The sequence below is a fragment of the Acinetobacter sp. ACZLY 512 genome (assembly GCF_023614015.1).
GTDB classification, from domain to species: Bacteria; Pseudomonadota; Gammaproteobacteria; order Pseudomonadales; family Moraxellaceae; genus Acinetobacter; species Acinetobacter soli.
Genome location: NZ_JAKIVI010000001.1, coordinates 461,374 through 519,044, shown reverse-complemented (window position 1 = coordinate 519,044; position 57,671 = coordinate 461,374). Strand labels below are relative to the sequence as shown.

Below are 57,671 nucleotides of genomic sequence, written 5' to 3'. Positions count from 1 at the left end.
ACATGGACTGATTTCAGCAAAGCACAAGGTGATAAAGTGGATATCAGTGCATTGTTAACAGGTCAAAGCGTCACAGCATCTAATATTGCGAATTACGTTACAGTAACCAAAGATGGTGCAGATACGGTAATTAGCATTGATCGTGATGGAACAGGAACAACCTACCAAAGCACTGAGTTGCTTACATTGAAAAATGTGAATACAACTCTAGATGAACTGTTGCAAAACAATCATTTGATTTACTAATTCGTTAGAAAAAAAAGAGGACCGTTAGGTCCTCTTTTTTGTTTAAATATTATAAAAATTAATGTCTTACATGTTAAAAACATCAATCTTATTTATGCACTACCAGTACAGGCAGCGAGGTTTCTCCTAAGAGTTTTTGAGTGACACTACCAAGAACTAATTTACGAATACCTGTTCGGCCATGTGAACCAATTACAATTAAATCGACCGCATGCTCTTCAGATGCTTTAATAATCTCTTTATGAACATCTTGGCCTTCAATGATGACAGTATTCGCATCAATTCCAAACGTTAAGAATTTTTGTTTTGCTTCATCGACAATAGTTTTAATAATTTCTCGAGTTTGTTTTAGCGCGTCGTTTTCCACTTGGTGTGCCGAATTAATATATTCAATGTTGATGAATGGATCAATTGTTAAGACATAGATCACAGTCACTGTACTTTGATAGGTGGTTGCAAGCTTGGCGGCATGCTGAATTGCAGTTAAAGATGTGGGTGATCCATCGACTGGCACCATGATATGTTGATATCCCATTCTTATATACTCCCTTGTATTTATTGATAAGATTTATTGCATCCAAACAGTATTCTATTTAATTTATAAAAAATAGAGGCGACTTAATTATCTTTAGTATGAGTTGCTTTCATAAATTAGCACAAAATAATCTTAAAGATTCAACTTTAGAATTCATGCATAATCAAATTTTTAATTGTTTTATATAAGATGTGTGCTTATGGTGATTTCCCGTCAAGTTCAGCCACAAAAAGCGTCATCGATTGAGCTATATCGACAGATATTGGCTGTAGTTGCATTAGTGCCTGAAGGTTATGTGGCCACTTATGGGCAGATCGCCAAACTTGCTGGACTACCTAAACATGCTCGATTGGTTGGAACTGTTTTAAAACAGCTGAGTGAGACGTCAGATTTGCCTTGGCACCGGATTATTAATGCACAGGGACGAATCAGTACTGGGCAAATCAATGATGCTGGTCAAAATATTCAAGAACTCAAACTCATACAAGAAGGTATCATCATAAAAGGTGGACGAATTGATTTGAAGAAGTACCAGTGGATGACTGACACATCTCAAATTTAGGCAGACTAGAATTGAGATGAATAGAGCATAATAAAAAGCCCCAGCGAACTGAGGCTTAAGTCATCGAGTGAAATTATAAGTATTCCACACTTACGATTTCATATTCGACTTCACCCTGAGGCGTCGTGATTTTAGCTTCGTCACCTTCGCTTTTACCCAGTAGGCCACGTGCAATTGGCGAGTTCACAGAGATTTTATTGATTTTAAAATCAGCTTCATCATCACCCACGATCTTATAGGTTTTGCGCTCTTCGGTATCAAGATTTTCAATGGTCACAGTCACACCAAAAACCACTCGGCCATTGTGTTCAAGCTCTTTAATATCGATCACTTGAGCTGCGCCTAATTTACCCTCGATATCCTGAATGCGTCCTTCACAGAAACCCTGTTGTTCACGTGCAGCGTGATACTCGGCATTTTCTTTTAAATCACCGTGTTCACGCGCTTCTGCAATCGCTTGTGTAATACGTGGACGTTCAACACTCTTCAGATGTTGTAATTCTTTCTCTAGAGCAGATTTGCCCTCGGGAGTCATTGGATAACGTTGCATTTTAGTCCCTCTTAATAAAATGGGAAAACCGCATTTTTAAAAAATAAAAAGCCCGCCACCGATAAGGTGGCGGGACTTATCGGTAACGAATTAACCTACTGTTTGTAAATCTTGCAAACGGTAAACATCCATTGGCAATTTCACAGCAAAAGCTTGGCAAACGGCTTCTGCACCGTTGATGGTCGTGGTGTAATACACTTTACCCTGTAGGGCAGCACGACGAATCATGGCAGAATCATATTGCGCTTGTTTGCCTTCTGTTGTGTTGACAATAAGATGAATTTCACCATTTTTCAAGCGATCCACAATATGTGGACGACCTTCGGTGACTTTATTTACTGCTTCACACTCCAGACCTGCTTCACGGAGGACTTTATGTGTGCCATTTGTTGCAACAAGTTTAAAGCCATACGCGATTAACTGCTTAGCAATATCAGCAATGTATTTCTTGTCAGATTCACGTACAGACAAGAATGCATACTTCACTTCACCATCAGTTGGCAAACCAGGCAGACGTTCGTTTGAGCCAAGTACGGCTTTGTAGAATGCTTCACCAAAGGTTTGACCCACACCCATCACTTCACCTGTCGATTTCATCTCTGGGCCAAGCATTGGATCTACGCCAGGGAATTTGGCGAATGGGAAGACTGCTTCTTTCACAGCAAAACGTGTCGGGATAATCTCTTTGGTAAATCCTTGAGACGCTAGCGATTGACCCGCCATACAACGTGCTGCAACTTTCGCCAGTGATTCACCAATACATTTCGATACGAATGGTACGGTACGTGAAGCACGTGGATTCACTTCAAGAACATAGATGTCGTTGCCTTTTACAGCAAACTGTACGTTCATCAAGCCAATAACACCGAGCTCTTTTGCCATTGCAACGGTTTGACGACGCATCTCATCCTGAACTTCTTGAGAAAGCGAGTAAGGTGGGATTGAGCAAGCTGAGTCACCAGAGTGAATACCGGCCTGTTCGATGTGCTGCATGATACCGCCAATCACCACATCTTTACCATCAGAGACACAGTCTACATCGACTTCAGTTGCATCGTCTAAGAAACGGTCGAGCAGGACAGGCGCTTCATTCGACGCTTGTACCGCTTCACGAAGATAACGTTTCAGCTCTTCTTCGTTATACACGATTTCCATTGCACGACCACCTAAGACATAAGATGGACGAACAACCAATGGATATCCCACTTTCGCTGCTTCTGAAATGCCTTCTTCAGCCGATTTTACAATACTGTTGTTCGGTTGGCGAAGTTGTAGACGTTGAATCATTTGCTGGAAACGTTCACGGTCTTCAGCACGGTCAATTGCATCTGGTGAGGTACCAATAATTGGTGTGCCTGCTTCTTCAAGCGCACGTGCCAATTTAAGTGGTGTCTGACCACCGTACTGTACGATCACGCCTTTTGGCTTTTCGGTACGCACAATCTCAAGTACATCTTCAAGCGTAACGGGCTCAAAGTACAAACGATCTGAAGTGTCGTAGTCTGTTGAAACTGTTTCTGGGTTACAGTTCACCATAATGGTTTCGTAACCGTCATCACGCATTGCAAGCGCTGCGTGTACACAACAGTAGTCAAACTCGATCCCTTGACCAATACGGTTTGGACCACCGCCAATAACCATGATCTTGTCACGGTTCGATGGATTCGCTTCGCATTCTTCATCATAAGTTGAGTACATGTAGGCAGTGCCTGACTCAAACTCTGCTGCACAGGTATCCACACGCTTGTAAACCGGATAAACACCCAAATTCCAACGTTGCTTACGGAATTGCTTTTGTGAAATACCCATCAAGTTGGCAATACGTAGGTCAGATAAACCTTTACGTTTGAACGAACGGATGTTGTCAGCGTTTAGATCACCAAAACCTAGCGTCTTCACTTGCGCTTCAGTTTTGATAATGTCCTCAATTTGAATCAAGAACCAACGGTCGATTTTGGTCGCTTCAAATACGTCATCTAAAGAAAAACCGTGACGGAATGCGTCAGCCACGTACCAGATACGCTCCGGACCAGGCACTTTAAGTTCTTTTAAGATAATCTCTTTGGCATTGGTGGTACCGGCTTCAACTTTTTCATCAAAGCCACAAACACCCACTTCCAAACCACGTAAAGCTTTTTGTACAGACTCTTGGAAATTACGTCCAATCGCCATTACTTCACCCACAGATTTCATCTGTGTGGTTAACACAGGCTCTGCTTGCGGGAATTTTTCGAAGTTAAAGCGAGGAATCTTGGTTACTACATAGTCGATTGCAGGTTCAAATGATGCTGGTGTTACGCCACCAGTGATGTCATTTTTTAATTCATCAAGGGTGTAGCCTACCGCAAGCTTCGCCGCGATTTTTGCAATCGGGAAGCCTGTTGCTTTTGAAGCAAGAGCAGATGAACGCGATACACGTGGGTTCATCTCGATCACAACCATACGGCCGTCTTTCGGATTGATACCAAACTGTACGTTTGAACCACCTGTTTCAACACCAATTTCACGAAGAACTGCAATCGATGCATTACGCATGATTTGATATTCTTTGTCGGTTAGTGTTTGTGCAGGTGCAACAGTGATCGAGTCACCTGTATGCACGCCCATTGGGTCAAAGTTTTCGATTGCACAGACGATAATACAGTTGTCGTTTTTATCACGAACAACTTCCATCTCGTACTCTTTCCAGCCAATCAGTGATTCATCGATCAATAATTGTTTAGTCGGAGAAAGATCGAAACCACGCTCACAGATCTCAATAAATTCTTCTTTATTGTAAGCAATACCGCCACCAGAACCACCCATGGTGAATGATGGGCGAATGATGACCGGGAAGCCGAAACGTGACTGAATTTCTAGTGCATGTTCCATACTTTCTGCAACATCGGCACGAGGACACTCTAAGCCGATTTTACGCATTGCGATGTCAAAAAGTTTACGATCTTCTGCTTTTTCAATTGCGTCTTTAGTGGCACCAATCAGTTCAACATTGAACTTTTCTAGAACACCGTTTTCGTCCAAAGCAAGCGCACAGTTCAATGCAGTTTGGCCGCCCATAGTAGGGAGCACAGCATCTGGACGCTCTTTTTCGATAATTTGCGCAACAGTTTGCCAAGTGATTGGTTCAATGTAGGTCGCATCCGCCATTGATGGATCGGTCATGATGGTCGCTGGGTTAGAGTTGACCAAAATAACACGGTAACCTTCTTCACGAAGCGCTTTACATGCTTGTGCACCTGAGTAGTCAAACTCACAGGCTTGTCCAATTACAATTGGACCAGCACCGATAATCAAGATGCTTTTAATATCCGTACGTTTAGGCATTATTCGCTCCTCAATTACTTCTTAGCTGCTTCGATAAGTTCGATGAAATGATCGAACAATGGGGCACAGTCATGTGGACCTGGGCTAGCTTCTGGGTGACCTTGGAAGCTAAATGCGGGTTTGTCTGTACGATGAATACCTTGGTTTGTACCGTCAAACAGTGAGCGGTGAGTCACCTTCACATTTTCAGGTAAAGTACTTTCGTCAACAGCAAAGCCGTGGTTTTGAGAAGTAATCATCACTGTACCTTGTTCAAGGTTTTGTACAGGATGGTTTGCACCATGGTGACCATGATTCATTTTCATGGTTTTTGCACCTGATGCCAGCGCTAAAATCTGGTGACCCAAACAAATACCAAATACTGGTAAGTTGGTTGTTTCCACAATTGTTTTAACTGCTTCGATTGCATAGTCACATGCCGCTGGATCGCCAGGACCATTCGACAGGAAAACGCCATCTGGATTCATTGCCAAAACTTTCTCGGCAGGTGTTTGAGCAGGAACAACTGTAAGTTTACAACCGCGGTCTGCAAGCATACGCAAGATGTTGGTTTTGACACCGTAATCGTATGCAACGACATGATATTTAAGTTCAGGTTGAGTAAAACCGTGTCCAAGCGTCCATGAACCTTCCGTCCATTCAAAGCCTTCAGGATCACAGCACTCTTTTGCCAAATCGAGGCCATTTAGACCACCAAAGGCACGTGCTTTTTCGAGCGCTTGTTCTTCTGTAATATTGTCGCCCGCAAGGATACAGCCGTTTTGCGCACCTTTTTCACGTAAAATACGTGTCAGTTTACGCGTATCAATGTCGGCAATTGCCACAACATTGTGCTGTTTTAAGTAGTCGCCTAAAGATTGTTCAGAACGGAAATTACTGTGAAGCAAAGGCAGATCACGAATAATCAAACCATTTGCCCACACTTTATGGATGCGACCCGATTCGGCGTCTTCGTCATTGCATCCAGTATTTCCAATGTGAGGATAAGTTAATGTCACAACTTGTTGTGCATAACTTGGATCGGTCAGAATTTCTTGATAACCAGTCATGGCAGTATTAAAAACGACTTCACCAGTCGTTGAACCCGTAGCACCGATAGACGTACCTTTAAAGATCGTTCCATCAGCAAGGGCTAAAATGGCGGGGGTGCTCAAACCAAAGCTCCTGAACTAAAACCACAAAAATTAGGGCTGTAAAAAAGCGAGTAGACGTAAAAAAAGGTAGGCTGCCTTCAAAAACATGCCCTCCTTTCAGTCTACTCGCTTATAACTTAACAGCGCATTATACGCATCGATTAGACCAAAGTCTACGTTTTTATTTGAAAAATTCTGAATTAAAACAATTCATTGTTTTTACTGAATTTTTGATATCGAAATTTGAAAAAAACACTGAAATTCAAGATTGTCGAACAATTTTTATCAGTTTTCTCAACATTAGGCTTACTATGTAATATGCGGTGACCAAATCGATACTATTACGTGAATCAGAGGTGTATTCATGACAACAAAAAAATCATTAAAACAAGCGGTCCAAGCGCATCAACAGCAAGTTGATCAACTGTGTAGTGACACCACAGCACAGGTACAAGAAGTGCTGAACGAAACGCAGGAAAAAATTGAAACTGAAGCCAAAGAATTAAACCAGACCATCCAAACCCAGTATCAACAAATTAAAGCCGATGTGCTTGGCCGCTTAGATGTGATCAAATCGCAACTCACACATTCACAAGGCGATTTGTCTGAGGCAGTTGAAGTACTTAAAAAAGAGTTATTGCAACTCAGTGATGATTTAAGCAAATTGGGTAAAGAAATTAAAGATGATCTGACCCATGTGACTTCAAAACACAAGGAAACACTGACTGAAGTGCTTAAGCGTTCTAAAGATCAGGCGCTTGAAGCATGGCATAAAGTCAAAGAGAGTGCTTAGTATTGAGCAAAAGACAAAAATGCGAGATCTAGTTATCTCGCATTTTTTTTAAAACTGATGTAGCCAATCCCGTTTATTATGAAAATCGGGTTGTGGACTACTATGTTGCATGGCGTAGAACTGTGTTCCTTGAGAGGTGTTGAGTACAGCACTTAACCCCACATAGAGATCTGTCCATTTCACTTGGTGCTGACGCATAAATTTGCCAAGATCGAGGCTTGTATTTAGACCGTAATGCGTGCGCTCTAGCTTGATGAGTTCGATATCATGCGCGGCAACAGGAGGCATCTGCTCTGGATAGCGATACTCTTCAAACTCATATACTTGCCAGGCCTGTGAAGGGGAGAGATTAACCTCACGGTACGCATCTTGATGTTTAATGCCAATAAAGACTTCAAAGCAAGTTGAATTCCATAAATAATCTTGACGAGGATGCGCTGAGACACGTTTGGGCCATTCAATCAGCTGGTTGGGATCACGTACCCAGAATCCGATATTTAAAAAAGATGGATGTTGTTGCTCAATCGCACCGACCAGTGAAATGACTTCAAACCGATCAAATGCATTTAACTCATAACTCGCCATACATCAAATCAACTATTTGTTGCCCAAATGCGCATGACGCACAAGATTTGAAAGATTTGGATTTTGTTTTGCAGCTTTTTTATACAAAAGTGCAATCTTGCCAATTTTCTGTACCACTTCAGCTTGAGTCTCTGCAATTAAAGCATCAATCACTTGTGCACGCGCGTCGCGGTCTTCACCTGCAATTTTGATTTTAATCAATTCGTGATCATTCAGTGCGCGGTTGGTTTCTTCGATAACACCTTCCGTCAACCCTTGTCCACCGATCATGACCACTGGATTGAGCGCATGCCCGATTTGACGTAAGCGTTTACGTTCTTGGATAGATAAAGCTGCCATTGAAACTACCTAGGATTAAAAGCGCCTAAGTATAGCAAAGTTGAAGGTCAAACGCGCGCACTATTGTTGAAATATTCGATCATGATCATAGGAAAAAATCTACCAAAAGTGGGGCTTTCTGATACACAACCATACTGCATCAATGCCGTTTTTGACGTACAATAGAGGTCAAGAAGTTTTTTAATATTTAGTAAGTTATGGCGACACGCATTACCAACCAGAAGTTATCTAAAAGTAGTCGTGCGTGGATGAGAGAGCATCTTGATGATCCTTTTGTAAAAAAGGCTCAAAAAGAAGGCTACCGTGCACGTGCTGCATATAAACTTTTAGAAATTCAGGAGAAATACAAACTGATCAGACCCGGAATGACAGTCGTCGATTTGGGTGCTGCGCCTGGAAGTTGGTCGCAAATTGCAGGCAAGCTTGTAGGTAGTAAAGGTTTAGTGATAGCTTCTGATATCTTGGCAATGGACGCTCTGCCGGACGTGACTTTCTTGCAAGGTGACTTTCGCGAAGAGGAAGTGTTCGAAAAATTGTTAAATATTTTAAATGGGCGTACTGTAGACATTGTAATTTCAGATATGGCCCCCAATACATCAGGTAATAGGGCAGTAGATCAGCCTCGTCAGATTTACTTATGTGAACTGGCGCTCGATTTTGCCCAGAAAGTACTTGGTCCAGATGGTCAGTTTGTGGTAAAGGTTTTCCAAGGATCAGGTTTTGATGAGTTTCGTAAGCAGGTAGTTGAGAGTTTCGATATTCTTAAAACTGCAAAACCTGCTGCCTCTCGTGCTCGATCAAAGGAAGTATTCTTAATCGGTCAAGGGCGTAAAAAGGCCTTGAAATAAAGTTTACTTGCCAAGCCGTTAAAAATTGTGCATTTTGTACAATTTGAACTGTTGCAAGCGCGAGACTTGCTGTGAACTAGGGTCAACCCAGTGATATGGGCATGATCAAATTAGATTGATAATGGGAATAAAGCTTTGAGCGATCTCTTCAAGAATGCCGTATTGTGGCTAATAATACTTGGTGTTCTGATCTTGATTTTCAGTAACATCAGTGACCGTAATAAGCCATCTGCAATGAATTATTCGGAATTTGTTGCGGCGGTGAATGCTGGTCAAATTAAGCAAGTCACTATTGATGGTTTGAATATTAGTGGTGAGAAAACCAATGGCTCTCACTTTGAGACAGTACGTCCGCAAGTTGAAGACACACAGCTTTTACCTAGCCTAAACAAGAACAATGTGGTGGTTGAAGGTACAGCTCCTCAACGTCAAGGCTTGTTGATGCAACTTCTCATTGCTAGTTTCCCTGTGCTTTTAATCATTTTGTTATTCATGTTCTTTATGCGCAACATGGGTGGCGGTGCAGGTGGTAAAAACGGGCCAATGAGTTTTGGAAAGTCGAAGGCAAAAATGCTTTCGGAAGATCAAATCAAAGTAACATTTAAAGATGTTGCAGGTTGTGACGAAGCAAAACAAGAAGTTGTAGAGATCGTAGATTTTTTAAAAGATCCAGCGAAATTCAAACGTTTAGGGGCAACAATCCCGCGTGGCGTTTTGATGGTTGGGCCTCCAGGAACGGGTAAAACCCTTTTGGCGAAAGCCATTGCAGGTGAAGCAAAAGTTCCATTCTTCAGCATTTCAGGTTCTGATTTTGTGGAAATGTTTGTGGGTGTTGGTGCTTCACGTGTACGTGATATGTTTGAACAAGCTAAGCGTCATGCGCCATGTATTATCTTCATTGATGAGATCGATGCAGTTGGTCGTCACCGTGGTTCAGGTACCGGTGGTGGTCATGACGAACGTGAACAGACATTAAACCAGATGCTGGTTGAGATGGATGGCTTTGAAGGTAATGAAGGCGTGATTGTGATTGCAGCGACCAACCGTGTCGATGTACTCGATAAAGCCTTGTTGCGTCCAGGCCGTTTTGACCGTCAAGTGATGGTAGGATTACCTGACATTAATGGTCGTGAGCAGATTTTAAATGTTCACCTCAGAAAATTACCGTCAGTGACTGGTGTAGACGTTAAGGTATTGGCACGCGGTACACCGGGATTCTCTGGTGCACAGCTGGCTAACCTGGTTAACGAAGCGGCTTTATTTGCTGCGCGTCGTAACAAAAACACGGTCGATATGCATGACTTTGAAGATGCCAAAGACAAGATCTATATGGGTCCTGAGCGTAAATCGATGATTCTTCGTGAAGAAGAGCGTCGTGCAACGGCATATCATGAGTCTGGCCATGCCATTGTTGCAGAAGCTTTGCCGGGTACCGATCCGGTACATAAAGTGACCATTATGCCGCGTGGCTGGGCACTAGGTGTAACTTGGCAGTTGCCTGAGCAGGATCAGATTAGTCACTACAAAGATAAAATGTTGAAAGAAATTTCGATTTTATTTGGTGGTCGTATTGCTGAAGAAATTTTCATCAATCAGCAATCCACTGGTGCATCAAACGACTTTGAACGTGCAACTAAAATGGCACGTGCGATGGTCACCAAATACGGTATGTCAGATCGACTAGGCGTGATGGTTTATGAAGACGACAATACTCAAGGTTTCTTTGGAAATGTGGGTAGTCGTACAATTTCTGAAGCAACCCAACAACAGGTTGATGAAGAAGTTCGTCGTATTCTAGATGAGCAGTATAAAGTGGCATGGGATATTCTTGAAAACAACAAGGATAAAGCGCATACCATGGTGAAAGCCTTGATGGAGTGGGAAACCATTGATCGTGATCAAGTGCTGGATATTATGGAAGGTCGTGAGCCCCGTCCACCAAAGGTTTATGTTGCTGAAAATCCAGTTGTTGATTTGGATCCACCAAGTAACGGACCATCTACACCTCCGCCATTGCCATCAATGAGCTAAGTGTGAAATCAAGAAAGAGTCGCCTAGAGCGGCTCTTTTTTTATTTAAAACAAAATGGAAATTATCTTTAAAGTGATGAGGTTGTTAAAATGATGGCATTTAAATGTGGAGTCATTGCATGAGATTGATGCCCTTACCGCAGAAAGTCATTTCCTGTGGATCATTGGAGTTGGATTTATCCTGTCCCCATGTTATGGGTATTTTAAATGTCACACCAGATTCATTTAGTGATGGAGGGAAACATAACTCCAAGGTAGCCGCAATAGTGCATGCACAGCAGATGATTGCAGATGGTGCGAGTATTATCGATATTGGAGGAGAATCCACTCGTCCGGGTGCATCGATGGTTGAGGTTGAAGAAGAAATACAGCGTGTAGTGCCTGTGGTTGAAGCTTTGGCACAAAAGAATGTCATCATTTCTATCGATACCAGTCAGCCTCGTGTGATAGAAGCCGCTGTGGCAGCAGGTGCACATATCTGGAATGATGTGCGTGCACTTACTCGCCCAGGCGCCCTTGAGATGGCTGCGAGATTGAATATCCCTGTGATTATCATGCATATGCGTGGTGAACCGACCACAATGAATCAGCTAGATCAGTACGACAATGTTATAGAAGATGTGATTGATGAGCTTCAGCAGCGCGTTCAAGCTGCGTTATCAGCTGGTATTCGGCAGGAACATATTATTGTCGATCCTGGATTCGGTTTTGCAAAAAATGTCCAGCAGAATTTGACTTTGCTCAATGCGCTGTGGCGATTTACAGATTTAGGTTACCCAGTATTATCGGGTTTGTCGCGCAAACGGTTTGTCGGAGAGGTCTTGCAAGGTGCAAGCGCAGATCAGCGAATGGTGGGGAGTGTAACTGGGCATTTACTGAGTCTTCAGCAAGGGGCCTCCATTGTTCGTGTTCATGATGTAAAAGCCACCGTGGATGCGGTACGTATGTGGCAGGCGATGTTGGCTGCATCGTGAATATTGCCTTTAAAGAAGGTCGCCTTTTTGTATCAGGTATGATATAAGCAGCACGTTTTTTATTGAAAAGATGTGCTGATGTTTAACGATTTACTTCTCCCTATGTTTGATGACGGCTACTATCCAGAAGTGTTAGTTGCAGAAGTTAAGCAGTATATTGTTGAATTTGCTAAAAAGATTCAGAAAATTGAGCAATCTGATTCTGAAATTTATCGCTTGGCAAACTTAACCTTGCTGAAAATCAATGAAATGAAACCAGACTTTGAGGATCTTGACTCGAATTTGGACGATACAGCCACTGATTATATTGCGGAAGCAATGATGATGGCCGTACAAGATGCGGGTTACATGGATATTGATCTTGAGGAATTAGTTGCAAATAGGGGATGGTGAATATTCCCCTGAAATGCTTTTTTCATGACAGGATTTTGGCTTTAGAAATCATTAGTTTATTGAATTAATGTCGAGCACAGTGATTGGGCTGAAATATGCTCATTCATGAAACTGACCAAATTCACTTTGTAGCCACCTGATGTGCTTCAATCTATTTTCAAGTTTGATATCAAGCTTTTCCGCAAGCAATGTTAGTGTAAGGTTTATGAGCGAAACGATTGGGGTGGTTGAATCCCAGAATTGACCTGTAGAGGTTTTTAAAATTAAAGTTTCATTTTTTAATTTTCTGGACCATTCGCAATATTCATCTGTAATAAATGTAAAAGATATCTCCTGTTTTTTAGCCAATTCACACAGTTTCTGTGTGGTTGAGGCATATCGGCGAATATCACACAATACTATGTGTGGATTTTGATAATTATGGTTGAAAACCTCCAGAAAAAATCCTGAGTGCTCTGTAACGTAGTGAATATTTGGACGCATATAGCCTAATAAATCAGAAAAATACTGCATAATGCCAGACATTGATTGTATGCCGACAATGTATACTGCATCAGACGAATTCAAGCGCTCCAACATATTGTGAAAATTAGGATTTTTAGTTAATTCATATACATGTTGAATCAGGGTTGTTTCTTGCTCAAGATAAGAATTAATATTCTTATCCTGTGATTTATAGGCTTCAAAACGATCAGTAACTTTCCATGGAGAGTTGTCAGCTTTTCTAAAAGCTGTTTTAAATTGATCTATATTTTGATAACCGTTAGAGCGTAAAAAGCGTCCAACAGATATGCCACTTACTCCAACTTTTTGAGCAATTGTTTCTGCGGTTTCGTACGGGAGCGTATCGATATTCGATAGGATGTAATTTGCTATCTTTCTGAATGTTTTCGTCATTGAAGAATAATTTTCTTCAATTCTTTCTAATACTGAATTTTTCATAATAAAAATTGATCATCATTAAACTATTTCAATAAAAACAAACAAATAGGATCTCTATCGCAACTACAAGATAACATATTATTAGAAAATCAAAAACGTTCAGTGCGAAAATAACAAGCATTTTAGTTACTTGTAGGCGCTGACTTATTCACATTTATTTTAAATAAACATCATCTTAAAAACTATAAAAAATTCTCAAGATAAAAATACTTCTAAAAATGTTAAATTTTTGACAATAACTATTTAATGTTATAAAAATAACAAACAGTGAGCCTTTCAGGAGATACGGCAGCGTGCATGAACTTATTCCTCAAGTTGATATCTGTGATTGGGAGGAGGTTTATACCTGTCCAATTCTTCCAGATGATGAATATCTAATTGAAATAACAGACAACTTTCATCCTAAAATTTTCGTTAAACCTTATTACTATGAGCAAGATATCAAACATGCACTGCCACGATGTTATGTTCGTAAAAGTGTTGCAGAAAAGCTAATTCTGGCAGCTGAAAAATTACCTGATGACATAAACTTGATGTTATTAGATGGATGGCGGCCTTTAGAGTTACAGCAGGAACTCGTCCGATTATTTGCACAAGAAATTAAATTAAAATTTTCCCATAAATCAAGTGAAGAACAAAAAAATATTTTAGATCAATTTGTTGCAAAACCAAGTTTAGACCCAGAGTGCCCAAGTCCTCATTTTACTGGAGGATCGATTGACCTCACTTTGTGCGATGCGAAAGGTAGGTCTTTAGACATGGGAACTTTGTTTGATGAACCCGTCATACAAAGCTGGACACATAGAATGGAGGTTGAAAGTCAAAGTAGCCAAGCGTGTAGAAATAGACGTCTATTGTACTGGGCAATGATCAGTGCTGGATTTACGAATTTACCTTCTGAGTGGTGGCACTATGATTATGGTAATCAATTATGGTGCTACTTCGGAAATCATCAACATGCTTTTTATTCATCAACATCGTTGTAGCTAATACATTTAGGAAAATATATGAGCCAAACTTTGAGGAAGTCGCTAAATTTTACTACGCTTGTAATGCTTGGGACAGCAGGCGTAATTGGATCGGGGTGGATATACACAACAAGTTCTTTTTTTAAAGAATACGGGGCTGGGGGCGTGGTTTTTGGAATGCTTCTTGCGTCTTTGCTTGCATCTTGCATTTCCTTAGCTTATGCAGAATTGGCATCTCAATTCCCACGTGCAGGGGGGGAAATTCTCTACACCTTTATTGCATACAATCGCAAAATGGCTTTCGTTATTGGATGGCTTCTGATTGGTGCATTTGTTAGTACCACAGCTTTTTATATGGCTGCTTTTGGAAGTCTTCTAACCAAGGGTATTCCCTCGTTGAAACCCATACTGGAAAGCGTACCATTGTATAGCATCGCTGACAGTCAAGTTTATTTATGGGGGTTGTTAGCAGGTATTACATTAGTATTGTTCTTCTACATGCTCAATACTAGAAGTGTCGATGTGGGGGCGTCAACACAAAAAATTTTATTTTTAATCAAATTGGCGCTAGGGGTTGCGCTCGCAACAGCAGGTCTAGCGCTTGGTGATTGGGGGAATTTTTGGCCTGCATTTAACTCAATTGAGCCTAATGGATCTGTTTCTGTGGTTTCAGATGCTTTATCAACCATGAGATTCGTAATCCCAGCTTTAACGTTTTTAACGGGTTTTAGTGTGGTGTCTCTTCTTGCAGAGGAAGCAAATATTTCACCTAAAAAAATCGGCTTAGCTATTGTATTAACAATTATTCTTGCTGGCGCTTATTATGGTTTAGTTCTTTTAGGAACAGCTAAAATTCTGCCGTGGCAGAACTCTGCTGCAATGGAGTTTGGCGCAATTTCTACATTCACAAGCGCAGGTTATCCAATCTTGGGTTATGCAGCGATGAGCATTGCATTTTTAGGAATGGCAACAGGTTCCTTAGGAATAGCAATGGGCTGCTCGCGAATTATTTTTGCAATGGGGCGCGGAGGTTTGCTTCCAGAATGGTTAGGTAAGGTGAATAAAAATGGTGTTCCAACAAATGCATTAACCATGACATTAATACTTACCCTAGCGTTTGGATGGTTAGGTAAAGGGGCAATGATCTGGTTTTTGAATACAGGTGGTGTCTATATAGGTCTTTCATGGGTGTTAACTGTTGCCTGTATGTACAAGGTACGTAAGCTTTATCCTAATAACACTAGACCATATCAAACCAGATTTGGCTGGTTGCCATTTATTGGTGCACTAGGTGCCGTGGGAATTATTGTAATGGCTTTGGTCCCAGGAACATCAATGTCACTTTCAACCCCAGAATACTATATCTTGATTGTTTGGCTTTTGTTGGGAACAATTTTTTATAATAGTTATACGCGCCGCTCTAGCGTTAGCCAAGAAACCTCACTCCAAAACATGTTGGGTGATCGTTACACCGATATACAGAACTTGAAATAATTTTTTATATTTCAAGTTCACAGTGGTGCCCGGGGCCGGACTCGAACCGGCACGCCTTTGTGGGCGGGGGATTTTAAATCCCCTGTGTCTACCTATTTCACCACCCGGGCATGAGCGCCATCATAGTGTAACCATGCAAATTAGGCAAGGAAATCTTGAATTATATGCAGATTTTTCAAGCAATTATTTTGTTTCAGTCGATTCAAGCTGTTTAATGAGGCGTCCGATATTTTCTGTTGTACGTGTAAGATTCATTGCCCCATTTTTACAAGCTTGTTCAATATTACTGGCACCATCGAGAATACCGAAAATCGCAGTAATACCATCTTCATACAGCATTTCGATGCCTTGGCCGATATAGCCTGCACATACAAATACAGGCTTGTTAAACGTTTTAGCTAAACGCGCCACTCCAATCGGTGTTTTTCCAAACTGCGTCTGTATATCGATTCCGCCTTCGCCAGTAAAAATGTAATCTGCTGCCTGAATTTTCTGAGCCAATTGAATAGATTCGATGACTGTTTCAACACCAGACTGAATTTTTGCCGTGGTAAACGCCATTAGGCCTGTGGCCAGTCCTCCTGCGGCGCCAGCACCCTTTACATGATGTAAAGAGATACCTAAAGTCTGCTGAATAATATCGGCAAAATGACAAAGATTGGCCTCAAGCTGAATGAGCATATCCAGTGTGGCGCCCTTTTGCGGCCCAAAAATATAGGTTGCGCCGTGTGGGCCAATTAACGGATTATTCACGTCGGTGGCAATTACGATCTCAACATCAGCCAAGCGTGGGTCGAGTTGAGTGATATCAATTGATGCAATCTGATTCAGTTGCCCGCCACCCAATTCAACCTCTTGATCGAATTGATCTAAAAATCGTACACCTAAAGCACTTGCCATTCCCATGCCAGCATCATTGGTAACACTACCGCCAAGCCCGATAATAATTTTCGATACCTGATGATCTAAAGCAGCGCGAATCAGCTCTCCAGTACCATAAGTCGAAGTGAGTAGGGGATTGCGCTGATCGGGTGTGAGTAAGTGAATACCATTGGCCTTTGCTATTTCGATCACTGCGGTACGCCCCTGATCAATCAATCCAAAATAGGTCTGAACTTTATAGGGATGCAAAGGACCACTCACTGTGACATATACTTTTTGGCCTTGTTGTGCATCAATGATGGTATCTACTGTACCTTCACCACCGTCTGCCATAGGGCATAAATCATACTTGGCATCTGGAAAAATACGTTGTAAACCGTGTTGCATGGCCAAACATGCTTCTCTGGCAGTCATACTTTCTTTAAAGGAGTCGGGGGCGAGTACAAATGTTTTTGTTTTCATCATTGAATAATAACGCGATGCACATTGTTATTGGATTTGTTATGAAGATAACACTCAGATCTTGAGATTTAAATGAGAAAGTCTTGGCTTGAATAAAGAAAATATAAAAACATAAATTTCAGACATAAAAAAACCAGCACATTGCTGGATTCTTTATTGCACCATTTTAAAAGATTTAAAATGGTGCCCGGGGCCGGACTCGAACCGGCACGCCTTTGTGGGCGGGGGATTTTAAATCCCCTGTGTCTACCTATTTCACCACCCGGGCTTTACCAAATGTGGAGGCGGAGGTCGGAATCGAACCGGCGTACACGGAGTTGCAGTCCGCTGCATGACCACTCTGCCACCCCGCCATCATTTGGTGATGCACATATTAGCAAGCTTCAGAAAAAAAACAATACTAAATTCAGTGAATATGCGCAGAAAAACAACATCTAAAATAAAATTACCTAAATTATCATGTATCATTTGCAAAAATTGATTCATATCTAGCTTGGAGATGTGCCGTGGCATTGGTTTTAGATGGTCGTGCATTAGCAAAGAAAATTGAAGCGGACTTGTTGGTGCGTGTTGAAGCACTGAAAGCAAAAACAGGTCGTACTCCAATTTTGGCAACAATTTTAGTCGGTGATGATGGTGCATCTGCAACCTATGTGCGTATGAAAGGCAATGCATGTCGCCGTGTGGGAATGGATTCATTAAAAATTGAACTTCCACAGACCACGACTACCGAAGAGCTATTGGCAGAAATTGAAAAACTCAATGCCAATCCAGATGTACACGGAATCTTGCTACAACATCCTGTTCCTGCACAGATTGATGAGCGTGCATGTTTCGATGCGATTTCACTCAATAAAGATGTCGATGGTGTGACGTGCTTGGGCTATGGTCGCATGGCAATGGGTGAGGCAGCCTATGGTTCTGCTACTCCAGCCGGAATTATGACAATTTTAAAAGAACACAATATTGAGCTAACCGGTAAGCATGCTGTTGTCGTAGGGCGTTCGGCAATTTTAGGTAAGCCAATGGCCGCCATGTTGCTTGAAGCGAATGCGACCGTTACGATTTGTCACTCGCGCACACAAAACTTGGCTGAGTTTGTGAAGCAGGCAGATATTATTGTCGGTGCTGTAGGTAAGGCTGAATTGATTCAAAAAGACTGGATCAAACCGGGCGCGGTAGTGGTCGATGCTGGTTTTCATCCGCGTGATGGCGGTGGTGTAGGTGATATTCAGCTTGAGGGTATCGAGACTATCGCTTCGGCTTACACGCCTGTTCCGGGTGGTGTGGGTCCAATGACCATCACTACGCTGATCCGTCAGACTGTTGAAGCTGCCGAAAAAGCACTCGTCTAAATATGAGCGATCATATATCGCGAGCACATGCAGTGCCGTCTGTTTTACTCGAAGCACTGCATGCCATTATTCCAAATGCTGAATTGCAAGCACAGCAATTACCCGATACGCCGATTTCCCTCTGGTTGATTCCTCCAGTATTTCCAGTAGATCGGCTCGATGATGAGGTGGTACGTAGAATCTGGAACGATACACCGTACTGGATTTTTTGTTGGGCTTCGGGTTTGGCGATGGCACAATGGTTGCTGGCAGAGCCTGAACATGTGCGTGACAAGGTGGTACTGGATTTTGGTGCGGGTTCTGGTGTGGTGGCAATTGCTGCAAAACTGGCTGGTGCAAAACGCGTCATTTGCTGTGATATCGATGCGGTCAGTTTGGCGGCCTGCTGTGAAAATGCACGTTTAAACTCGGTGGAACTGGAGTATTTAGAGGATTTATATCAGTCGGAGCAAGTTGATGTGTTGCTGGCGGCCGATGTTTTATATGACCAGTGTAATCGTTTTTTTCTGGATGAATTTTTAAAATTCGCACCTCAGGTGTGGGTGGCCGATAGCCGGGTAAAAAACTTTAGCCATTCGCGTTATATGAAAATGGATGAACGAAGTGCAACCACATGGCCAGATCTGGATGAGGCGAAAGAGTTTCGAAATGTGAGTTTTTATAAGACGCTGTGATCACAGCGTCTTTTTTTTATGCGACAGATTGAATCAAGAACAGGTATAGCGCACGACTTTAAGTGTACTTGGGCGTGCCTCTAAGGCTTCACGCGTTGCATAGCCTTCACTGTTGTTGAGACTTGGACTGTCGGATAAGCCAAACGACATACGTGAGTTACGAATGGCAATCCCTTGATCTTGCGATCGGTTGGCTGCTGTATTTGGAATTTCATTGATGCTTAAAATCGACAGCGTATAGGTTTTGGTCGTTCCTAATACCGATTGACAGGCACGTTGTAATTTTCTCTGATCTAAATCTTGATTCGCGCGATTTGCAAGCGTATACGAAATCGTTGCCGAATTGGCAGATTTATTTTCGACTTGATAGCCTGTATTGCCGTTATATTGACGTGGTGTGCTTTGACAAGCCGTAAGACTCGCTGCAAGCGCTAAAACACCCAATAAATTATACATTTTCATGAAATTCATCCTTCTCTTATTGTGGTTAGTATCGCATAGTTTTAAGCATAACGTGGTGTCTGAGGCGGGGTGAATCCGCTGGACTTTACATCACTTAAAAAGTGTACACGTTTGGTGGGTTGTGGCGTGTGAAAATCTGGCCGCTTGGCTTTCCAATTTGGATGTTTTTTGTTAACGTTAAAAATAAAAACCACAAAAAGGCGGGGATGATGAACATAGAAAATTCGCTTCCGTTGTACGACATTGCAGTGATAGGTGGTGGCATTAATGGTGTGGGAATTGCCAACGATGCTGCGGGACGCGGTCTGTCGGTCTTTTTGTGTGAGAAAGATGATTTTGCCAGTCATACCTCTTCTGCTAGCAGCAAATTAATTCATGGTGGTCTGCGTTATCTTGAGCACTATGAATTTCGATTGGTACATGAAGCGCTTGCTGAGCGTGAAGTATTGATGCGTAAGGCACCGCATATTGTGTGGCCTCTACGTTTTGTTATGCCACATCGGCCGCATTTACGCCCTGCATGGCTGATTCGTTCAGGCTTGTTCTTGTATGACTATTTAGGTAAGCGTGAAACGTTGGCGGCCTCCAAAAAAATTCATATGAATGCCAGTAGCCCCTTAATTCCGGAAATTTGTTTGGGGTTTGAGTATTCTGATTGTGCTGTAGACGACAGTCGTTTGGTGATCTTAAATGCGATGCAAGCCAGAGAGAATGGGGCAGAGCTGATGACTCGTACCCGCTGTGTCTGTGCCGAGGTTGTGGAGGGGGTATGGGTGCTTTCGTTACAGGGTGCAAAAGGATACTTTCAAATCCGTGCCAAAGCGTTGGTCAATGCAACGGGGCCTTGGGTCGAAGAATTTATTAAAACGCAGCTTGATCAACCCTCACCGTATAAGATCCGGCAGGTACAAGGCAGCCATTTAGTTGTCAAAAGATTGTATGAAGGGGATCATGCTTATATTTTGCAAAATAATGATCGCCGGATTGTGTTTACCATTCCCTATCTGAATGAATTTACATTAATTGGAACAACGGACCAACTTTATACACAGCATTTGGATCAAGTTGAAATCACCTCCAGTGAGAGGGACTATCTACTGGAGGTGGTCAATGCACATTTTAAACAGCCAATTACGAAAGAAGATATTGTTGAGTATTTTTCGGGTGTACGTCCGTTGTGCGATGATGAATCTGACCAGCCATCTGCCATTACGCGTGATTATACGCTTGCATTACAGATGGTCGCTCCAAATGCACCGCTGTTATCTGTATTTGGCGGCAAGCTGACCACTTACCGTATGCTGGCCGAGTCTGCCATGACACGCCTAAAACCGTATTTTAAGCATATGGCACCTGCTTGGACCAAGACTGAACCTCTGCCAGGTGGAGAGCACTTTAAATCGAAGATTACGCTTGCAGCAGCTATTCAGCGCCGTGTGAAAGGGATATCACCAACATTGGCTACACGCTGGGCATCGACCTATGGTACGCGTGTTTGGAAACTGCTTGAGGGAGTGGCCAAATTGGAGGATATGGGAGAGCATTTTGCTGATGAGTTGTATCGGGTTGAGGTTGATTATTTGATTCGGGTGGAGTGGGTGCAGACAGTTGATGATCTACTATGGCGCAGAACAAAACTGGGTTATCACGTTGGTAGTACAGAAAAACGTATTCTTGAAGATTACATGATGAACCGTATGGGATACACAACAGGATTGATTGCTTAACTCTATATTCGTACAAATAAACAATCAAATACAATGTGATGCATTGAGCATTGAGTAGAAAATAAAAAAGGCCACAGATGTGACCTTTTTTATCTAAGCTAGATTAGCTCTTTTTTACTGCTTCGAGTAACTGGTTTTGACGTTCTTTCAATGCTTTTGGAAGACGTTCACCAAGTTTATTGAACAATTCAGTGTGGCTTTCAATCTCTGTAATCCACTGATCTTTGCTTTGAGCTGTGACAAGATCAAACTCTTCTTTAGAGAAGTCTGTGCCAGTCCAGTTCAAGTCATCGTAAGTTGGTACGTAGCCGATAGCAGTTTCAACTGCATTTGCACGGCCTTCAACACGGTCGATCATCCACTCAAGTACACGCATGTTCTGACCAAAGCCAGGCCATACAAAGTTGCCTTCAGCATCACGACGGAACCAGTTTACGTTAAAGATTTTTGGTAGCTTGTTACCAGCTGCTTCAGCTTTTTCGCCAACTTCTTGACCAAGTTGTAACCAGTGGTCGAAGTAGTCTGCCATGTTGTAACCTGCAAACGGAAGCATCGCAAACGGATCACGGCGAACGATACCTTGTTGACCGACAGCTGCAGCAGTTGTTTCAGAGCCCATGGTTGCTGCTTTATAAACACCATCTACCCAGTCAAATGCTTCAGAAACCAACGGCACTGTATCCGCACGGCGACCGCCAAAAATGAACGCAGAAATTGGCACGCCCGCTGGATTTTCCCAGTCAGCATCAATAGAAGGACATTGACCAGCAGATACGGTAAAGCGCGCATTCGGATGTGCAGCTTTTTCACCCGCAACGTGTGGCTGGCCTTTCCAGTTCGTTAAGTTAGCTGGAACTTCTTTAGAAAGACCTTCCCACCATACTTGACCGTCTTCTGTAACTGCAACGTTGGTATAGATCACGTCTTTATGCAAGGTTGCCATACAGTTTGGATTTGTTTTGGTATTGGTGCCTGGTGCAACACCAAAGAAACCTGCTTCCGGGTTAATCGCGTACAAACGACCATCTTCGCCTGGTTTAATCCACGCGATATCGTCACCTACGGTTTCGATTTTCCAGCCTTCGTAGCCTGCTGGTGGAATGAGCATAGCGAAGTTGGTTTTACCACATGCAGACGGGAATGCCGCAGCGATATAATGTTTTTCGCCTTGTGGATTCGTCACACCTAAAATTAGCATGTGCTCTGCTAACCAGCCTTGCTCACGGCCCATTGCCGAAGCGATACGAAGCGCAAGACATTTTTTACCTAGAAGTGCGTTACCGCCGTAACCTGAACCAAATGACCAGATTTCACGGGTTTCTGGATAATGCACAATATATTTTTCAGGGTTGCATGGCCATGCAACATCTTTTTGACCTTCTGTAAGTGGTGCACCTACAGTGTGAACACATGGAACGTATTGACCGTCAGTGCCTAATACATCGTAAACTGCTTTACCCATACGCGCCATTTTACGCATGCTGACTGCAACATAAGGAGAATCGGTCAATTCAATACCGATCTGCGCAATATGACTGCCTAATGGACCCATTGAAAATGGAACCACATACATGGTGCGGCCTTCCATTGAACCATCAAATAGACCGTTTAGCTTTTCACGCATTACTGCGGGCGCTTCCCAGTTGTTTGTTGCACCAGCATCTTCTTGCTTTTCAGAGCAGATGAACGTGCGATCTTCTACACGAGCAACATCTGATGGGTCAGAATTTGCAAGATAAGAACCTGGGTGTTTTTCTTGGTTGAGCGGTTGCATGGTGCCGTTTGCGATCATCAAGTCGATCAGACGTTGATATTCTTCCTCGCTACCGTCACACCACTCGATTTTTGCAGGCTTGGTCAATTTTGCAATTTCTTCAACCCATGCAATAAGCTTAGGATGACGAACGAATTCAGGTGCGTTCACTTGGGTCATGGTGAGGCCTATTCTAAAATGTGTACAACGTACAATTCCCTTTGGTTGTGGTACAACAAAAGAGACGAAGTCAAAAAAGTGGCGCTATTAAAGCATAAATCACTAAAAAAAATAAGACTAAAGACTATACAGGGGCTTTGGAGAGTATTTTTGCTTAATTTGTTATAAATCAATATTTTAAGTTGTTTTTAGGGTGTGTTTTTGGTATTTATTAAAGAAATAGAGACTATTTATTTATAAAATAAATTTGCATATCATGATTTTATATGGCGGATTTGACTAATATATATTATTGATAAAATAAATGATCACCATTCAAAAATTACATAAAAGCGCTTTTATTTGTGTATTTTGTATTCAAAAATAAAGTATGTCCACTGTTTGACATATTAAAACGTATGACTAAATTAAAACCACTCTCCATCATTTATAACGGAAAATCTGGATTTCATGCAAGTGATAATGAGGGGGTATATGAACAAATCATGACACTCTTTACTCATTATGATTTTGAGATTCAGGTTTTTGAGCTGGAACATGACATGTCGTTTAATACGCTCATGTCGAATGTACTCGAACGTCATCAAACCTCAGACCGTACTGGGTATGAGGGAGTAGTGGTTGCGGCTGGTGGAGATGGTACACTTAATGCGGTGGCAACCAAGCTGGTCGATACCGGGCTTGCAATGGGAATCTTGCCGCTCGGTACATTCAATTATGTGGCACGCGTTCTCGATATACCGCTTGATCTGATTCAAGCCGCCGAGGTGATCGCAACAGGTGCCCAACGATCGGTACATGTGGCAAGTGTCAATGATCGTATTTATTTGAACAATGCCAGTTTGGGGTTGTATCCCTTATTTATTCAAAAGCGTGAAATGTATAATCAGCGTTTTGGACGTTTACCTTTAAATGCATACACTTCGGCTTTAGATGTACTCATTCGTGATCGTAAAGAGCTCAAATTATCGATTAAAGTGGATGACCACCATTATCCTGTCAAAACGCCATTGATCTTCTTTGGTAATAATCAGCTTCAACTCAGAGAAATGAATCTGCAAATCGCAGAATGCGCAGCGCAGGGGCGAGTCGCAGGTGTAGTGCTGGCCAAAAGCGATAAGACCAGTCTTTTTAAAATGCTCTATCAATTGATTCGCGGTGCGCTCGAGCAGGCCAAAGATGTATACAGCTTTAGTGCAGATCGCGTAGTCGTCGATTGTAAGCGTAAAAAATTAAAAATTGCCATTGATGGAGAAATTGAAGAGTTGACGACACCTTTAACTTTTACCGTGAAAAAAAATGCCTTAACTATTATGGTGCCTCATGCTGCTGCATCTGTCTGATTTACACTTTGGTACCGAGAAACAAGAGTGTCTAGATGCCATTGCTGCTTTTTGTCGGGAGCATGAGCCGGAAGTGATTGTAGTAAGTGGTGATCTGACCCAACGTGCCCGCTTTACGCAGTTTTATTCGTGCAAGCAATTTCTCGATAGTCTGGGTATTCCTTATATGGTTATTCCCGGCAACCACGATATTCCGCTGTACCATTTGTGGAACCGTTTTTTTTCTCCATTTGTTCGCTATCAGTTTTTCTTCGGCGCACTTGAGCCGACTATTGAAACCGAGCATTTTTATGTCATTGGTGTGAATAGTATTCGGCGTCGCTATCATACCCGTGGCTATATTTCGCTAGAACAAATTCAAAAAACCAATGAGCTGCTTAAACGCGGCCCTGCCCATAAGCTTAAGCTGGTCACCTTGCATCAGCCCTTTTATACCCCGCCAGATGAACCGCACGGTATTAAAGATTGTCCGGTGCTCGGCAGAATGGCGCTGAATAACTGGAGTAAAAGTGGCTTGTTTGGTGTGCTCCACGGACATCTGCATAAAACTGCGGTATATGATTTGAATCAGATTTATAATTTGCAGGCAGCGCATCCGGTTTATGACATTCATGCTGGCACAGCGACGTCTTATCGACTTTATAAAAGTTTACCCAACAGCTTTAACGTGATTTTTAAAGATGGTCAGGTTCAGCATTATTGGTTTGATTCCAACTTACGTCAGTTTGTTTTACAGCCTGCACCGATTGAAAAGCTGTCAGATCACAAATGAGTGTTTAAAAAAAATACAAAAATTCATTTTTTTTTCTTTTTTGCCCTTGAAGCCGTTTTTTCCATCCCCACAAAAGTGTCATCAAATTCATTTTGATGATTGCTTTAGGAAGAATGACAGCAAACATCATTTATTAAAATAGACTTAGTCTGATGGAGTTATTTATGAGCAACATTCGTCCATTACATGACCGTGTAGTAATTCGTCGTGTTGAAGAAGAAACAAAAACGGCTGGCGGAATTTTATTGCCAGGTTCTGCTGCTGAAAAACCGGCTCAAGGTGAAGTCATTGCAGTAGGTAATGGTCAAATTACGGATAACGGCGTTCGCGCACTTGACGTAAAAGTGGGCGACAAAGTGTTATTCGGTACTTATGCAGGTACAACTGTGAAAGTAAATGGTGACGAATTCTTAATCATGAAAGAATCTGACATTTTAGCTGTTCTTGAAGGCTAATTTGCGCATTAACCACTCATTGATAAATCAGATCAAGCATTGATAGAAAAAATTGGAGTAGAGAATGTCAGCTAAAGACGTAAAATTCGGTGATTCAGCGCGTTCAAAAATGATCGCAGGTGTAAATGTTCTTGCAGATGCAGTGAAAGTGACACTCGGCCCTAAAGGTCGTAACGTGGTTATTGACCGTTCTTTCGGTGCACCACACATTACGAAAGACGGCGTAACGGTTGCAAAAGAAATCTCTCTCAAAGACAAATTTGAGAACATGGGTGCACAGTTGGTACGTGAAGTATCAAGCAAAACCAATGATATCGCTGGTGACGGAACAACGACAGCGACTGTTCTTGCACAAGCGATCTTAAATGAAGGGATCAAATCAGTAACTGCTGGTATGAACCCGATGGATCTTAAACGCGGAATCGACATTGCAGTAAGAGCAGTAGTTGAAAACATTCGCGCGACAGCTAAACCTGCTGACGATTTCAAAGCAATTGAGCAAGTGGGTTCAATTTCTGCAAACTCTGACGAGACTGTAGGTAAATTGATTGCTCAAGCAATGGAAAAAGTGGGCAAAGAAGGCGTGATTACCGTTGAAGAAGGTTCAGGCTTTGAAGATGCGCTTGATGTTGTAGAAGGTATGCAGTTTGACCGTGGTTATATCTCACCATACTTCGCAAACAAGCAAGACACGCTAACCGCTGAACTTGAAAATCCGTTCATTCTTCTTGTTGATAAAAAAATCAGCAATATTCGTGAATTGATTACGACTCTAGAAGCAGTTGCAAAAACGGGTAAACCGCTTTTGATCATTGCTGAAGATGTTGAAGGCGAAGCGCTTGCAACACTTGTTGTTAACAACATGCGCGGTATTATCAAAGTATGTGCGGTAAAAGCACCTGGTTTTGGTGACCGTCGTAAAGCAATGCTACAAGACATCGCGATCTTGACTGGCGCTACTGTAATTTCTGAAGAAGTAGGTATGTCGCTTGAGCAAGCTACCCTTCAAGATTTGGGTACTGCACACAAAATCACAGTATCGAAAGAAAACACAGTGATTGTAGATGGTGCGGGTGATGCCAATGCGATTGCAGAACGTGTTCAGCAGATTCGTGCGCAAATCGAAGAGTCAACTTCTGAATACGACAAAGAAAAACTTCAAGAACGCGTAGCAAAACTTGCTGGCGGTGTTGCAGTGATCAAAATCGGTGCAGCAACTGAAGTTGAAATGAAAGAGAAGAAAGACCGTGTAGACGATGCGCTTCATGCAACGCGTGCTGCGGTTGAAGAAGGTGTGGTTGCAGGTGGTGGTGTTGCACTTGTACGTGCAGTGAACTCACTTGACGGCTTAACTGGCGCAAATGATGACCAAACTGTTGGTATCAACATTTTACGTCGTGCGATTGAAGCACCACTTCGCCAAATCGTATCGAATGCAGGTGATGAGCCTTCTGTTGTTGTCAATGCAGTCAAAGCAGGTGAAGGTAACTTCGGCTATAACGCAGCAACGGGTGTATATGGCGACATGCTTGAAATGGGTATTCTTGATCCAGCGAAAGTTACGCGTTCTGCGCTTGAGCATGCAGCATCTGTTGCGGGCTTGATGTTGACTACTGAAGCGATGATCACAGATATTCCAGAAGACAAACCAGCAATGCCTGATATGGGTGGCATGGGTGGTATGGGCGGTATGATGTAATATCGACCGCATCCCGATTTTAAATACAATCGGGATTGAATATCTAAAAAGACCGTGAGCCTGCTCACGGTCTTTTTTTATAATGATGTTTTAGCTTTAAGATAAAGAATCAACTAAAAAACCACAATTTGATGATGAATGTGCTTAAAAAATCAATTTTTAGCCGTGGATTAATTTAATTTTAAGTTTCAATGCTTATTCTTAACTCAGAAACAAAGGCTGTAGTTTCTGGTTTTCACCATGTTTATTCCTGGATAAGCATGGTTTTTTTATGTCCAAAATAAAATAATCGCCCATGTCGCGGCAATCATGATGAGCGCAACACACTGTGCAGCACTACCCATGTCCTTGGCATTTTTGGATAGTTCATGGCGCTCTAAAGAAATCCGGTCAACCACTGCTTCAATGGCCGAATTAAAGAGTTCGACAATGATGGCCAGTAGTCCCACAATCAGTAAAATTGCATGTTCGAGCGCACTTAAGTGTAAACTGAAATTGATGATTCCCAGCACAATATTCAGCAAGATAATTTGTCGAAATGCCGCTTCTAGTCGAAATGCAGATTTAAAGCCTGCGACCGAGTAGCCTGTTGCATTGAAAATACGTTTTAAGCCTTGTTTACCTTTAAATGGGGAATAGGGAGTCATAACGTTTTAAGCAATTAAATTTGCTCTAAAGTTAAGGGAATTGACTTAAGAAACAATTAAGACAACCAAATTTTCAAATATCCAAAGTAGCCTTATAGTTACCAAATCTTCATGATTTATCCAAAGTTATAAATTACTACACGATTCTGTAAATTCTGCTTGTATTTCATGAGTTGCTCATTGATGATCAGCGTATCAGCTAGTACCTAAAAATCTGAATGATCTTTGCGGTCATTCACTCAATTTTGAGCGCACGCCATCATGCTATCCAGATTTTTTATTGATAGACCTATTTTTGCTGTAGTTTTGGCAATTATTGTGATGGCGGTGGGCGTATTTTCCCTTCTCAATCTACCTGTCGAGCGTTATCCGGATATCGCGCCGCCTCGAATTGTCGTTTCGACCAGTTATAGCGGTGCAGATGCACAGGCTGTTGAAGACAGTGTGACTCAAGTGCTCGAGCAGCAAATCAAGGGTATTGATCACCTGCTGTATTTTAGTTCGAGCAGTGATGCCAATGGTAACAGCCAAATTAGTTTGTACTTTCAGCAAGGAACCAATCCAGATCAGGCCCAAGTCCAAGTTCAAAATGCCATCAATGGAGCTCTAAACCGACTTCCAGACGATGTGCAGCGTCAAGGCGTGATTGTTCGAAAGTCCTTAAGTGATTCTTTTTTGGTGATGGGATTAGGTGATCGCTCAGGTAAATCAAGCAATATTGATATTGCAGATTATCTGACCAACAATTTCGAGCTGAACTTAAGCCGCATTGAAGGCGTGGGCGAAATTAATGTGTTCGGCTCTCAGTACGCCATGCGCATCTGGCTCGATCCGATTAAATTACAGCATTATCAATTGACCGTTGGTGAAGTACGTTCTGCACTGGAAAATCAGAATACTCAGGTGGCGGCAGGCGCGATTGGTGATTTACCTGCACCCGACGACCAATACCTAAATGCCAAGGTCACATCTGGCTCGCTGTTAAAAACGCCAGAACAGTTTGAAAATATCATTGTTAAAGCCAACAATAATGGCAGTTTTGTCTATTTAAAAGACATTGCACGTGTCGAGATTGGTGCGCAAAACTATCAGGTGTTTAACCGCCTCAATGGCTATCCAGCAGCGGGCTTGTCGGTATCACTTGCAGTGGGTGCTAATCTAGTGAAGACCGCCGATGCGGTGTATCAGGAAATTGCACGCCTCGAAAAAAATCTGCCAGACGGTTACTTTATTGTGTATCCACGAGATGACACACCATTTGTAAAAGAATCCATCAAACAAGTGGTGAGCACGTTACTTGAGGCGATTGTGCTGGTGGTGCTGGTGATGTTTCTATTTTTACAAAACTGGCGCGCCACGCTCATTCCAACCATTACAGTGCCCGTTGTGATCTTGGGGACCTTTGCCGTACTGGCAGTACTGGGCATGAGCATTAATACCTTAACGCTATTTGCCATGGTCTTGGCGATTGGTTTGTTGGTCGACGATGCGATTGTGGTGGTCGAAAACGTGGAACGCTTAATGCATGAGCAACAGGTCGATGCACGTGAGGCCAGTATCCTGTCTATGCAGGAAATCAGTGGTGCACTGGTAGGCATTACCTTGGTACTGACCGCCGTCTTTATTCCAATGTCGTTTTTTAGTGGTGCAACGGGCATTATTTACCGGCAGTTTTCGATTACGCTGGTCGCAGCGATGGCGCTGTCATTGATGGTGGCACTGATTTTAACTCCAGCACTGTGTGCAGTCTTATTAAAGCCCCATAAACGTGAGTTTAAATGGGCACATTGGTTCAATCATAAGCTGGATCAACTTAGATACCAGTATTTGCGTTTAACCGAGCGTAGTATTCAAACCAAAGCCATCACGCTAGTAATTTTTGTGGCGCTGATCGCGACCTTTGTATGGGTATATCGGAATTTGCCAACCAGCTTTCTACCGCAAGAAGATCAGGGAGCATTGAGCGTTCAGTTTACTTTGCCTCAGGGGACACCGCTGAGTAAAACCGAAGCGATTGGCAAGCAGATTTCAGACTATTTTATGCAACATGAAAAAGCCAATCTGAACGGTATTATGGTAATTCAAGGACGAAACAATTCGGGAACAGGACAAAACTTGGGGCAGGCCTATGTGTCTTTAAAACACTGGGATGAGCGAAAGGGCAGTGAAAACAGCGCGCAGAAAATTCGTGAGCGTGCAATGCAGTATTTTAGTCAGGATAATCAAGCACGTATCTTTGTACTCATGCCATCTGTGATTCGCGGATTGGGTAATTCAGACAAGATTTCATTTTGGCTGCAAGATTTAAAAGGACTTGGCCGTGAGCATCTATTGGATGCCTTTAAGCAACTTCAAGACCAAGAAGATGCCACACAGGATTTACGCAACATTGATAAACGCAGTAATGACGATCAAGCCGTACTGAATATCAAAATTGACCATAAAGTGGCTATGGCACTCGGGCTAGATGTGGCACAGATTAATCAGACCATTTCCACAGCGTGGAGCGGCAGTTACATCAATGATTTTATTGATCGCGGTCGAATCAAGCGTGTGTATTTACAAGGTGACATGCAATATCGTTCGAAACCCGAGGATTTAAGCTACTGGTATGTTAAAAATGCGCAAGGACAAATGACACCGTTTTCACAATTTAGTCAGGTTGAGTGGACCGGTGCTCCTCCATTGCTGGAACGCTTTATGGGGTATCCATCACTTGAAATGGAAGCCGATGCAGGCAACGGCGCAAGCACCGGACAAGCCATGCAGAGTTTGACTCAACTGGTCGATAAAATGCCAGAAGTGGGATTGGCGTGGAGTGGCATTGCTTATCAAGAGCGCGAGTCGAGTAACCAAGCGGTGTGGTTGTATGTCATTTCTGTTGTATTTATCTTTTTGTGTCTTGCCGCACTTTATGAAAGCTGGTCGATTCCGAGTATCGTCATGGCTGCTATTCCGCTTGGGATAGGCGGCACCATTTTATTTAGTTCTTGGTTTAATTTTGCCAATGATATTTACTTTCAAATCGCATTACTCACGACCATTGGGTTATCGTGTAAAAATGCGATCTTGATGGTGGAGTACGCCTCTAACTTGCAAAATCAAGGGCATCGTATTCTTGATGCCGCGCTGAAATCTGCTGGACTACGCTTAAGACCGATTTTGATGACCTCGCTGGCATTTGGTGCAGGTGTGATTCCGTTGATGTTTTCTTCTGGCGCGGGTGCGCTAAGCCGTCAGGCGATCGGGTATAGTGTGTTTGGAGGTGTGGTGTTTGGGACCATTTTGGTGCTGATCTTTATTCCGTTTATGTATGTATTGGTTCGTTCAATGGGACGCACAAAATCTAATGCATCTTAAGCGGTTAGCATTTTAAATTTGATATTTGCTTTAACAGAACAATCTGGGTGGGGTTGAAACCACCTGCTATAAAAATAAACATAGTACTTGGAGAGAAACAATGAAAACGGCTCCAAATATCTTAGCCTTGGCCGATGCCTTGGCACATATGGATATTGGTGCGGCTCAAATGCTACTGCATGAGCTGCAATCGATTGATGTGGCCGAGGCACTTGAGCAACTACCAGTTGAGTCATCCAGTTTGATTTTGATGCAGTTGCCCAAGCGCGCCAAAGTTTATGCTGCGATGCATGCTGCTTATCAGGCGCGTTTGGCACAACTTTTATCTCGTGCCGATCTGGCGACCATTGTTACAGAAATGCCGGCGGACAAACGCACCGATGTGTTTAAGGCTTTGGCACCCTCTGAGCAGGTGGCCTTGTTGCCTGCACTGGCACAAGCCAAGCGTGAAGATCTGCGCCGGCTGGCAGAGTATCAAGAAGGTACGGCAGGGGCGATTATGACCTCGGAATATGCCACCTTACGCGCCGAAATGAGTATAGCTGAAGCGATTGATTTTTTACGTCAAGAAGCCCCAGATGCCGAAACGATTTATGAGTCGTACATCATTGATGAGCAGCAACAGTTATTAGGTGAGATTTCATTACATCAGTTGATACTGGCACCTGTAGATGCCAATGTCGGTGCTTTAATGGCTACAGATATTGTCTATGCTTATGTCGATGATGATCAGGACGATGTGGCCAAGAAAATTGCCAGATACGATTTACTGGCGTTACCAATCATCGATCGGCAGCATCGGCTGGTTGGAATAGTGACCTATGATGATGCCATGGATGTCGCCAGTGAAGAGGCCAATGAGGATTTCTTGAAAAGTGCAGGGGTGGAGGCATCTGCGCCTACACTTAATTTGAAACAAACGCCGCTGTTTCAGCTTTATAAAAAACGTGTTTTTTGGCTGGTCATTCTGGTTTTTGGCAGTTTGCTATCAGGATTGGGAATTGCACATTTCGAATCAATTATTGAATCGAATATTGTACTGGTGTTTTTTTTGCCTTTACTGGTGGGAAGTGGCGGAAATGCAGGTTCTCAGTCGGCTACGCTCATGGTGCGTGCATTGGCGACAGGTGATGTGGTCTTAAAAGACTGGCTGCTGCTTTTGGGGCGTGAATGTCTGGTGGCTCTGGCACTTGGTGTTACGATGGCGATGGCCGTTGCAGTGCTGGGCTATATTCGTGGCGATGCCATGGTGGCTTTGGTATTGATCTTAAGTATGATTGGGATTGTGCTGATTGGCAGTGTAATTGGTATGAGTTTACCGTTTATTTTAAATCGTTTGAATCTTGATCCGGCCAGTGCCTCTGCGCCTTTGGTCACTTCGATTTGTGATGCAACAGGGGTCGTGATTTATTTATGTATTGCGGCGCAATTGCTGCCTCAAATTTAAATACTTAATTTCGTTTTAAGAAGTGAAATCACCATGTCCAATCCAAAAAAAATATCCCAACAAGAGGTCATTCGCTTAGAGCGAGATTTGGCAAAGTTTGCCAATATCATGGACAGTGTAGTGCGTATTCCCTTTACCAAGCAGGGGGTGGGCGCCGATGCTGCGCTGAGTACCATTCCGGTTGCAGGCGATGTCGCTGGCTTTGCACTCACGCTGTATGCCATTCATAAAGCTCGGCAGATTGGGGTGCCACAACACAAACTTACGCCAGTACTCAAACTGGCCGCCATGGATGCCATACTCGGGTTTATTCCAGTGGCCGGAACGGTGTTTGATATATTTATCCGACCAAGCCGCAAAGCGCTAGAAGTCGTGCATCAGCACATTCGTGACGAGTATGCGATTAATAGTGACGATCATGTGGTTCATCCTTATTTACATGAGCAATTAGAACGCAAACAGCAGCATTCTGCATTCTGGCGTAATCCAGTGGTGAGCTGGATTTGGTTGCATATTCCAGATTTGATCGGGTTGGTATTTCTGGTGCTGCTACTGGTGGCAATGTGGTTCGGTTTAAGTTATGTATGGCAGTGGTACCAAGGAATATAAAGTGAAAAAAGCCTCCAACTGGAGGCTTTTTTAATGGCTACACTTACGGACAGTTTAACTGATGAAGTGCTGCGACACGCTGTTCGATACTCGGGTGAGTTTGGAACAATGCTGCAAGGCTAAATCCTTGTTCCTTACCTTCCGTAATTGCAAACGCTTTCATTTCTTTTGGCATCTGATCTGGCAATTCAGATTCCGCCTGTAGGCGAAGCAATGCCGAAATCATGGCTTGTTTGCCAGCAAGTCGTGCACCTGCTTCGTCGGCACGATACTCGCGCTGACGGGAGAACCACATTACAATCGCTGAGGCCAAAATACCGAATACAATATCGAGTACGATGGTAATAACGAAGAAACCGATGCCCGGTGCTTCACCATCTTGACGACCAAATACATTACGATCGATAAAATCACCGACCACACGCGCGAAGAACATGACAAAGGCGTTGACCACCCCTTGAATCAAGGCCAGTGTCACCATATCGCCGTTTGCAACGTGACCGATCTCGTGCGCCAGTACCGCACGTAGCTCGTCTTTGTTCATGCGTTCGAGCAATCCTGAAGAAACGGCAACCAATGCGTCATTTTTGTTCCAGCCGGTTGCAAATGCATTCGATTGATACGACGGAAAAATACCAACTTCAGGCATCTTAATGCCCGCACGTTGAGAGAGATCTGCAACAGTTTGCAATAACCATGCTTCAGCCTGATTACGAGGCGCATTCGGATCGATCAGTTCTGTACCGGTGGTTTTTTTAGCCATCCATTTCGACATAAAAAGGGAGACTAAAGAGCCCACCATACCAAACACAAAACAGATGACCAAAAGGTTGCCTAGATTTAAGCCACCCGCGCCATGGTAACTACCGACACCGAAGAGTGACAAGATAATGCCAGCCACAACCAGTACCGCGAGGTTGGTTAGCAAAAACAAACCAATCCGCATCATTGAGAAAATCCTCTTATAAATAAAACCTATTATGATTCATTCATCATAAATCATTGCTCTCAATATGAGGGGAATCCCAAGAAAATTCAAGACCAATTACATGATTTAAGCTTTTTTTAAGTTAAATCCTGTAAGGGGTGGGCGACATGCTTAATTTGAAATCTGAATTCGGGCTGAAGCCGTTGCATTACGGGTCACATAAGTGTTTGGTGCATCGGTAAAACTGCCATTTTCAAGAGCAATAATCTGGCGTTGCTGCGTATATTTCGGGGCAGTGTTTGCATCGGAATGTGTATAGTTTGCCGATTGCGCAATAATTTGTGATGATAACGGATTATCCGTGCTTGAGCTTTGTGAGGAAACATACAGATTTTGGTAACGGCTGGTCACACGCTTTACATAATCTTGGGTTTCACGAAACGGTGGAATGCCGCCATACTTATCGACATTGCCTTCTCCTGCATTGTAGGCTGCCAAAACCAGCTGCATATTGCCATTAAAGCGTTTCATGAGCCAGCTTAAATACTGTGCACCACCAAAAATATTCTGCTCGGGATCAAATACATTTGACACATTAAAACGTTTTGCTGTAGCTGGCATGAGTTGCATCAGTCCTTGCGCACCTACGGGCGAACGGGCACGAATATTAAAACCCGATTCGGTATGCATGACCGCTTTGATTAGGCCTTCTGACACTCCGTGGCGCTGCGCTGCCTGACGGATAATATGATCGAAAGCATTGACGTTTTTACTGTAGCTCGGTAAAACCGATGCTTCTGAGGCACCCCAGTTGCGGTAGGTATGAATATTACTGTCTGGGTAATAAGTAACTTTGACTTTGGTTAAGGCAGGGTCTGAACTTTTACGGTTGGTAAGCAAGGTTGCGCCGGATTTATCTTTATAGATAAACATCTGTCCCGCGATGGCGGTATTTATGCAGCCATAACTCAGTAAGAAAGAGCAAATAAATGGTAAACAAGAATCCATGCGTTTTTTCATTTTATGTTATTCGCTTTAGGTGATTCGCTAAAAGTAGTGACATCTTGTAAGCCAGTGTAGCAAAAAAAACGTAAACACGAGATATACAGCTAAAATTTTTCACAACTGTTTGACAGAAAAAATCAAGCTTTATTGTTTGGATGTTAATCAAAAAAAAATTAAATTTTTTTTTGAAATAGTTGGGTTGACTTTAATAAGCATTTGATTTTAAAAAAATAAAATAATTGATTAAAAAATGATCAATTTAAACAAAACCCTTATTTTTTCGTCTAATCACTTTGTCAAGCCTCCAGAAATCCACAATTTTATCCACAGGTTTTGTGGAAAACTGTGGAAAAGTCCAAAATATAAGCGTTCTGTGCAAAAAATGCTCAAAGAACTACTTTTTTCAGGACAATAAAAAAGCATGATACAAAATCATGACAATTTAAAGAATTCAAAATCTATAGATGCGATTCACGCGCGAATCATATAAAATTGCCCAGTATTTTTTTTATGGGTCACGTGTGTCTATGTACTCGCCAGTTGAGTCCGAAGCAGGATTTAATTTTAAGCCAGAGCTTCCTACAAGCTCCGCCTATTATCGCTTACTGAAAAAGCTCCGTCGACAAGTGGGTCACGCGATTCGTGATTTCAAAATGATCGAAGACGGCGATAAAGTGATGGTCTGTGTTTCTGGCGGTAAGGACAGCTATACCTTGCTGGATATCTTGCTGCAATTTAAGCGCATTGCACCCATCAACTTTGATATTGTCGCGGTCAATCTCGATCAGAAACAGCCGGGCTTTCCAGAAGACGTGTTGCCACGCTATATGGAAGAGAACAATATTCCGTATTACATTCTTGAAAAAGACACCTACACCATTACCAAACGCCTTACGCCGGAAGGTAAAACCTACTGCGCGGTGTGTTCACGTTTGCGCCGTGGTTCGCTGTATGGCTTTGCGCAAGAAATTGGGGCGACCAAAGTGGCTTTAGGCCATCATCGCGATGATATTATCGCGACCTTTTTCTTGAACTTATTCCATGGTGGAAGTCTAAAGGCGATGCCACCGAAGCTGCTTTCATCGGACAAGAAGAATATTTTGATTCGTCCGCTGGCTTACGTGGAAGAAAAAGACATCATCAAATATGCTGAAATGCGTAAGTTTCCGATTATTCCGTGTAACTTGTGTGGTTCGCAAGAAAACCTACAACGTGCCATGCTCAACGAGATGCTACGTGAGTGGGACAAACAGTATCCAAAACGCTTGCACAGTATTTTTGGCGCATTACAAAATGTCTCGCCATCGCAATTGGCAGATCGTGAGCTGTTTGATTTTGAAGCCTTGGACTCACAGCGTGAACTCGACTTTAAAGAACCTGAAGAATTAAAAAAACGACTGGATGTGGTCAATCTCAGCTTTGCTGCTGACTAACAAGTCAAGCGCTAACCTCTTAAAAAGTTAGCGCTTTTTTTTGATTAAAAATTGTGATTCTTCTAAAAATTAAGGGACTCATACAAAAAAGGTTAACGGACTTTTTAGAGATCATGCTATAACAAGGCAAAAGCTGTAACGCTTCAACCATGATGCTGTCTGGAAAAACAGCACACATAATTGAATAAATTGACTTGAGGAATAATCATGCCTGCATTTTTAACTGATGATTGGTTTACAACTGTTGAAAAACTAAGTGCAGACGCAGGTGATCTAAATTTACCACCAGCACTTGCAAATTTAGCCATTAATCTTGTTGTTGCAAATGCAGACAACACCACCGAAGTATCCTTGGAAAACGGAAAAATTCATAAAGGTCTTTCTCCGAATGCCAAAACCACTTTAAATATGGATGCTGAGACGCTTCGTAAGGTGTTTTTAGAGTTCGATATGGCGGCTGCAATGCAAGCCTTCATGACAGGCAAAATCAAAGTGCAGGGCGATATGTCTCAGTTGATGGCTTTACAAACTGCAAAGCCTAGCCAAGAGCAAAAAGATCTCTTCAAACGCGTACTTGAGCATACTGCTTAATTTACGCCAGCCTTGTATAAAGAAAGCTTACGCAGATGCAGTAAGCTTTTTTTATATCTGTATGATCAATTCGGCTTAAACATCGACCCAGCGTGGTGAAGTCTTGATGTGCTCTAAATAGGCACGAATCCGCGTAACATATTGCAAGGCTTGTCTGTAGCGGCCATTGCTGGCCTGATTACGATTTAGGTAATTGTACAGGTTAAGCCACTGATTTGGGTTTTTGCCCTGTGCCTGAATGCGCTTTTGAATTTGAGCGACTGCACCTGGCCCCATGTTGTACGCTACCAGAGCGTACCAGTTACGATCTGGATACGGAATCATTTCATACTGCTTGAGCATTTGATCATAATACTTTGCGCCGCCCTGAATGCTTTGGGTGGGGTCGTTGCGATTACTGACGCCCATCGCCTGCGCTGTATTATTGGTCAGCATCATCAAACCGCGAACACCAGTGGGAGAGACTGAGTTGGGCTTTAAATAAGACTCTTGATAGCCTATGGCTGCCAATAAATGCCAATCCAGATTGTATTGCTCGGCGCTACGTTTAAAGCTTGCCTTATATACCGGAAGTCGGTTACTCAAATCGCGCTGAATAATTTCCCACGATTCAGGCTGCACCACATTGCGGTTATAAAATGACGCCAATTGCTGCATGGTGCCATTTTGCTTACTTTGACACACATAACTGCTCGCAGTCTGTGTCAGTGGATCATCGGCATATTTAAACACCCAGTTGAGCGATGCATTGAGTCCATTTTGCGTCAGTGTACTGTCTGCACCACAGCTGGCCGAAAAAGAAATCAGTTGCTTGGTTTCAATGCTGTGTAAATCTGCGGTGGTCATGGCCAGATTGGCCCGGCCTTCGTTGATCCATTTTAACGCAGTCGCATCATCTTTGACGGTTTTAAACTTGAGCTTAACGTTAAGGCTCTGTGCATAATTTCTTGCCAGATCGTAACCAAAGCCATGAATAAACTCACCGTCTTTGAACACTGTAGTAGGCGATTCGACCGCAACCACAGTGAGGGTATTACTATTAACCACCGTATTATACTGGTGGGCTTTGCTGGCACTAATACTGTGAAACGGAAACACCATTGTACTTAATGCAAGCGCTTTCAAGGGGAGAGAAGAAAATAAAGTGTCTAGGCCAAGCCTCGACCCAGAAGTTGAACTACTGTGCATGTTGTCTCCGCTACAGATAATTTACGCCCTAAAAAATTTTGGCAAAACGAATACACAAAACTTTTTTCAAGTTGGTAAATCCAAAGAGGATGGGCATTCATGACGTCATTCGTGATGACATGGGATTAACAATAACTATGTAGAAAAACTACAAAGTTTAAAAAACAACCAAATAAAAAGTAGGGCGAATAATAATTGCCTAAAAACCTCTTGTCAAATTTTTAGGTCAAAAAATAGTCTCTACGATATGTAAGCCTATGATTTACTAAGGGAAGAAAATTTATACACTGAAGTTGTGGTGCAAAAGAGGAAGCTCTGCAACAGTATGTAACCAAATTGTAAATTGGTAACTGTTATGAATATTATAATTTTACTTAATTTGGTGGTTATTTTAGCGCTTGTAAGGCCTGTAAACAAAGACACGAAAGCAAAAATATCCTGTTTATTTTATGTGCAAAATTCATGTTTTTCGACTTACATTTGCAATATTCAGATACGCATTCGCTGTAGGGTATCTGCTCTAATGATCAATCATTTGTACCGTATCGATTAGCCTGATTGATAGCGAATCGAATTGATGTACCATATCTTCCGACCCAATGGGGTTTGTACAGTCACCTCATCATTGATGGATTTACCCAAGCATGCTTTGGCCATGGGAGACTGCAACGAGATATAATCTTTACGGCCATAAATTTCTTCATCCCCCACAATCCGAAATTCAATGGTTTCACCTTCGTCATTTTCAAGCGCTACCCAAGCACCAAAATACGCTTTGCCGTCTTGCTCAGGGCTGTACTCTACTTTATGTGCCACTTCAAAAAGTTTGGTTAAATATCGGATTCTGCGATCAATCTCGCGTAATTTTTTCTTGTTGTAAATATAATCGGCGTTCTCTGACCGATCGCCTAAACTGGCTGCCCAAGACACAATTTTGGTAATTTCAGGACGTTCTTTACGCACCAAATCGTTAAGCTCATTTTGTAAGCGTTGATAACCCTCTGAGGTGAGTAATTTGCGGTTCAAGAGATTGCTCCAAATGCATATCAGACTGCTGTGTAAAGCTACTACACTCTGCGCTCTAGATGCAGTACTTTTTTCACATGGGTATGCATTTATAATTTCATCTGAGCAAAAAATTAATGAAGGTATTAAAAAAAGCTGTTTTTTTGTGTTTTATGTGCGAAAAGTGCCCGATTTTGCTCGTAAATGATTCTACTAAATACTCAACATGAGAAAAAATGCCCATATTGTGCTTATTTTGAACATTTAACTGATTTTTATTAAAAATAATTTGCCAAGTGATGTTTTTATTTATATGATAGCCGCCATTGGAAGCGTGGCAGAGCGGTTTAATGCACCGGTCTTGAAAACCGACGAGGGTGTGAGTCCTCCGTGAGTTCGAATCTCACCGCTTCCGCCAAATACAAAAAAAGCCCTGAAAAAATCAGGGCTTTTTTATTTTAAGCGTTGATGCTGATGCAGCATAGTCTTTCTAAAATGTAAATCTGGAGTTTCATCACACATTTTAGATTGCCGTTATGAATTTTGAAATTTCGTTTTGACTGAATCAAAAAAACAAAATATCTTCATCGTGAATCAATCATCAAATGAAGACCAAAAAAAAGCGTCAACATAAGTTTAATTAAGCCAAATTGGCTTTTCTCCATACTTTTTATACAATTGATTTATAAAATAATAATGAAAATTCTCATTTAACGATAAATCCGCTATGGCCAACAAGATCGCGTCGAAATCATTAAAGACATTAGAGCGGCGTCACCTCATTATCGATAAAACACTGGCATTGATTGCGCAAAAAGGAATAGATGGCGTTTCAATTGCGGAAATTGCCAAAGCCACCAGTTTGGGTCATGGTCAAATCTATCGCTGTTTCCAAGATAAAAATGAAATTTTAAAGCAGGTGATTCAGCAGGTGACGCAAAAACGTCTGATTCTATTTCATTTGGGCAATCATGACATTCATAAAAAAGCTAAAGAAATCAGTACAATTTATCAGAGCGATTTAACTAATGATGAAGTGAGACTGATTTATGAATTAATGAAATTAAACCAGCAACATCCACTCTTTGTGTATGCACAAGAAGCAGATAACAGCTTGACAGAATTTGGTCTACAAATGCTGCGCTTTAAATATCCGCAGGCCACTGAAGCACAGATTGTGGCCTTATCGGAAATGGTGGCAATATTTACAGAAGGAAGTTTACTTCGCCGTTTACACGGCTTTTCCATTCGTGCCGACATTGAGCGACTCGAACAGATGTTTGTGGTATGTTTAAACGCACTGGATGAAATGCTTGATGTGCCTCAGCACTCATCAACTGCTACAACAGGTCATGAATCAAATTTCAGATAATATCCCACCTGATTCTTTTGAGCTTAAGCTGATGTGTCCTGTTGGGTGGTATGCTGGCGTGTTTCAATGGCAAATTTGAGTAAAGATGCGCTGCGGTAAAAACCATGTGCGAACTTTCCAAAAGGCATGGTAATAAAGAAGGTCATGACTGTTGCTAAGTGGAAAATCAGTAAAAGCGCCATGTATGGAAAACTACGAAATGCCATGAGAGCTAAGCCTGAAGCACTGACTAAAATTAAAAGGAAAATAAAGCCTCGATCTACAGGTTTTTGCTCGCGGTCACCATGTAGTGGATGGCGTTTAAGATTTAAATAGAGCAGGCCAGATGGCCCAACCACTAAGCCGATTCCACCCAGCGTACCCAAAATAACAGGCAAGCTTAGGTAAGGATAAGGTGCATGGAGGTTAAGGAAATAGTGATATAAAGTCGCTACACCTGTGGCTGCAAAGCAAAGTATAAAGCCATAAAACGTCACGTGATGGAACACACGGCGAATGTGTGTGTAACGGTCATCTTGCTCATTACAGCCTTTGCCATGTCCACCATCTAAATATTTAAGCGTGAACACATTTTGAGAGGCTTGAACCAGATCGGGTTTCTCAACTTTGCCGTGAATGACTTTAGATGTTTGTCGCCAAAATTTACCAATTCCAATACCGAGCAAAACAATGGCAACGCTAAAGGTTGCCCCAAACAATAGAGCCAAAAAGTTATGCGGGAAAATCGCATAGAAATTACCTTGATAGCCTGTAAACAGGTCGGTACCTTTGTACCGCACCATAGCGAGCATGCATAAAAAGAAAATAAGTGTTAATACCGAAACAAAAGGAATTCCCACAGATTTATAAAGTCGCCCTAAAGGCTGCGGGGTCGCAAACTCTTGGTAAGTTTCTAAACGTACTTGCGCCATCGCTTTAGGAATGTTTACCCCAAACTCGTGTGGCGGAGCATATTGGCAAGCGTGTAAACACGCACCACAGTTATGGCACAGGTTTGCGAGATAATGAATATCGGCTTGATTAAACTCAAGGCGCTTGGTCATGGCGGCAAACACGGCACAAAACGACTCACAGTAACGACAAGCATTACAAATCTGTAGCGCTCTTTGAACTTCCTGCTCATGCTCAGAGAGCTGAACAACTGGGATTAGGGCTTGAGTACTAGCATTCATGTTCAACTCCTTGTGATAGTGCATAGCTGGCTGCATTTTTTCCGGCAATGCGTCCGAAGGTCGTGCCGATCGACATGCCAACGCCTGCGGTATAACCCTGACCAAGTACGTTACCTGCCATCATTTCACCTGCCACAAATAAGTTGCGGCTGGCTTTATTGTTAAAACGCACAGCAGCATCGTCTTCGACTTTTAAGCCTAAATAAGTAAAGGTAATGCCGGGTTTAAGCGCATAGGCATAGAAGGGCGGGCGATCGAGCGGAACGGCCCAATGGGTCTTGTTGGGAACGATATTTTGAGTGGTACAATCGTCTAAAACCGTATGGTTAAAGGTGCCTTGTACGCAGGCTTGATTAAATTCGTCTACGGTATTACATAAGGTTTTTGCATCTAGCCCGATTTTTTCGGCCAGCTCTTGAATACTACTTGCTTTTACCCCCGCAAAAACAGGTGGCATAAAGCGACCAATGGCTTTTGAATCAATAATGGAATAGGCGATTTGCTGTGGCTGTTTGGCCACAAGGCGACCCCAAATCGCATAACGTTTTGGCCAGAAGTCTTCGCCTTCATCGTAAAAACGTTTGGCTTTGTTATTAACCACAATTCCCAGTGAAACGCAGTCAATACGAGTGCAGATGCCACCGTCATATAACGGTGCGCGTGCATCTACAGCCACACAGTGCGATTGCGATGGATCACCAATCATATCGGCGCCTTGATCGATCATAAATTTGAGTAAGTTGCCTTGATTAAAGCGGGTTCCACGGATAATGAAATTATCGGCAGGCCATTCACCGTTTTCATTTTGTCCCCATGCTGCCCTCAACCATTCTAAATTTGACTCAAATCCCCCGGCGGCCAATACACAGCTTTTTGCTTGAAACACACGGCCATCTTCTGCAATTGCAGCTTCAAAATGTCCTTGATTTAACTTGAGATCTTTAATTTTGGTGTTGTATAAAATCTCAATATCAAGTGCTTGCGCACTTCGGTAGTAGGCGTTGATGAGGGCTTTACCACCACCCATAAAAAAGGCATTGGTACGCGCAACATGTAAAGCACCTGATAGCGGCGGCTGAAAATTGACACCATGTTTACGCATCCAGTCGCGACATGTTGCCGTGCTACGAATGACCAGGCGGGCCAAGTGTTCATTGGTTTTGCCAGCAGTGACTTTAAGTAGGTCTTGCCAATATTCTTCTTCGGGATAGGCATCGACCAGTACATCTTGAGGAGCATCATGCATGCAACGGAGGTTACGAGTGTGCTGTGAATTACCACCACGCCATTCTTTAGGCGCTGCCTCTAAAACTATCACAGAAGCACCACTCTCTTTTGCTGTGAGCGCGGCACACAGTGCGGCATTTCCACCCCCAATGACAATCACATCATGCATAGATTTCTTCCTTTTTTAGCTCAGGCAAATGTAGCTTTAAAAGGCAATATGCAGTGAGAGGCTCAGCTTGAATGGGTGTTTAGTAAAAATAAATACAAATGGCTTAAGTGTTTATAAGCTTCGCACCGGGCCAGCGCTTTTCTTGAATCAAGTTGGTTACACATGCACGAATCACCACTTTAGTGGCTAAAGTGGCAGGCGAGAGTTCTTCTTCAGATAAACTAATTAAATAGTTAATACGCTCAATGGCAGGTTCAACGACGCGTAGCAAACATAAATCTTGGCGTGAGTTTAATGCGGCACCCGCAGGTTGAATAGTCGCCATTTCGAGTTGGCTGATACTTTCCATCAGCAAATGCAGTCCATCAATCTCATAGGCCACTTTAAGTTGATGAATTTTGTGTTCGAGCAACAAGCGCAGGCCATGTCGTTGGCTCGGTAAAATCAGGGGAAGTGCTTTAAGCTGTGTATGCGTAATGGTTTGCGTGTCGATACAACTTTCAAGGTGATACTGACTCAGCACTTCTTTAGGCGAGATTAAAAACATTTGCTCTTTGACCAAAGGCTGAATAGCCCATTGTGGATCGACATCGTCACGAAAGATGATAGCCACATCGAGCTGCCTTGCATTAACTAAAGCTTTTAAGTCACCCGATAATCCTTCTATTAAACGGACTTTAATGTCGGGGTAACGGTTTCTCATGAGTTTTAAAAAATGTGTGCCAATCACAGCCGCTACACTTGGTGAAAAACCGACGGTCACATGACCACTTAAGCGTGAAGAATGCGCAGAATCTACGGCATGCTCTAGGTGTCTAAGCGCCAGTTGTACTTGTTGAAAAAATGCTAAACCCGCAGGGGTGGGGACTGTACCTAAAGTAGTACGTTGTAAAAGGCGAATAGAAAGCTCGCTTTCTAATTTTGAGATTTGCTGACTTAATGCAGAAGTGCCAATATCGAGATTTTTTGCAGCTTTACCCAAACTTCCAGACTCGATCACGGCAATAAAATACTTTAATTGTTTGAGTTCCACGGCAAATACTACATTGTCCTTTGTTCATTATTCTACACGGGTTTATCGCTTTGCATTTTGTTCTATCAGGCTGCGTAAACCGCCGAAAGAATAAAGGCAACATCCTCTCAAAATGCTGCCTTTTAGAGCTTTTATTGTTTAACCTGCTCAAGACCCTGTTCTTCAATCGTTTGTGTCGCTTGAGGCGATTTCACAAATTGAATCAGCTCTTTTGCTGCTTTTGCATGTTCAGAGTGTTTACCAATGCCAGCAGCAAATACCGTGACTTTTTGGTAAGGCGCAGGAATCGGGCCGACCAAATCAACTTGACCATATTGGCCAGTAAACGGTTTGATTTCACTAATTTGCTGGAAGCCAATATCAAACTGTCCTTCAGCAATACGTTTTGCAACGCGGTCGCCGACGACTTTTTCTGCTTTACTCGAAATTACTTTGTACTCGACAGGCGGGAAGCTTGGGAAAACATCTTTTTCAAGATGCGTACCGCTCGCACTTGCTGAATAGCCAATGTGCTTAGCGTTGAGTAAAACTTGTTCAAATTTTGCCGCAGAGCTAATGTCTGGCTTTGGTGCACCTTTGGGAACAGCCATGCCAATACTTGAATTGACCAGAGCACGTTGTGAATCTGGATCGACATACCCTTTTTCTGCAAGCTTACTGAGTTCTGGAGCAGCCAGCATTACCACATCAAAACGCTCACCACGATCGAGACGGTTTGGAATTGCAGTGGGCGATGCACCCATAGATGAACCAGAAGACAGATGAACTGTGTGACCAGTTTGTTTTTCAAATAATGGAATGAGTTTTTCCATAGATGAATAAAAACCGCCAGAGCTGATCACTTCGAGCGTGTCTGCATGGGTGAATGTAGAGCCTAAACCTGCACCAGCTAAGCACATACTTAATACAATCGGAGATTTTTTCATAGTAACTCACTTGAAGGACACAAGAACACAGCACGGTTGCAATATGCACGCCGTGCTGTTCATTAAAATTTTCAAATGATGCTGATGTGTTAGACACTCAGTTTTGCCGGTTCAACAACTGCGTCAGGATTGTTCTTTTTAGCACCACGGCATAAATACAGGCTTGAGATCAGGCTACACACGGCAGCAAACATGAGCCAAAAAGCCGGAGTGCTTGGGTTGCCAGTGTGCTCAACCAAGAAGGTGCAGGCCATCGGCGTCATGCCACCAAAAATCGCAGCGGCAAGACTAAATGCCAAAGAAAAGCCAACGGTACGTACGCGTTTTGGCATTACTTCTGCCAGCGTGGCAACCATGGTGCCGTTATACAGACCAAAGAAGAAAGAGAAGTACGCAAGTGCAATGATCAGGTTGGTAAAACTAATGTCACTGACCAACCAGCTTAAAACCGGATAACTGGTAAAAATTGCAAGTGTCGTAATGCCGACCAGCACAGGACGACGTCCAATTTTGTCGGAAAGCAAGCCACCCATAGGTAACCAGAAGAAATTGGATAACCCTACAAATACAGTCGCTAAAAGGCTATCTGTGATCGACATTTCTAAAGTACGTTTTGCATAGACAGTGGTGTAAACCGTAATGAAATAGAACGTGGTCGTGGTCATGGCACTCATCATCATACCAGCCAGTACAATGCGCCAGTTACTTGCAAGCGTGCTAAAAATTTCTTTGGTCGTTGGATGGGTTTTTTGTGCTTTAAAGTCTTCTGTTTCTTCCAGCGTACGACGAAACACAAAAATAAGCGGAATGATCAAACATCCAATTAAAAATGGAATACGCCAGCCCCAGTCACTGACCTGAGCATGACTCAATACCGAATTCAGCCAATAACCTAATAACGCTGCAAATACTACAGCAATTTGCTGGCTACCCGATTGCCAACTGGTAATAAAACCACGGTTTTTGTCTGTGGCAATTTCGGCCAGATAAATCGATACACCACCGGATTCAACACCGGCAGAAAAGCCTTGCAATAATCGTCCGATCACCACCAAGATGGGTGCAATAATGCCGATCGCATCGTAACTTGGAACAAAGGTAATTAAGATAGTACCCAGTGCCATTAAACTTAAAGTGATAATCAGACCTTTACGACGCCCCACGCGGTCGACATAGGCGCCTAGAAAAATCGCCCCCAACGGTCGCATTAAAAAACCTGCCGCGAATACGGTAAAGGTCATCATAAGTGAGACGTATTCATTTTCTGAATGAAAAAACTTGGCTGCAATATAGGTTGCATAAAATCCAAAAAGAAAAAAATCATATTGTTCTAAGAAATTGCCACTGGTGACATTTAGAATTTTTTTAAACGTAGCACTACGTTTAGCAACCTGTTCCATTAAGACCTCCTTGGTCTGAAAAATGGAAACCATCACGTGTCTCTTTTTTTATGACCGCATGGTCCGTCTTAAGGTGTCGTATTGATCGTGACACAACGTCATGCAGATATTTTGGTAAGAGAGGGTGATACCGTGTTTCCAGTTCAAACGACTTATCAAAGTTTGATAAAGAACAATTCATTTACCATGTGGCAGAAATGTACGAGGAAAAACAGAAAAGGAGTGAGAGTCTAAAAGTAATTGGGTATTTAAAAAAATTAATGACCCTTCATAAAATGAGTTCGGAACACGGCCAGATTTGTGCGCGAATTAATTCTTTTACACAGGCTTTAATGGCTGATTTGGCTGCCAGTGCTGCTGGCGAAAGCTCTTCTTCTGCCAGACTGACCAGATAATTAATTCGCTCGATTTCAGGATCAATCACTTTTAAGAGCTGGATCTGGTGCTTGTATTTCTGTAAACAAGCACTTCCTGGCCGGACACTGGCCAGATCTAGATGAATCAGGCTATCCATGAGCAGGTGTAGGCCATCAATCTCATACACCACATTGAGTTGACCAATTTTGTGTTCGAGTAGTTTACGTAAACTGTGGCGCTGTCGGGGGAGGACCAGTGGAATATCCCCAATTTGCTGTGACTGAATAATGCCCGTTTGCAAACAATCCGACAAACCATGTTTGATCAGCACTTCTTTTCGTGCCATCAGATACATTTGTTCTTTAACCAAAGGCTGAATGGCCCATTGCTTATCAATTTCATGAGTAAAAATAATGGCAATATCAAGCTGGCGCGAATTAATTGACTGAATCAGATTGCCTGACAGCGTTTCGACAATTTCTAGGCGAATATCCGGGTAGCGTTCAGACATTAATTTCATTAAAGGGATGCCAATCAATGCACTGATGGTTGGCGGAAAACCCAAACTCACATGACCAGACAGACGTGCTGAATGCGCTGCATCAATCGCAAAATTAATCTGACGCAAAATTAATTGAGAGTGTTTTAAAAAAGCAAGACCCGCGGGGGTTGGGGTCACACCAAATGCATTACGTTGTAATAAACGAATGCTGAGCTCTTGTTCTAGCTTAGTAATTTGCTGACTAATGGCAGAAGCACCGACATCTAACTTTTGAGCGGCTTTACCAATACTGCCTGCCTCAACCACGGTTGAAAAATATTTGATTTGTTTGATTTCCATACGCAGCGTTTCGCTCATGATCCATGCAAATACTGGACTAATACTGCCATTTTGGCAGCCAGTTATACCGCATCATAGCAGGATTAAAAAACGCAACAAGCCACAGATTCTTCATTTGACCTATTCACAACTGCGCCGTGGTACGCTTATGATCAAAAATATATTTCATGACTTTTCACGTATCAGGTTTTAAGAGTATTCAGGAGATCGTTGCAATATGCACATTTCACATTTAGATCATTTGGTTCTAACCGTGCAAGATATCGAAGCCACATGTGAGTTTTATGCACGCGTGTTGGGTTTTGAAGTTATTGTATTTGGAGACAATCGTAAAGCGCTTAAGTTTGGTCAGCAAAAGATCAATTTACATCAGGCTGGAAAAGAGTTTGAGCCTAAAGCTGAGCATCCGACCAAAGGCTCAGCCGATTTATGTTTTATTGCTCAAACGTCGCTTGAACAGGTGATTGCGCACTTAAATGCCGAGCAAATTGCAATTTGCGAAGGGCCTGTGAATCGTACCGGAGCTGTAGGCAGTATTCGTTCGGTCTACATACGCGATCCAGATCTAAATCTGATTGAAATTTCAAACTATACCGATTGAGACCTTAAATTTACACCGTGTCGGGTTGAATGTGATTCTGCGAGAATAACTCGTCCTGAATCCAGTTTAAAAACATCTCGATTTTGGGAATAAATTGGTGCGTGCGCGGATAAACCAGATGATGTGCCGAAACTGGAATGGAGAATGAATCGGGAAAAACACGCACTAATTTGCCCGAATCCAGATAATTTTGAGTGAGTAAGTTACTTTCCAGCACGAATCCCAAGCCGTGTGTCGCCGCTTCAAGCGACATATAAGAGCGGTCAAAACTAAAGGTATAAGGAAATTCAGGAATACTCAGACCTTGATGGGCAAACCACTGCGGCCAAGTCACCAATGTCGAGCGTGACAAAATCAGCTCCTTTTTAAGCAAATCTTTGGGTTCGTATACTGGGCTTCTCGTCAAAAGTTTGGGTGAGGCCAGTACCTCAAGCTGTTCATTCCGAATGGTTCTGATTTCGACCCCCGTCCAGTTCGGTAAACCATGCCGAATATCGATATCAATTTTATCTCGGGTAAAGTGTAGGTTTTCGTACGAGCACGACAGATTTACCTGTAGCATCGGAAATTTTTCTTTAAACGCCTCAAGCCGTGGCAACAACCACAGTAAACCAAAGCTCGGCGATGAGTGAATATACAGGCTGTCTTTAGGGCTTTTATCTGCCGCTTTTTCTGTGGCAAGCATCAGATTGTGCAAAATGGTGGTCACTTCGTGAAAGTAGCGTTCTCCTGACGGGGTCAGCGTGACACCGCGTGCGCCGCGAATAAACAGGCTTTGTCCAATCATGTCTTCTAGTTTGGCAATCTGATGACTCACTGCCGAAGGCGTTAAATTTAGATTGTCTGCTGCTTTGGCCACATTACCTAGCCGTGCTGTTTGCTCAAAAGCCTGAAGGGTTTTGATGGACGGAATCTGATTAAAATTGTTTTCACGGCTATCCATAGTTCTGTCCGGTTTTTGCGTTTTATTTTGCTTTGATTATCTTTAGGCATGAATTTTTTTCATGCTTTGCTGAATTCTATCGTATTGCTGCCTGCACTGAAAAGAGCGAATCTAGCGCAAAAGCACACAAATAGAGTTAAACGAAGAGGATTGAGCATGTTACTACAAGGAAAAGTGGCGTTAATTACTGGTGCAGCATCTGCACGAGGTATTGGGCGTGCAACAGCAGAAATTTTTGCACAGCAAGGCGCCAAAGTGGTGGTGGTCGATTTAGATCTTGAACAAAGCCAGCACGCTGCGCAGGCACTGGGCGAAGGTCATCTTGGGCTTGCGGCAAACGTGGCCAATGAAGAGCAGGCCAAAGCGGCAGTCGATGCGGCAATTCAGCATTTTGGAAAAATCGATATTTTGGTGAATAATGCCGGAATTACTCAGCCCATCAAAACACTCGATATTCAACGTAATGATTACGATCGCGTGCTCGATGTGAGTTTACGCGGCACATTAATCATGTCTCAAGCGGTTATCCCATCCATGAAAGCCAGTGGAGGCGGGAGTATTGTATGCCTGTCATCGGTATCGGCACAGCGTGGCGGCGGTATTTTTGGCGGACCACATTACAGTGCAGCCAAAGCAGGCGTGCTGGGGTTGGCCAAAGCGATGGCGCGCGAGTTTGGTGCAGATAATATTCGCGTTAACTCACTTACGCCCGGACTCATCCAAACCGATATCACGGGTGGACTCATGAATGATGATCGTCGCCATGATATTTTGGCCGGAATTCCACTAGGCCGTTTAGGTAAAGCGCAAGATGTGGCCAATGCTGCGCTATTTTTAGCTAGCGATTTGTCGGCCTATCTCACGGGTGTGACATTAGATGTCAATGGCGGGATGCTCATTCACTAATGGTTTAAACCAAAAATTAAAATAGAGTAACGGCCACACGAGGATAGCGTGGCCACATATACAGGGACTCAAGTAATGGATACGGTTTATTTTCAAGAATCGGATGCAGTGCGTAAATCTGCGTATCGAAAAATTGCGTTTCGGCTGATGCCATTTTTAATGTTGTGTTATTTCTGTGCTTACCTCGATCGCGTTAATGTCGGTTTTGCCAAACTGCAAATGATGAACGATTTGCAATTTAGTGAAGCGGTATACGGTTTAGGTGCAGGAATCTTTTTTCTCGGTTATTTTTTATGTGAAGTACCCAGCAATATCGTTTTGCATAAAGTCGGTGCACGCCGCTGGATTGCCCGCATCATGATTACATGGGGCATTTTGTCGGGTTGTTTCGCCTTTGTACAAACAGAATGGCAGTTTTATACCTTGCGCTTTCTACTGGGCGTAGCAGAAGCCGGACTAGCACCGGGATTACTCCTTTATCTCACGTACTGGTTTCCATCGTACCGACGTGCCCGCATGACCGTACTTTGGTTTATCGCCATTCCGATTTCGGGCATGATTGGCGGTCCGATCTCGGGCTTGATTATGGACCAGATGAACAATGTGCGTGGTTGGCACGGCTGGCAGTGGATGTTTGTACTTGAAGCCATTCCCACGGTTGTGGTTGGGCTTCTGGTTTTGGCAATACTTAAAGACTCGGTCAATGATGCCAACTGGTTAACAGACGACGAACAAAGTCTGGTTAAAAAAGAAATTGCCGAAGATAACCGGCACAAACAAGGCCATGGCAGCATTAAAGATTTTGTTCGTGACCGTCGATTATGGTTGCTGGCAGGGATCTATTTCTGTGTGGTGATGGGACAGTACGCCATTACCTTCTGGCTACCCACACTCATTCGCAACTCCGGAATCAGCGATAACTGGCATATCGGATTACTCACCAGCTTACCGTACATGTGTGCCATTTTTGTAATGCTCATGGCGGGTCGTAGTGGTGACCATTTTAGAGAACGCCGTTGGCATTTGATCATACCGATGTGTGCAGGTGCGGCAGCCTTGACACTGGCCACTCTGTTTGTCTCTAACCTGACCGTTTCATTGATTTTCCTCTGTATCGCGGCTTCAGGTGTACTGACTGCATCATCATTGTTCTGGATGTTGCCTACCAACTTTTTAGGTGGCGTATCTGCCGCAGCTGGCATTGCAGCAGTCAACAGTTTTGCCAATCTTGCCGGATTTTGCTCACCGTATCTGATCGGTTGGGTAACGACCAATACGGGATCCAATGCCATCGGCATGTTCATTATAACCGCGGTTCTGTTGTTCGGTGCGATCTTGGTGTCTCGTGTTCCGGCAAAACTGGTCAATCGTTAAAAAGGAAAGAAAATGACAATGTTAAATATCGATCGCGCTGGGCAGATTGCCGAACTTCATCAACGCGCCTACAACATTCGCCAGCACGCATTGCGTATGGGGCAGGTACAAGGGCAAGGATACGTGGGGCAGGCACTGGGTGCAGCCGATTTACTTGCTGTGGCATATTTTCATGCCATGAAGTATCAACCTGAAAATCCGGAATGGGAAGGTCGTGACCGTTTTTATCTTTCGATCGGTCACTATGCAATTGCACTTTATGCCGCGCTGATCGAGGCCAAAATTGTGCCTCTCGACGAGCTGGAGAGCTATGGAGCCGATGACAGCCGTTTACCAATGTCAGGCATGGCCTCTTACACGCCCGGTATGGAAATTACCGGTGGCTCGCTCGGACACGGTTTGGGCATTGCAGTGGGTGCTTGCTTGGCACTCAAGCAAAAAAAATCCGATGCTTTTGTGTATAACCTGCTCTCTGATGGTGAATTAAATGAAGGCTCAACTTGGGAAGCGGTGATGTCGGCTTCACACTGGAAACTCGACAACCTGATTGCAATTATTGATGTCAATAATCAGCAAGCTGACGGCCACTCAAGTGAAATTCTGGCATTCGAACCGATTGTAGATCGATGGGAAGCCTTTGGCTGGTTTACCCAGCGTGTTGATGGCAATGATGTACCTGCCTTGCTCAATGCGTTTGATCAAGCCAAACAGCATACCGGACAGCGCCCACGAGTAATTATTTGTGACACCAAAATGGGCAAAGGCGTATCGTTTCTGGAAAGCCGTGAAAAAACTCACTTTATTCGTGTCGATGAACACGAGTGGGATCAAGCATTAAATATTTTGACGCATTATGGTCAATAAGGAGCATTTCTGATGAGCCAGTTAACACATCCGCCAAAGAAAAAACTTACTACCTCAGCCATGATTGCTTCAATTGCTGCGGAAGGACAACCTACCAAGCCAGCGCCATTTGGTCATGCACTTAATGCACTCGCAAAAGAGCGCGACGATATTGTCGGATTATCGGCCGATTTGTCGAAATACACCGATCTGCACATTTTTGCCAAAGAAAATCCGGATAAATTTTTTCAGATGGGTATGGCTGAACAACTCTTGATGAGTGCAGCCGCAGGTATGGCACGTGAAGGCTTTGTTCCTTTTGCAACCACCTATGCTGTGTTTGCATCGCGCCGTGCTTACGACTTTATCTGTATGGCGATTGCAGAAGATAATTTAAACGTCAAGATTGTCGCGGCTCTACCTGGCCTGACCACAGGTTACGGACCTAGCCATCAGGCTACCGACGATATCGCGATTTTTCGCGCAATGCCGAACTTGATGGTGATCGATCCATGCGATGCGCTGGAAATCGAGCAGGCCATTCCTCAGATTGCAGCGCATAAAGGGCCGGTTTATATGCGTTTATTGCGTGGTCAAGTGCCTCTAGTACTCGATAAATACAATTACGAGTTTAAACTTGGCAAGGCGCAAGTGATTAAGCCCGGCAAAGATTTGTTAATCATCTCTACAGGCTTACTGACCATGCGTGCCCTTGAAGCCGCCGAAGCTTTGGCGCAAGAAGGGATAGACGTGGCAGTGCTGCACGTACCAACCATCAAGCCACTCGATGAAGACACCATTTTGCAGGAAGTGGCTCAAGGCGGGCGCCCGGTACTAACCGCAGAAAATCATTCGCTGGTGGGTGGGCTTGGAGAAGCGGTAGGTGCTTTGCTGCTTAAACATGGTCAGCATCCGCGGTTTGATATGATTGGGCTGCCAGATGCCTTTTTAGATGCAGGCGCGCTACCCACCTTGCATGACCGCTATGGTATTTCGACCGAAGCAGTGAAAGACAAAATCAAGGCACATTTGGCGAAGTAATGACTCTACAAGTCTTTAAGCGCGCCCCAAAGCCACGCTCAATTGAGGATTAATTATCGAAAAACACGACAGCATTTATTTCAAAACAAGTTAAAAAAGTACAGCACCACCTATAAGAAGTCTTTTAGGTGGTGCTGTTTTTTAAGATGCCACTAAGCTCATGGCATATACACCTCTACATGTATAGGCTTAGAAAAGTAATCAAATCCGCCAAACTGTTTACACTTTGCGAACTTCGACTTAAGTCTAAAAGATAAGTTGAAACGCAGTATATTTAAATAAATTTATTATTTTCAATGAATTAATGGTTTTTATGCTAAAAAAGTAAACGTGTGAGTTTTTTATATTGTCGACAATATGATTGCAATTTTCGATATCTGTGCGTATTTTAACAACAGCATCGTCGTAATTGTTGACATCATCATGACCGAACTTCTTGAGCCAGCCGCGCGCGCAAGTACACAAGAAACACTGACCGATCAGATTTTTAAAAAAATTCAATCGGCGATTGTCAGTGGTGAAATCGCAGCGGGCAGTAAAATTTCGGAGCCAGAATTGGCACGTGTTTATGGCATCAGCCGTGGGCCGTTGCGAGAAGCCATTCATCGGCTAGAAGGACAAAAACTGGTCGAGCGTACTGCGCATGTGGGCGCGCGGGTGGTATCGCTGTCACATCAGCAATTACGAGAACTCTATCAGATTCGTGAAAACCTAGAAGGTCTGGCTTGCCGACTAGCCGCGCAAAGCATTGACAAACAGCAAATCTTAAATTTGCGTGACGTATTGCATCTGCACGCGCAAGATCCCGATTTTAAAGAAGGTAAGGGCTACTATTTACAAGAAGGCCAAGACGATTTTCATTACTGCATTATTAAAAATTGTGGCAACAAAACCTTGGAAAAAATGCTCTGCGATGAACTCTATCATTTAATTCGAATGTATCGGGTGCAGTATTCCAAAACCCCGAATCGTCCGCACAGAGCACTGTCTGAACATTTACATATTTTAAACGCGATTGCCGAAGGAGATGCTGAACTGGCAGAACTTCTGATGCGCCGGCATATCGCAGCATCGTATCGCAACATCGAACAACATTTTATTTAATTGACAGGGAGAGAGCAGCACATGTCTACAGTCTCAGCAGGACAGAAATTTAGAGATGCAGTCGCCAGTGAACGTCCATTACAGGTGGTGGGTGCAATCAATGCCAACCATGCCTTATTGGCCAAACGTGCAGGCTATAAAGCCATTTATTTGTCGGGTGGTGGCGTTGCGGCGGGCTCGCTTGGTTTACCCGATTTAGGTATTAGTAATTTAGATGATGTATTGATCGATGTGCGCCGTATTACGGATGTATGCGATCTGCCTTTGCTGGTCGATGCCGACACAGGTTTTGGCGCTTCAGCATTTAATATTGCCCGTACCACCAAATCGCTGATTAAATTTGGTGCTGCCGCCATGCACATTGAAGATCAGGTTGGTGCCAAGCGTTGTGGTCATCGTCCAAATAAAGCCATTGTGAGCCAAGAAGAAATGGTCGACCGGATTAAAGCGGCGGTTGATGCACGTACCGATGAAAATTTTGTGATTATGGCACGTACCGATGCACTGGCTGTCGATGGTTTACAAGCTGCGATTGATCGTGCAGGCGCATATATCGAAGCCGGTGCAGACATGCTATTTCCAGAAGCCATTACCGAGCTTGCAATGTATAAGCAATTTGCACAGGCGACTGGCGCACCCATTTTGGCCAATATTACCGAGTTTGGTTCTACGCCACTATTTACCACCGATGAACTGGCCTCTGCCGATGTCAGCCTTGCGTTATATCCACTCTCGGCATTTCGTGCCATGAACAAGGCAGCCGAAACGGTTTATGAAACCTTGCGTAAAGAAGGCACACAAAAGAATGTGGTCGACATCATGCAAACGCGTAAAGAGCTGTATGAGCGCATTAACTACTATGCATTTGAAGACTATTTAGACAACGCATTTGCGAAAAAGAAATAAACAAGCCCGCTTTGAAAAGAAGTGGAAACGATGGTCTTGGCCATCGTGAGGGCGGAATGGATGCAGCTACATTGGACGGCCTTGCACTGCTTTTAAAGCGATTAAAGCTCTGATGAGGCGCAAGGCGAAGTGGTTAATCTCGAAATAAGAAGTGAAAATGGTACGACTCCATCGTGCCTAATAAATAAATTCAGATCGATAGGAAAGGACAATCTTATGAGCTCAAATGAAACAACAACAGGCTTTAAACCAAAAAAATCAGTTGCACTTAGCGGACAAGTGGCAGGCAACACCGCACTCTGTACCGTCGGTCGTAGCGGTAACGACTTGCATTATCGTGGCTATGACATTTTAGATCTCGCTGTAGGCAGCCAGTTTGAAGAAGTGGCACACTTGCTGGTTCATGGCAAATTACCAAATCAAGCTGAGCTTAAAGCGTATAAAGCCAAATTAAAGGCACTTCGGGGCTTACCGGCAGCACTCAAAACCGCGCTTGAACAACTTCCGCCGTCTGCTCACCCCATGGATGTGATGCGTACAGGCGTGTCGGTATTGGGCTGTTTAACCCCAGAACATGAAGACCATAACGAAGCCGGCGCAAAAGACATTGCCGATAAACTGATGGCCAGCCTCGGTTCGATGCTGCTGTACTGGTATCACTTTAGCAACAATGGGCGCCGTATTGAGGTCGAAACCGACGACGACTCAATCGCAGCGCATTTCCTGCACTTGTTGCATGGCGAAAAACCATCTGAAGAATGGATTCAGGCCATGCACACCTCACTCATTTTGTATGCAGAGCACGAGTTTAATGCATCTACCTTTACCTCACGCGTAGTCGCCGGTACGGGTTCAGATATGTACTCAGCCATTACCGGTGGAATTGGCGCACTACGTGGTCCTAAACACGGCGGTGCCAATGAAGTGGCCTTTGTGATTCAGCAACGTTATGACAATGCAGACGAAGCTGAGGCAGACATTCGAAGCCGTGTAGAGAAGAAAGAAGTGGTGATCGGATTTGGTCATCCGGTTTATACCGTATCTGATCCGCGTAATGAAGTGATTAAAAAAGTGGCCTACGATTTGGCGCAGTCCCAGCAAAACACCAAGATGTATTTGATCGCGGAGCGTTTGGAAGCCGTGATGAAAGAAGTAAAAAACATGTTTCCAAATCTCGACTGGTTTAGTGCGGTAAGTTATCACCTGATGGGTGTGCCAACCGCCATGTTTACACCATTGTTCGTGATTGCACGTACCGCAGGCTGGTCGGCGCACGTGATCGAGCAGCGTCAAGACGGCAAGATTATTCGTCCAAGTGCGAACTATACCGGCCCAGAAAATCTCGAATTTAAACCGTTGGCGGAGCGTGGCTAATGTCAAATCCATATCGTAAACCGTTGCCGAATACTGCACTTGGCGATACCCCGCTGGACTATTACGACGTGCGTCAGGCCGTTGAAGATATTCAGCCAGGCGCTTACCAGACATTGCCTTATACATCAAAAGTGCTGGCCGAGCAGTTGGTTCGTAAAGCAGATCCTGCGCATCTGACCGATTATTTAAAGCAGTTGATCGAACGCCGTCAGGATCTAGATTTTCCTTGGTATCCGGCGCGTGTGGTCTGTCATGATATTTTAGGCCAAACCGCGCTGGTTGACCTTGCGGGCCTGCGGGATGCTATTGCAGATAAAGGCGGCGATCCGTCTAAAGTGAATCCAGTGGTGCCGACACAACTGATTGTCGACCATTCGCTTGCGGTCGAA

The 57,671-nt window shown here is 43.3% G+C and carries 53 protein-coding genes and 4 tRNA genes (2 of these 57 only partly in view); 32 read left to right on the top strand and 25 right to left on the bottom strand.

All coding sequences use genetic code 11. The features are described 5' to 3' along the window. Positions 1-246 carry part of the coding region annotated (locus tag L2096_RS02425) for a BapA/Bap/LapF family large adhesin (RefSeq protein ID WP_250364810.1) on the top strand (this coding region is incomplete at its 5' end). The annotated region extends 2,251 nt beyond the left edge of the window, so 246 of the 2,497 annotated nt are shown. A gap of 88 nt (positions 247-334) precedes the next feature. On the opposite strand, the gene L2096_RS02420 is transcribed toward L2096_RS02425, so the two are convergent. Further along, complete coding sequence (locus tag L2096_RS02420; protein WP_004948919.1) at positions 335-781, bottom strand: universal stress protein; 447 nt, start codon at positions 779-781, stop codon at positions 335-337. Between the two features lie 199 nt (positions 782-980). Here L2096_RS02420 and L2096_RS02415 point away from each other — a divergent pair, with 199 nt between their 5' ends. Beyond that, on the top strand, positions 981-1,343 hold the full coding sequence (locus tag L2096_RS02415; protein ID WP_235471356.1) for an MGMT family protein: 363 nt from the start codon (positions 981-983) through the stop codon (positions 1,341-1,343). A 73-nt stretch (positions 1,344-1,416) separates the two neighbouring features. On the opposite strand, the gene greA is transcribed toward L2096_RS02415, so the two are convergent. From greA to carA, 3 genes are all read right to left on the bottom strand, one after another. Further along, positions 1,417-1,893 carry a transcription elongation factor GreA gene (gene greA / locus L2096_RS02410; RefSeq protein ID WP_004939793.1) on the bottom strand — a complete coding sequence of 159 codons (477 nt, stop codon included), beginning with the start codon at positions 1,891-1,893 and terminating at the stop codon, positions 1,417-1,419. Between the two features lie 90 nt (positions 1,894-1,983). Next, complete coding sequence (carB, locus tag L2096_RS02405; RefSeq protein WP_004948917.1) at positions 1,984-5,217, bottom strand: carbamoyl-phosphate synthase large subunit; 3,234 nt, start codon at positions 5,215-5,217, stop codon at positions 1,984-1,986. A 14-nt stretch (positions 5,218-5,231) separates the two neighbouring features. Continuing rightward, positions 5,232-6,371 carry a glutamine-hydrolyzing carbamoyl-phosphate synthase small subunit gene (gene carA / locus L2096_RS02400; protein ID WP_055414637.1) on the bottom strand — a complete coding sequence of 380 codons (1,140 nt, stop codon included), beginning with the start codon at positions 6,369-6,371 and terminating at the stop codon, positions 5,232-5,234. A gap of 343 nt (positions 6,372-6,714) precedes the next feature. Between carA and L2096_RS02395 the strand changes: the two genes are divergently transcribed. Continuing rightward, on the top strand, positions 6,715-7,143 hold the full coding sequence (locus tag L2096_RS02395) for a hypothetical protein (RefSeq protein ID WP_004939787.1): 429 nt from the start codon (positions 6,715-6,717) through the stop codon (positions 7,141-7,143). 48 nt (positions 7,144-7,191) lie between these two features. Here L2096_RS02395 and L2096_RS02390 read toward each other — a convergent pair whose 3' ends face one another. Further along, entirely contained in the window at positions 7,192-7,728 is a 537-nt protein-coding gene (locus L2096_RS02390) for a DOMON-like domain-containing protein (protein ID WP_250364809.1), read from the bottom strand. A 12-nt stretch (positions 7,729-7,740) separates the two neighbouring features. Beyond that, the gene (gene yhbY / locus L2096_RS02385; protein ID WP_004939780.1) at positions 7,741-8,067 is read right to left on the bottom strand and encodes a ribosome assembly RNA-binding protein YhbY; all 327 of its coding nucleotides are present in this window, start codon (positions 8,065-8,067) and stop codon (positions 7,741-7,743) included. 197 nt (positions 8,068-8,264) lie between these two features. On the opposite strand from yhbY, the gene rlmE reads away from it, so the two are divergent. From rlmE to L2096_RS02365, 4 genes are all read left to right on the top strand, one after another. Continuing rightward, on the top strand, positions 8,265-8,915 hold the full coding sequence (gene rlmE / locus L2096_RS02380) for a 23S rRNA (uridine(2552)-2'-O)-methyltransferase RlmE (RefSeq protein ID WP_004939777.1): 651 nt from the start codon (positions 8,265-8,267) through the stop codon (positions 8,913-8,915). 135 nt (positions 8,916-9,050) lie between these two features. Then, a complete protein-coding gene (gene ftsH, locus L2096_RS02375; protein ID WP_004939774.1) occupies positions 9,051-10,946 on the top strand; it encodes an ATP-dependent zinc metalloprotease FtsH in 1,896 nt (631 codons plus the stop codon). Between the two features lie 118 nt (positions 10,947-11,064). Continuing rightward, entirely contained in the window at positions 11,065-11,919 is an 855-nt protein-coding gene (gene folP, locus L2096_RS02370; RefSeq protein WP_250364808.1) for a dihydropteroate synthase, read from the top strand. Positions 11,920-11,997: 78 nt separating this feature from the next. After that, positions 11,998-12,312 (top strand): DUF5713 family protein, encoded by a 315-nt coding sequence (locus L2096_RS02365; protein WP_250364807.1) that lies wholly within the window; start codon positions 11,998-12,000, stop codon positions 12,310-12,312. Between the two features lie 99 nt (positions 12,313-12,411). Here L2096_RS02365 and L2096_RS02360 read toward each other — a convergent pair whose 3' ends face one another. Continuing rightward, positions 12,412-13,254, bottom strand: coding sequence for a MurR/RpiR family transcriptional regulator (locus L2096_RS02360; RefSeq protein WP_250364806.1), 843 nt, complete (start codon positions 13,252-13,254; stop codon positions 12,412-12,414). 293 nt (positions 13,255-13,547) lie between these two features. Between L2096_RS02360 and L2096_RS02355 the strand changes: the two genes are divergently transcribed. Both L2096_RS02355 and L2096_RS02350 read left to right on the top strand, forming a co-directional pair. Further along, positions 13,548-14,240: a M15 family metallopeptidase gene (locus tag L2096_RS02355; RefSeq protein ID WP_250364805.1), complete on the top strand. Its 693-nt coding sequence runs from the start codon at positions 13,548-13,550 to the stop codon at positions 14,238-14,240. 21 nt (positions 14,241-14,261) lie between these two features. Continuing rightward, a complete protein-coding gene (locus L2096_RS02350) occupies positions 14,262-15,716 on the top strand; it encodes an APC family permease (RefSeq protein WP_250364804.1) in 1,455 nt (484 codons plus the stop codon). A gap of 23 nt (positions 15,717-15,739) precedes the next feature. Here the strand turns inward: L2096_RS02350 and L2096_RS02345 are convergent. The 4 genes from L2096_RS02345 to L2096_RS02330 form a co-directional block, all read right to left on the bottom strand. Continuing rightward, positions 15,740-15,826: transfer RNA gene (locus L2096_RS02345), tRNA-Leu, on the bottom strand. Positions 15,827-15,899: 73 nt separating this feature from the next. Then, complete coding sequence (locus tag L2096_RS02340; RefSeq protein ID WP_250364803.1) at positions 15,900-17,063, bottom strand: glycerate kinase; 1,164 nt, start codon at positions 17,061-17,063, stop codon at positions 15,900-15,902. 178 nt (positions 17,064-17,241) lie between these two features. Beyond that, positions 17,242-17,328: transfer RNA gene (locus L2096_RS02335), tRNA-Leu, on the bottom strand. A gap of 11 nt (positions 17,329-17,339) precedes the next feature. Continuing rightward, a tRNA-Cys gene (locus L2096_RS02330) sits at positions 17,340-17,413 on the bottom strand. 153 nt (positions 17,414-17,566) lie between these two features. Here L2096_RS02330 and folD point away from each other — a divergent pair. Together folD and L2096_RS02320 are read left to right on the top strand one after the other, a co-directional pair. Continuing rightward, entirely contained in the window at positions 17,567-18,415 is an 849-nt protein-coding gene (gene folD / locus L2096_RS02325; RefSeq protein WP_004939760.1) for a bifunctional methylenetetrahydrofolate dehydrogenase/methenyltetrahydrofolate cyclohydrolase FolD, read from the top strand. Positions 18,416-18,417: 2 nt separating this feature from the next. Further along, positions 18,418-19,089 carry a class I SAM-dependent methyltransferase gene (locus L2096_RS02320; RefSeq protein WP_125268596.1) on the top strand — a complete coding sequence of 224 codons (672 nt, stop codon included), beginning with the start codon at positions 18,418-18,420 and terminating at the stop codon, positions 19,087-19,089. A gap of 33 nt (positions 19,090-19,122) precedes the next feature. On the opposite strand, the gene L2096_RS02315 is transcribed toward L2096_RS02320, so the two are convergent. Beyond that, a complete protein-coding gene (locus tag L2096_RS02315; protein ID WP_250364802.1) occupies positions 19,123-19,551 on the bottom strand; it encodes a hypothetical protein in 429 nt (142 codons plus the stop codon). 209 nt (positions 19,552-19,760) lie between these two features. On the opposite strand from L2096_RS02315, the gene glpD reads away from it, so the two are divergent. Continuing rightward, positions 19,761-21,278, top strand: a complete 1,518-nt coding sequence (gene glpD, locus L2096_RS02310) for a glycerol-3-phosphate dehydrogenase (protein WP_250364801.1) — start codon at positions 19,761-19,763, stop codon at positions 21,276-21,278. A gap of 103 nt (positions 21,279-21,381) precedes the next feature. On the opposite strand, the gene L2096_RS02305 is transcribed toward glpD, so the two are convergent. Beyond that, positions 21,382-23,211, bottom strand: a complete 1,830-nt coding sequence (locus tag L2096_RS02305; RefSeq protein WP_004939747.1) for a phosphoenolpyruvate carboxykinase (GTP) — start codon at positions 23,209-23,211, stop codon at positions 21,382-21,384. A 398-nt stretch (positions 23,212-23,609) separates the two neighbouring features. Between L2096_RS02305 and L2096_RS02300 the strand changes: the two genes are divergently transcribed. The 4 genes from L2096_RS02300 to groL all read left to right on the top strand — a co-directional run bounded on the left by L2096_RS02300 (position 23,610) and on the right by groL (position 27,480). Further along, a complete protein-coding gene (locus tag L2096_RS02300; RefSeq protein ID WP_250364800.1) occupies positions 23,610-24,554 on the top strand; it encodes a diacylglycerol/lipid kinase family protein in 945 nt (314 codons plus the stop codon). Continuing rightward, complete coding sequence (locus L2096_RS02295; protein WP_250364799.1) at positions 24,535-25,326, top strand: metallophosphoesterase family protein; 792 nt, start codon at positions 24,535-24,537, stop codon at positions 25,324-25,326. Before L2096_RS02300 ends, L2096_RS02295 begins: the two co-directional genes overlap by 20 nt. A 164-nt stretch (positions 25,327-25,490) precedes the next feature. Then, the gene (gene groES, locus L2096_RS02290) at positions 25,491-25,781 is read left to right on the top strand and encodes a co-chaperone GroES (protein WP_004939735.1); all 291 of its coding nucleotides are present in this window, start codon (positions 25,491-25,493) and stop codon (positions 25,779-25,781) included. 64 nt (positions 25,782-25,845) lie between these two features. Further along, entirely contained in the window at positions 25,846-27,480 is a 1,635-nt protein-coding gene (gene groL, locus L2096_RS02285) for a chaperonin GroEL (protein WP_004939733.1), read from the top strand. Between the two features lie 269 nt (positions 27,481-27,749). On the opposite strand, the gene L2096_RS02280 is transcribed toward groL, so the two are convergent. After that, positions 27,750-28,127, bottom strand: a complete 378-nt coding sequence (locus tag L2096_RS02280) for a diacylglycerol kinase (protein ID WP_004939730.1) — start codon at positions 28,125-28,127, stop codon at positions 27,750-27,752. A 261-nt stretch (positions 28,128-28,388) separates the two neighbouring features. Here L2096_RS02280 and L2096_RS02275 point away from each other — a divergent pair, with 261 nt between their 5' ends. From L2096_RS02275 to L2096_RS02265, 3 genes are all read left to right on the top strand, one after another. Then, a complete protein-coding gene (locus L2096_RS02275; RefSeq protein ID WP_250364798.1) occupies positions 28,389-31,487 on the top strand; it encodes an efflux RND transporter permease subunit in 3,099 nt (1,032 codons plus the stop codon). A 100-nt stretch (positions 31,488-31,587) separates the two neighbouring features. Next, positions 31,588-32,934: a magnesium transporter gene (mgtE, locus tag L2096_RS02270; RefSeq protein WP_004948890.1), complete on the top strand. Its 1,347-nt coding sequence runs from the start codon at positions 31,588-31,590 to the stop codon at positions 32,932-32,934. Positions 32,935-32,967: 33 nt separating this feature from the next. Continuing rightward, positions 32,968-33,543 carry a DUF4112 domain-containing protein gene (locus L2096_RS02265; RefSeq protein WP_004948887.1) on the top strand — a complete coding sequence of 192 codons (576 nt, stop codon included), beginning with the start codon at positions 32,968-32,970 and terminating at the stop codon, positions 33,541-33,543. A gap of 43 nt (positions 33,544-33,586) precedes the next feature. Here L2096_RS02265 and htpX read toward each other — a convergent pair whose 3' ends face one another. Together htpX and L2096_RS02255 are read right to left on the bottom strand one after the other, a co-directional pair. After that, complete coding sequence (gene htpX / locus L2096_RS02260) at positions 33,587-34,492, bottom strand: protease HtpX (protein ID WP_004939720.1); 906 nt, start codon at positions 34,490-34,492, stop codon at positions 33,587-33,589. A 150-nt stretch (positions 34,493-34,642) separates the two neighbouring features. Further along, entirely contained in the window at positions 34,643-35,491 is an 849-nt protein-coding gene (locus tag L2096_RS02255) for a lytic transglycosylase domain-containing protein (protein WP_076031961.1), read from the bottom strand. A gap of 512 nt (positions 35,492-36,003) precedes the next feature. On the opposite strand from L2096_RS02255, the gene ttcA reads away from it, so the two are divergent. Beyond that, positions 36,004-36,909 (top strand): tRNA 2-thiocytidine(32) synthetase TtcA, encoded by a 906-nt coding sequence (gene ttcA / locus L2096_RS02250; RefSeq protein ID WP_025096236.1) that lies wholly within the window; start codon positions 36,004-36,006, stop codon positions 36,907-36,909. Positions 36,910-37,116: 207 nt separating this feature from the next. After that, positions 37,117-37,500: an SCP2 sterol-binding domain-containing protein gene (locus L2096_RS02245; protein WP_004939712.1), complete on the top strand. Its 384-nt coding sequence runs from the start codon at positions 37,117-37,119 to the stop codon at positions 37,498-37,500. A 75-nt stretch (positions 37,501-37,575) separates the two neighbouring features. Here the strand turns inward: L2096_RS02245 and L2096_RS02240 are convergent, their stop codons facing one another. Beyond that, positions 37,576-38,688, bottom strand: coding sequence for an MltF family protein (locus L2096_RS02240; protein WP_004948882.1), 1,113 nt, complete (start codon positions 38,686-38,688; stop codon positions 37,576-37,578). Between the two features lie 549 nt (positions 38,689-39,237). After that, entirely contained in the window at positions 39,238-39,714 is a 477-nt protein-coding gene (gene greB / locus L2096_RS02235) for a transcription elongation factor GreB (RefSeq protein ID WP_004939704.1), read from the bottom strand. Between the two features lie 307 nt (positions 39,715-40,021). Between greB and L2096_RS02230 the strand changes: the two genes are divergently transcribed. Then, positions 40,022-40,111: transfer RNA gene (locus L2096_RS02230), tRNA-Ser, on the top strand. Between the two features lie 309 nt (positions 40,112-40,420). Continuing rightward, entirely contained in the window at positions 40,421-41,065 is a 645-nt protein-coding gene (locus L2096_RS02225; RefSeq protein ID WP_250364797.1) for a TetR/AcrR family transcriptional regulator, read from the top strand. 23 nt (positions 41,066-41,088) lie between these two features. On the opposite strand, the gene tcuB is transcribed toward L2096_RS02225, so the two are convergent. The 6 genes from tcuB to L2096_RS02195 all read right to left on the bottom strand — a co-directional run bounded on the left by tcuB (position 41,089) and on the right by L2096_RS02195 (position 48,190). Then, entirely contained in the window at positions 41,089-42,237 is a 1,149-nt protein-coding gene (gene tcuB / locus L2096_RS02220) for a tricarballylate utilization 4Fe-4S protein TcuB (RefSeq protein WP_250364796.1), read from the bottom strand. Beyond that, positions 42,227-43,633: an FAD-dependent tricarballylate dehydrogenase TcuA gene (gene tcuA / locus L2096_RS02215; RefSeq protein WP_250364795.1), complete on the bottom strand. Its 1,407-nt coding sequence runs from the start codon at positions 43,631-43,633 to the stop codon at positions 42,227-42,229. The genes tcuB and tcuA overlap by 11 nt, the downstream gene beginning before the upstream one ends. Positions 43,634-43,736: 103 nt before the next feature. Next, positions 43,737-44,666 (bottom strand): LysR family transcriptional regulator, encoded by a 930-nt coding sequence (locus L2096_RS02210; protein ID WP_025096242.1) that lies wholly within the window; start codon positions 44,664-44,666, stop codon positions 43,737-43,739. A 131-nt stretch (positions 44,667-44,797) separates the two neighbouring features. Further along, positions 44,798-45,592 carry a substrate-binding domain-containing protein gene (locus L2096_RS02205; RefSeq protein ID WP_250364794.1) on the bottom strand — a complete coding sequence of 265 codons (795 nt, stop codon included), beginning with the start codon at positions 45,590-45,592 and terminating at the stop codon, positions 44,798-44,800. 89 nt (positions 45,593-45,681) lie between these two features. Then, positions 45,682-46,992, bottom strand: coding sequence for an MFS transporter (locus tag L2096_RS02200; RefSeq protein WP_004925205.1), 1,311 nt, complete (start codon positions 46,990-46,992; stop codon positions 45,682-45,684). Between the two features lie 268 nt (positions 46,993-47,260). Further along, positions 47,261-48,190, bottom strand: a complete 930-nt coding sequence (locus L2096_RS02195) for a LysR family transcriptional regulator (protein ID WP_039910099.1) — start codon at positions 48,188-48,190, stop codon at positions 47,261-47,263. A gap of 217 nt (positions 48,191-48,407) precedes the next feature. Between L2096_RS02195 and L2096_RS02190 the strand changes: the two genes are divergently transcribed. Continuing rightward, positions 48,408-48,791 (top strand): VOC family protein, encoded by a 384-nt coding sequence (locus tag L2096_RS02190; protein ID WP_250364793.1) that lies wholly within the window; start codon positions 48,408-48,410, stop codon positions 48,789-48,791. 10 nt (positions 48,792-48,801) lie between these two features. On the opposite strand, the gene L2096_RS02185 is transcribed toward L2096_RS02190, so the two are convergent. Continuing rightward, positions 48,802-49,704, bottom strand: a complete 903-nt coding sequence (locus L2096_RS02185; protein WP_119025283.1) for a LysR substrate-binding domain-containing protein — start codon at positions 49,702-49,704, stop codon at positions 48,802-48,804. A 186-nt stretch (positions 49,705-49,890) separates the two neighbouring features. Between L2096_RS02185 and L2096_RS02180 the strand changes: the two genes are divergently transcribed. From L2096_RS02180 to acnD, 8 genes are all read left to right on the top strand, one after another. Continuing rightward, the gene (locus L2096_RS02180; protein ID WP_004939687.1) at positions 49,891-50,640 is read left to right on the top strand and encodes an SDR family NAD(P)-dependent oxidoreductase; all 750 of its coding nucleotides are present in this window, start codon (positions 49,891-49,893) and stop codon (positions 50,638-50,640) included. Between the two features lie 75 nt (positions 50,641-50,715). Continuing rightward, on the top strand, positions 50,716-52,014 hold the full coding sequence (locus L2096_RS02175; protein ID WP_250364792.1) for an MFS transporter: 1,299 nt from the start codon (positions 50,716-50,718) through the stop codon (positions 52,012-52,014). Positions 52,015-52,032: 18 nt separating this feature from the next. Next, entirely contained in the window at positions 52,033-52,878 is an 846-nt protein-coding gene (locus L2096_RS02170) for a transketolase (protein WP_111812972.1), read from the top strand. Between the two features lie 12 nt (positions 52,879-52,890). After that, on the top strand, positions 52,891-53,898 hold the full coding sequence (locus L2096_RS02165; RefSeq protein WP_076031971.1) for a transketolase family protein: 1,008 nt from the start codon (positions 52,891-52,893) through the stop codon (positions 53,896-53,898). Between the two features lie 423 nt (positions 53,899-54,321). After that, positions 54,322-55,002, top strand: a complete 681-nt coding sequence (locus L2096_RS02160; protein ID WP_004948854.1) for a GntR family transcriptional regulator — start codon at positions 54,322-54,324, stop codon at positions 55,000-55,002. A gap of 21 nt (positions 55,003-55,023) precedes the next feature. Continuing rightward, positions 55,024-55,908 carry a methylisocitrate lyase gene (prpB, locus tag L2096_RS02155; RefSeq protein ID WP_004929161.1) on the top strand — a complete coding sequence of 295 codons (885 nt, stop codon included), beginning with the start codon at positions 55,024-55,026 and terminating at the stop codon, positions 55,906-55,908. Positions 55,909-56,124: 216 nt separating this feature from the next. After that, positions 56,125-57,282: a bifunctional 2-methylcitrate synthase/citrate synthase gene (gene prpC / locus L2096_RS02150; protein WP_004929159.1), complete on the top strand. Its 1,158-nt coding sequence runs from the start codon at positions 56,125-56,127 to the stop codon at positions 57,280-57,282. Continuing rightward, positions 57,282-57,671: the 5' portion of a Fe/S-dependent 2-methylisocitrate dehydratase AcnD gene (acnD, locus tag L2096_RS02145; RefSeq protein ID WP_250364791.1), read on the top strand. It continues 2,244 nt past the right edge of the window; the window shows 390 of its 2,634 coding nt (coding positions 1-390); its start codon is at positions 57,282-57,284; its stop codon lies off the right edge, out of view. Before prpC ends, acnD begins: the two co-directional genes overlap by 1 nt.

Coding starts and splice junctions, on each gene's coding strand:
- tcuA (WP_250364795.1), bottom strand. CDS start 43,633: ATGCATGATGTGATTGTCATTGGGGGTGGAAATGCCGCACTGTGTGCC.
- L2096_RS02350 (WP_250364804.1), top strand. CDS start 14,262: ATGAGCCAAACTTTGAGGAAGTCGCTAAATTTTACTACGCTTGTAATG.
- L2096_RS02255 (WP_076031961.1), bottom strand. CDS start 35,491: ATGAAAAAACGCATGGATTCTTGTTTACCATTTATTTGCTCTTTCTTA.
- prpB (WP_004929161.1), top strand. CDS start 55,024: ATGTCTACAGTCTCAGCAGGACAGAAATTTAGAGATGCAGTCGCCAGT.
- L2096_RS02280 (WP_004939730.1), bottom strand. CDS start 28,127: ATGACTCCCTATTCCCCATTTAAAGGTAAACAAGGCTTAAAACGTATT.
- L2096_RS02190 (WP_250364793.1), top strand. CDS start 48,408: ATGCACATTTCACATTTAGATCATTTGGTTCTAACCGTGCAAGATATC.
- L2096_RS02300 (WP_250364800.1), top strand. CDS start 23,610: ATGACTAAATTAAAACCACTCTCCATCATTTATAACGGAAAATCTGGA.
- L2096_RS02315 (WP_250364802.1), bottom strand. CDS start 19,551: ATGAAAATGTATAATTTATTGGGTGTTTTAGCGCTTGCAGCGAGTCTT.
- L2096_RS02170 (WP_111812972.1), top strand. CDS start 52,033: ATGTTAAATATCGATCGCGCTGGGCAGATTGCCGAACTTCATCAACGC.
- mgtE (WP_004948890.1), top strand. CDS start 31,588: ATGAAAACGGCTCCAAATATCTTAGCCTTGGCCGATGCCTTGGCACAT.
- L2096_RS02365 (WP_250364807.1), top strand. CDS start 11,998: ATGTTTAACGATTTACTTCTCCCTATGTTTGATGACGGCTACTATCCA.
- L2096_RS02275 (WP_250364798.1), top strand. CDS start 28,389: ATGCTATCCAGATTTTTTATTGATAGACCTATTTTTGCTGTAGTTTTG.
- L2096_RS02165 (WP_076031971.1), top strand. CDS start 52,891: ATGAGCCAGTTAACACATCCGCCAAAGAAAAAACTTACTACCTCAGCC.
- rlmE (WP_004939777.1), top strand. CDS start 8,265: ATGGCGACACGCATTACCAACCAGAAGTTATCTAAAAGTAGTCGTGCG.
- L2096_RS02305 (WP_004939747.1), bottom strand. CDS start 23,211: ATGACCCAAGTGAACGCACCTGAATTCGTTCGTCATCCTAAGCTTATT.
- L2096_RS02340 (WP_250364803.1), bottom strand. CDS start 17,063: ATGATGAAAACAAAAACATTTGTACTCGCCCCCGACTCCTTTAAAGAA.
- groES (WP_004939735.1), top strand. CDS start 25,491: ATGAGCAACATTCGTCCATTACATGACCGTGTAGTAATTCGTCGTGTT.
- folP (WP_250364808.1), top strand. CDS start 11,065: ATGAGATTGATGCCCTTACCGCAGAAAGTCATTTCCTGTGGATCATTG.
- carB (WP_004948917.1), bottom strand. CDS start 5,217: ATGCCTAAACGTACGGATATTAAAAGCATCTTGATTATCGGTGCTGGT.
- L2096_RS02200 (WP_004925205.1), bottom strand. CDS start 46,992: ATGGAACAGGTTGCTAAACGTAGTGCTACGTTTAAAAAAATTCTAAAT.
- L2096_RS02245 (WP_004939712.1), top strand. CDS start 37,117: ATGCCTGCATTTTTAACTGATGATTGGTTTACAACTGTTGAAAAACTA.
- L2096_RS02415 (WP_235471356.1), top strand. CDS start 981: ATGGTGATTTCCCGTCAAGTTCAGCCACAAAAAGCGTCATCGATTGAG.
- groL (WP_004939733.1), top strand. CDS start 25,846: ATGTCAGCTAAAGACGTAAAATTCGGTGATTCAGCGCGTTCAAAAATG.
- yhbY (WP_004939780.1), bottom strand. CDS start 8,067: ATGGCAGCTTTATCTATCCAAGAACGTAAACGCTTACGTCAAATCGGG.
- L2096_RS02320 (WP_125268596.1), top strand. CDS start 18,418: ATGAGCGATCATATATCGCGAGCACATGCAGTGCCGTCTGTTTTACTC.
- glpD (WP_250364801.1), top strand. CDS start 19,761: ATGAACATAGAAAATTCGCTTCCGTTGTACGACATTGCAGTGATAGGT.
- L2096_RS02240 (WP_004948882.1), bottom strand. CDS start 38,688: ATGCACAGTAGTTCAACTTCTGGGTCGAGGCTTGGCCTAGACACTTTA.
- L2096_RS02265 (WP_004948887.1), top strand. CDS start 32,968: ATGTCCAATCCAAAAAAAATATCCCAACAAGAGGTCATTCGCTTAGAG.
- htpX (WP_004939720.1), bottom strand. CDS start 34,492: ATGATGCGGATTGGTTTGTTTTTGCTAACCAACCTCGCGGTACTGGTT.
- L2096_RS02160 (WP_004948854.1), top strand. CDS start 54,322: ATGACCGAACTTCTTGAGCCAGCCGCGCGCGCAAGTACACAAGAAACA.
- L2096_RS02180 (WP_004939687.1), top strand. CDS start 49,891: ATGTTACTACAAGGAAAAGTGGCGTTAATTACTGGTGCAGCATCTGCA.
- L2096_RS02295 (WP_250364799.1), top strand. CDS start 24,535: ATGCTGCTGCATCTGTCTGATTTACACTTTGGTACCGAGAAACAAGAG.
- L2096_RS02175 (WP_250364792.1), top strand. CDS start 50,716: ATGGATACGGTTTATTTTCAAGAATCGGATGCAGTGCGTAAATCTGCG.
- prpC (WP_004929159.1), top strand. CDS start 56,125: ATGAGCTCAAATGAAACAACAACAGGCTTTAAACCAAAAAAATCAGTT.
- L2096_RS02205 (WP_250364794.1), bottom strand. CDS start 45,592: ATGAAAAAATCTCCGATTGTATTAAGTATGTGCTTAGCTGGTGCAGGT.
- L2096_RS02420 (WP_004948919.1), bottom strand. CDS start 781: ATGGGATATCAACATATCATGGTGCCAGTCGATGGATCACCCACATCT.
- L2096_RS02360 (WP_250364806.1), bottom strand. CDS start 13,254: ATGAAAAATTCAGTATTAGAAAGAATTGAAGAAAATTATTCTTCAATG.
- L2096_RS02225 (WP_250364797.1), top strand. CDS start 40,421: ATGGCCAACAAGATCGCGTCGAAATCATTAAAGACATTAGAGCGGCGT.
- greA (WP_004939793.1), bottom strand. CDS start 1,893: ATGCAACGTTATCCAATGACTCCCGAGGGCAAATCTGCTCTAGAGAAA.
- L2096_RS02390 (WP_250364809.1), bottom strand. CDS start 7,728: ATGGCGAGTTATGAGTTAAATGCATTTGATCGGTTTGAAGTCATTTCA.
- ttcA (WP_025096236.1), top strand. CDS start 36,004: ATGTACTCGCCAGTTGAGTCCGAAGCAGGATTTAATTTTAAGCCAGAG.
- tcuB (WP_250364796.1), bottom strand. CDS start 42,237: ATGAATGCTAGTACTCAAGCCCTAATCCCAGTTGTTCAGCTCTCTGAG.
- L2096_RS02395 (WP_004939787.1), top strand. CDS start 6,715: ATGACAACAAAAAAATCATTAAAACAAGCGGTCCAAGCGCATCAACAG.
- L2096_RS02195 (WP_039910099.1), bottom strand. CDS start 48,190: ATGGAAATCAAACAAATCAAATATTTTTCAACCGTGGTTGAGGCAGGC.